50 protein-coding genes (2 of these 50 only partly in view) are annotated in these 57671 nt (G+C 51.3%); 18 read left to right on the top strand and 32 right to left on the bottom strand.

Going from position 1 to position 57671, the window contains the following annotated elements; genetic code table 11:
* The 5 genes from KS4_RS11435 to KS4_RS11450 form a co-directional block, all read right to left on the bottom strand.
* Positions 1 to 105, bottom strand: the 5' end (the start) of a protein-coding gene (locus KS4_RS11435) for a dipeptidase (protein WP_145078089.1). Its footprint begins 996 nt before the window's first position; 105 of the gene's 1101 nt are visible here — the first part of the coding sequence; the start codon lies at positions 103 to 105; its stop codon lies beyond the left edge, outside the window.
* Between the two features lie 156 nt (positions 106 to 261).
* Positions 262 to 603, bottom strand: a complete 342-nt coding sequence (locus tag KS4_RS11440) for a DUF3147 family protein (RefSeq protein ID WP_145078091.1) — start codon at positions 601 to 603, stop codon at positions 262 to 264.
* A 170-nt stretch (positions 604 to 773) separates the two neighbouring features.
* The gene (locus KS4_RS17640; protein ID WP_200761190.1) at positions 774 to 935 is read right to left on the bottom strand and encodes a hypothetical protein; all 162 of its coding nucleotides are present in this window, start codon (positions 933 to 935) and stop codon (positions 774 to 776) included.
* Positions 914 to 1576, bottom strand: coding sequence for a hypothetical protein (locus KS4_RS11445; RefSeq protein ID WP_145078093.1), 663 nt, complete (start codon positions 1574 to 1576; stop codon positions 914 to 916). The genes KS4_RS17640 and KS4_RS11445 overlap by 22 nt, the downstream gene beginning before the upstream one ends.
* A 267-nt stretch (positions 1577 to 1843) precedes the next feature.
* Positions 1844 to 3448, bottom strand: a complete 1605-nt coding sequence (locus KS4_RS11450; protein ID WP_145078095.1) for a MiaB/RimO family radical SAM methylthiotransferase — start codon at positions 3446 to 3448, stop codon at positions 1844 to 1846.
* A gap of 266 nt (positions 3449 to 3714) precedes the next feature.
* Here KS4_RS11450 and KS4_RS11455 point away from each other — a divergent pair, with 266 nt between their 5' ends.
* Together KS4_RS11455 and KS4_RS11460 are read left to right on the top strand one after the other, a co-directional pair.
* Complete coding sequence (locus KS4_RS11455) at positions 3715 to 4218, top strand: hypothetical protein (RefSeq protein WP_145078097.1); 504 nt, start codon at positions 3715 to 3717, stop codon at positions 4216 to 4218.
* A 609-nt stretch (positions 4219 to 4827) separates the two neighbouring features.
* The gene (locus KS4_RS11460; protein ID WP_145078099.1) at positions 4828 to 6555 is read left to right on the top strand and encodes a methyl-accepting chemotaxis protein; all 1728 of its coding nucleotides are present in this window, start codon (positions 4828 to 4830) and stop codon (positions 6553 to 6555) included.
* 97 nt (positions 6556 to 6652) lie between these two features.
* Here the strand turns inward: KS4_RS11460 and KS4_RS11465 are convergent, their stop codons facing one another.
* The 6 genes from KS4_RS11465 to KS4_RS11490 form a co-directional block, all read right to left on the bottom strand.
* On the bottom strand, positions 6653 to 7117 hold the full coding sequence (locus KS4_RS11465; RefSeq protein WP_200761191.1) for a rhodanese-like domain-containing protein: 465 nt from the start codon (positions 7115 to 7117) through the stop codon (positions 6653 to 6655).
* A gap of 148 nt (positions 7118 to 7265) precedes the next feature.
* On the bottom strand, positions 7266 to 8387 hold the full coding sequence (locus KS4_RS11470; RefSeq protein WP_145078104.1) for a serine hydrolase domain-containing protein: 1122 nt from the start codon (positions 8385 to 8387) through the stop codon (positions 7266 to 7268).
* A gap of 236 nt (positions 8388 to 8623) precedes the next feature.
* A complete protein-coding gene (gene nuoF / locus KS4_RS11475) occupies positions 8624 to 9982 on the bottom strand; it encodes an NADH-quinone oxidoreductase subunit NuoF (RefSeq protein WP_145078106.1) in 1359 nt (452 codons plus the stop codon).
* A 69-nt stretch (positions 9983 to 10051) separates the two neighbouring features.
* Positions 10052 to 10252, bottom strand: coding sequence for a hypothetical protein (locus tag KS4_RS11480; protein ID WP_145078107.1), 201 nt, complete (start codon positions 10250 to 10252; stop codon positions 10052 to 10054).
* Positions 10253 to 10278: 26 nt separating this feature from the next.
* Positions 10279 to 10800 carry an NADH-quinone oxidoreductase subunit NuoE gene (gene nuoE, locus KS4_RS11485; protein ID WP_145078109.1) on the bottom strand — a complete coding sequence of 174 codons (522 nt, stop codon included), beginning with the start codon at positions 10798 to 10800 and terminating at the stop codon, positions 10279 to 10281.
* 82 nt (positions 10801 to 10882) lie between these two features.
* A complete protein-coding gene (locus KS4_RS11490; protein WP_145078111.1) occupies positions 10883 to 12166 on the bottom strand; it encodes an NADH-quinone oxidoreductase subunit D in 1284 nt (427 codons plus the stop codon).
* 358 nt (positions 12167 to 12524) lie between these two features.
* Here KS4_RS11490 and queG point away from each other — a divergent pair, with 358 nt between their 5' ends.
* Entirely contained in the window at positions 12525 to 13703 is a 1179-nt protein-coding gene (gene queG, locus KS4_RS11495) for a tRNA epoxyqueuosine(34) reductase QueG (protein WP_145078113.1), read from the top strand.
* Between the two features lie 10 nt (positions 13704 to 13713).
* On the opposite strand, the gene KS4_RS11500 is transcribed toward queG, so the two are convergent.
* The 3 genes from KS4_RS11500 to rpsD form a co-directional block, all read right to left on the bottom strand.
* The gene (locus KS4_RS11500) at positions 13714 to 15312 is read right to left on the bottom strand and encodes a hypothetical protein (protein WP_145078115.1); all 1599 of its coding nucleotides are present in this window, start codon (positions 15310 to 15312) and stop codon (positions 13714 to 13716) included.
* 188 nt (positions 15313 to 15500) lie between these two features.
* Positions 15501 to 16289 carry an enoyl-ACP reductase FabI gene (locus KS4_RS11505; RefSeq protein WP_145078117.1) on the bottom strand — a complete coding sequence of 263 codons (789 nt, stop codon included), beginning with the start codon at positions 16287 to 16289 and terminating at the stop codon, positions 15501 to 15503.
* 359 nt (positions 16290 to 16648) lie between these two features.
* Complete coding sequence (gene rpsD / locus KS4_RS11510; protein WP_145078119.1) at positions 16649 to 17251, bottom strand: 30S ribosomal protein S4; 603 nt, start codon at positions 17249 to 17251, stop codon at positions 16649 to 16651.
* Positions 17252 to 17613: 362 nt separating this feature from the next.
* Here rpsD and KS4_RS11515 point away from each other — a divergent pair, with 362 nt between their 5' ends.
* Positions 17614 to 17955: a hypothetical protein gene (locus KS4_RS11515; protein WP_145078121.1), complete on the top strand. Its 342-nt coding sequence runs from the start codon at positions 17614 to 17616 to the stop codon at positions 17953 to 17955.
* Positions 17956 to 17968: 13 nt separating this feature from the next.
* Here KS4_RS11515 and KS4_RS11520 read toward each other — a convergent pair whose 3' ends face one another.
* Positions 17969 to 19231: a hypothetical protein gene (locus KS4_RS11520; protein WP_145078123.1), complete on the bottom strand. Its 1263-nt coding sequence runs from the start codon at positions 19229 to 19231 to the stop codon at positions 17969 to 17971.
* Between the two features lie 65 nt (positions 19232 to 19296).
* Entirely contained in the window at positions 19297 to 20739 is a 1443-nt protein-coding gene (gene radA, locus KS4_RS11525; protein WP_145078125.1) for a DNA repair protein RadA, read from the bottom strand.
* Between the two features lie 276 nt (positions 20740 to 21015).
* Between radA and KS4_RS11530 the strand changes: the two genes are divergently transcribed.
* Together KS4_RS11530 and tsaD are read left to right on the top strand one after the other, a co-directional pair.
* Complete coding sequence (locus KS4_RS11530) at positions 21016 to 22593, top strand: S41 family peptidase (protein ID WP_145078127.1); 1578 nt, start codon at positions 21016 to 21018, stop codon at positions 22591 to 22593.
* A gap of 125 nt (positions 22594 to 22718) precedes the next feature.
* Positions 22719 to 23810, top strand: coding sequence for a tRNA (adenosine(37)-N6)-threonylcarbamoyltransferase complex transferase subunit TsaD (gene tsaD, locus KS4_RS11535; protein WP_145078129.1), 1092 nt, complete (start codon positions 22719 to 22721; stop codon positions 23808 to 23810).
* A gap of 13 nt (positions 23811 to 23823) precedes the next feature.
* Here the strand turns inward: tsaD and KS4_RS11540 are convergent, their stop codons facing one another.
* The 3 genes from KS4_RS11540 to KS4_RS11545 form a co-directional block, all read right to left on the bottom strand.
* On the bottom strand, positions 23824 to 24057 hold the full coding sequence (locus KS4_RS11540) for a hypothetical protein (protein WP_145078131.1): 234 nt from the start codon (positions 24055 to 24057) through the stop codon (positions 23824 to 23826).
* A 117-nt stretch (positions 24058 to 24174) separates the two neighbouring features.
* Positions 24175 to 24348, bottom strand: coding sequence for a hypothetical protein (locus KS4_RS17645; RefSeq protein ID WP_200761192.1), 174 nt, complete (start codon positions 24346 to 24348; stop codon positions 24175 to 24177).
* A gap of 136 nt (positions 24349 to 24484) precedes the next feature.
* On the bottom strand, positions 24485 to 25054 hold the full coding sequence (locus KS4_RS11545) for a TlpA family protein disulfide reductase (RefSeq protein WP_145078133.1): 570 nt from the start codon (positions 25052 to 25054) through the stop codon (positions 24485 to 24487).
* A gap of 143 nt (positions 25055 to 25197) precedes the next feature.
* Here KS4_RS11545 and KS4_RS11550 point away from each other — a divergent pair, with 143 nt between their 5' ends.
* Positions 25198 to 26007, top strand: coding sequence for an MBL fold metallo-hydrolase (locus KS4_RS11550; RefSeq protein WP_145078135.1), 810 nt, complete (start codon positions 25198 to 25200; stop codon positions 26005 to 26007).
* Here KS4_RS11550 and KS4_RS11555 read toward each other — a convergent pair whose 3' ends face one another.
* Both KS4_RS11555 and trpC read right to left on the bottom strand, forming a co-directional pair.
* The gene (locus KS4_RS11555) at positions 26008 to 26379 is read right to left on the bottom strand and encodes a hypothetical protein (RefSeq protein WP_145078137.1); all 372 of its coding nucleotides are present in this window, start codon (positions 26377 to 26379) and stop codon (positions 26008 to 26010) included.
* A gap of 166 nt (positions 26380 to 26545) precedes the next feature.
* Positions 26546 to 27352 carry an indole-3-glycerol phosphate synthase TrpC gene (gene trpC, locus KS4_RS11560; RefSeq protein WP_145078139.1) on the bottom strand — a complete coding sequence of 269 codons (807 nt, stop codon included), beginning with the start codon at positions 27350 to 27352 and terminating at the stop codon, positions 26546 to 26548.
* 183 nt (positions 27353 to 27535) lie between these two features.
* On the opposite strand from trpC, the gene KS4_RS11565 reads away from it, so the two are divergent.
* Together KS4_RS11565 and KS4_RS11570 are read left to right on the top strand one after the other, a co-directional pair.
* Positions 27536 to 28066, top strand: coding sequence for a metallophosphoesterase family protein (locus tag KS4_RS11565; RefSeq protein WP_200761193.1), 531 nt, complete (start codon positions 27536 to 27538; stop codon positions 28064 to 28066).
* Between the two features lie 114 nt (positions 28067 to 28180).
* Entirely contained in the window at positions 28181 to 28702 is a 522-nt protein-coding gene (locus KS4_RS11570) for a GNAT family N-acetyltransferase (protein ID WP_145078143.1), read from the top strand.
* Positions 28703 to 28777: 75 nt separating this feature from the next.
* Here the strand turns inward: KS4_RS11570 and KS4_RS11575 are convergent, their stop codons facing one another.
* The 4 genes from KS4_RS11575 to KS4_RS11590 form a co-directional block, all read right to left on the bottom strand.
* Positions 28778 to 29797 (bottom strand): zinc ribbon domain-containing protein, encoded by a 1020-nt coding sequence (locus KS4_RS11575; protein WP_145078145.1) that lies wholly within the window; start codon positions 29795 to 29797, stop codon positions 28778 to 28780.
* A 248-nt stretch (positions 29798 to 30045) separates the two neighbouring features.
* Positions 30046 to 31137, bottom strand: a complete 1092-nt coding sequence (locus KS4_RS11580; protein WP_145078147.1) for a hypothetical protein — start codon at positions 31135 to 31137, stop codon at positions 30046 to 30048.
* A 50-nt stretch (positions 31138 to 31187) separates the two neighbouring features.
* Entirely contained in the window at positions 31188 to 32573 is a 1386-nt protein-coding gene (locus KS4_RS11585; protein WP_145078149.1) for a hypothetical protein, read from the bottom strand.
* A gap of 300 nt (positions 32574 to 32873) precedes the next feature.
* Positions 32874 to 34169, bottom strand: a complete 1296-nt coding sequence (locus KS4_RS11590) for a complex I subunit 1/NuoH family protein (protein WP_145078151.1) — start codon at positions 34167 to 34169, stop codon at positions 32874 to 32876.
* 295 nt (positions 34170 to 34464) lie between these two features.
* On the opposite strand from KS4_RS11590, the gene KS4_RS11595 reads away from it, so the two are divergent.
* The 7 genes from KS4_RS11595 to KS4_RS11625 all read left to right on the top strand — a co-directional run bounded on the left by KS4_RS11595 (position 34465) and on the right by KS4_RS11625 (position 44681).
* On the top strand, positions 34465 to 36147 hold the full coding sequence (locus tag KS4_RS11595) for a S26 family signal peptidase (RefSeq protein ID WP_145078153.1): 1683 nt from the start codon (positions 34465 to 34467) through the stop codon (positions 36145 to 36147).
* A 171-nt stretch (positions 36148 to 36318) separates the two neighbouring features.
* Positions 36319 to 38061, top strand: coding sequence for a leucine-rich repeat domain-containing protein (locus KS4_RS11600; RefSeq protein ID WP_145078155.1), 1743 nt, complete (start codon positions 36319 to 36321; stop codon positions 38059 to 38061).
* A 965-nt stretch (positions 38062 to 39026) separates the two neighbouring features.
* Positions 39027 to 40664 carry a signal peptidase I gene (lepB, locus tag KS4_RS11605; protein ID WP_145078157.1) on the top strand — a complete coding sequence of 546 codons (1638 nt, stop codon included), beginning with the start codon at positions 39027 to 39029 and terminating at the stop codon, positions 40662 to 40664.
* Between the two features lie 479 nt (positions 40665 to 41143).
* On the top strand, positions 41144 to 41770 hold the full coding sequence (ilvN, locus tag KS4_RS11610; protein ID WP_234698796.1) for an acetolactate synthase small subunit: 627 nt from the start codon (positions 41144 to 41146) through the stop codon (positions 41768 to 41770).
* Between the two features lie 249 nt (positions 41771 to 42019).
* Positions 42020 to 42424, top strand: a complete 405-nt coding sequence (panD, locus tag KS4_RS11615) for an aspartate 1-decarboxylase (RefSeq protein ID WP_145078158.1) — start codon at positions 42020 to 42022, stop codon at positions 42422 to 42424.
* Between the two features lie 106 nt (positions 42425 to 42530).
* Positions 42531 to 42992, top strand: a complete 462-nt coding sequence (locus KS4_RS11620) for a group III truncated hemoglobin (RefSeq protein WP_145078160.1) — start codon at positions 42531 to 42533, stop codon at positions 42990 to 42992.
* 45 nt (positions 42993 to 43037) lie between these two features.
* A complete protein-coding gene (locus KS4_RS11625; protein WP_145078162.1) occupies positions 43038 to 44681 on the top strand; it encodes a sensor histidine kinase in 1644 nt (547 codons plus the stop codon).
* A 95-nt stretch (positions 44682 to 44776) separates the two neighbouring features.
* On the opposite strand, the gene KS4_RS11630 is transcribed toward KS4_RS11625, so the two are convergent.
* Together KS4_RS11630 and KS4_RS11635 are read right to left on the bottom strand one after the other, a co-directional pair.
* Positions 44777 to 45448 carry an acyltransferase gene (locus tag KS4_RS11630; protein ID WP_145078164.1) on the bottom strand — a complete coding sequence of 224 codons (672 nt, stop codon included), beginning with the start codon at positions 45446 to 45448 and terminating at the stop codon, positions 44777 to 44779.
* A gap of 75 nt (positions 45449 to 45523) precedes the next feature.
* Complete coding sequence (locus KS4_RS11635; protein ID WP_145078166.1) at positions 45524 to 46858, bottom strand: glycosyltransferase; 1335 nt, start codon at positions 46856 to 46858, stop codon at positions 45524 to 45526.
* Between the two features lie 383 nt (positions 46859 to 47241).
* Here KS4_RS11635 and KS4_RS11640 point away from each other — a divergent pair, with 383 nt between their 5' ends.
* Positions 47242 to 47808, top strand: coding sequence for an NADH-quinone oxidoreductase subunit B (locus KS4_RS11640; protein ID WP_145078168.1), 567 nt, complete (start codon positions 47242 to 47244; stop codon positions 47806 to 47808).
* Positions 47809 to 48317: 509 nt separating this feature from the next.
* Here KS4_RS11640 and KS4_RS11645 read toward each other — a convergent pair.
* From KS4_RS11645 to KS4_RS11660, 4 genes are all read right to left on the bottom strand, one after another.
* Entirely contained in the window at positions 48318 to 49892 is a 1575-nt protein-coding gene (locus tag KS4_RS11645) for a glycoside hydrolase family 13 protein (RefSeq protein ID WP_200761195.1), read from the bottom strand.
* 330 nt (positions 49893 to 50222) lie between these two features.
* Entirely contained in the window at positions 50223 to 52133 is a 1911-nt protein-coding gene (locus tag KS4_RS11650; protein WP_145078172.1) for a DNA repair protein RecN, read from the bottom strand.
* 258 nt (positions 52134 to 52391) lie between these two features.
* Positions 52392 to 53957 carry a calcineurin-like phosphoesterase C-terminal domain-containing protein gene (locus KS4_RS11655; RefSeq protein WP_145078174.1) on the bottom strand — a complete coding sequence of 522 codons (1566 nt, stop codon included), beginning with the start codon at positions 53955 to 53957 and terminating at the stop codon, positions 52392 to 52394.
* 160 nt (positions 53958 to 54117) lie between these two features.
* Positions 54118 to 55350, bottom strand: a complete 1233-nt coding sequence (locus KS4_RS11660) for a hypothetical protein (RefSeq protein WP_145078176.1) — start codon at positions 55348 to 55350, stop codon at positions 54118 to 54120.
* 526 nt (positions 55351 to 55876) lie between these two features.
* On the opposite strand from KS4_RS11660, the gene KS4_RS11665 reads away from it, so the two are divergent.
* Complete coding sequence (locus tag KS4_RS11665; protein ID WP_200761196.1) at positions 55877 to 57148, top strand: MFS transporter; 1272 nt, start codon at positions 55877 to 55879, stop codon at positions 57146 to 57148.
* Between the two features lie 13 nt (positions 57149 to 57161).
* Here the strand turns inward: KS4_RS11665 and KS4_RS11670 are convergent, their stop codons facing one another.
* Positions 57162 to 57671: the 3' portion of a glycerol-3-phosphate responsive antiterminator gene (locus KS4_RS11670; protein WP_145078180.1), read on the bottom strand. Its footprint extends 90 nt past the window's final position; the window shows 510 of its 600 coding nt (coding positions 91-600); the start codon falls outside the window, past its right edge — the gene reads right to left on this strand; its stop codon occupies positions 57162 to 57164.

A 57671-nucleotide genomic window follows, 5' to 3' on the forward strand; every position in this document is an offset into this window, starting at 1 on the left:
CGCACGCTCACGCCCCCGAATCTCCGCAACCGTCAAACGCTGATCACGCTCATAAACCAAAGCCTGCATCGCCAAATCAAGGTGGCCATCAAATATCAACTGCATAACTAAAGACCTTTTCTTACTGATTATTTAATAACGCCACACCTCATCGCTTCAGCGATATCGCCATCAGGCCTTGCGCCAGCTTGAGACAATGACAATCCTACAATCACCATCATCAACCAATCTGCTCACATTCGCCTACATTGCCTCATCGACCTACTTGCCAACGAGTACAACAAGAGAAAGACCTGCTAAATAGCATACAAACATCACCACGGTTGCTAAACCCATGGCCGGGTAAAAATCCATTTTCTTTAAAAAGACAGGCAACATTAAGAAGAACGATAGCGACGGGATCACCAGCCAGAAAATATCCATCGATAACGCCGACACCTTCCCCTTGTTGCCTGTGTCCACATACAGCCAAATAATCGCCAAATAACTAATCAATGGCAAAGACGCCAACAATCCCCCCAACCACGAAAATCGCTTCGACACCTCCGCGATCACCACAATCAACACCGCAGAAATCAAAACCTTAATCACTTGATAAAGCATATCCCCTCCAGTTCATATCAAACATCTTCCAGAATAATTCGACTTGCAGCAACCGAATAATCACCGTTTTTTCTCAAGCCCACGACCGGCGGTCGTGGTGTGTTCTACAAGCCACTTACGCTAGAACACAGACTTATCTTACGTAACAAATTACTTTAGGATACATAATCTCAACTTCCTGAGGCTAGGTGTTTTTCCAGGAACACCGCCGCCAGCTCAAACCATCTCGCCACACGATTTTCTTCTCCCTCAGCCAAACCAAGCCCATGCCGCCCTTCCTCATACAAATGTCCACCAGCCGATGAACCCATCACCGCCAACTTCTCCGCCATAACATCATCCCCATCGCAGTCACCATCACCATCCCGCTCGGCTCAGGTATCACTACAAAATTCGGCACATAGACCTCAAAGAACTGTTCCTCATCCATCCCATCCCCCGGCAAATCCCCATCCTTATCCCGAAACACAATCGCCAAATTCCCATCCTCACCCGCCATCGGCAACGATGCACCGTCAATCCCATAACTCGTCTGATAGTCATATCCAAACACAAACACACCATCATTGTTCGGCGCCGCATTCGTCAAAAAATCATACTCCACCTCATTCCCCCAATCAGGTCCCGGCCACGCAACCTCTGACGCATACGGCGAGTACATCGTTCCATTCGAATAATCATACGACCCGCCAGTCCACACCGGTGCCGCAAACGGCTTATCGATCACACCCCACATCTTCAGCACATGATTAAGTACCACCTTCGCATGACTCTGCGACGAACTCACCGTATACCTCACTCGTCGCAGAGCAGTATCAACCACCGTCTTCGTCGTCACACGAATCGACTCACCCGTTTCAATATCCTCACCAAACTGCTCGCCCGTTTCCCACGTTAATATCGCCCCTTGAATGCGATCAAAACTAACCAAACACAACACCATCATTAAAACAAGACTCAAACGCATCGACATGATCTTTCCTCACACAAACGCTACAAAAATGACTCAGTAACAGAAATGACTTGATTCAAACCATGTTACAGCAACCCTCAAAAAATCTTCTGAGGGTATACCCAATTCTTCCAAAGTAGTTTGCGTGAATACCCATTGATCTCGCCAATGCGTAACAGCAGTGTGGGATCTATTAAATACCTTTGCTTCACGTAACAAACCCACTGGTCAACACATCTATGACCACGTGAAACGCTCTAAAATACTATTTATCTCTTGTTTTGTAGACTATTCACAAGTTTTGGCTACCTCAGCCAACTTCCCAAACAACGTCAGCGGCGCAGCCTTCTCAATCTCAACATCAATCGTTTGCCCGATCAGATCAGCAGACCCATCAAAACAAACAATCAAATCGCCAGTCGTACGACCCGCCAACTGGGTGACTTCCTTCGCGACTTCCGGGGCCCATCCCAAAGTAACACTTGTATCCGCCAAATTCCCCGCCGCCTTCTTCGTCTTCATCGACACACTCTCAACAAACACCGGCACAGTCTTGCCCACATAACCATCATGAATCTCTTGGCTTATCTCAGCCTGAATCCCCAACAATTCGTTATTTCTAAACTTCTTCACATCATTCGCCACATCATCATCAAACCGTGTAATCGCCACCGTGTCTGGCCGCGGCGAATACTTAAAGATAAACGAATTCTTAAACCTGCAATACCGCAACAACTCCGCTGTCTCCGCCTGATCCTCATCCGTTTCAGTCGGAAACCCAACAATAATATCCGTCGCCAACTCCGCGTCCGGCAAGTACTCACGCACACGATCAATCAAATCCTTAAACTCTTCAACCGTATACCCACGGTTCATCAACTTCAAGAGCCGATTCGATCCCGATTGCACCGGCAAATGCAGGTAACGACAAATACGCGGACGATCCTTGATCACCTGCAAAATGTCATTCCCAAAATCCCGTGGCAAAGACGTGATAAAACGCAATCTCTCCAACTCAGGAATATCATCATGAATCCGCGCCAACAGATCCGCAAACGAAACAACCCCATCACTAAACACCGGTGACGGCCCGCCCGTCCCACGGTTCGGTGACAAAATTTGACCAACCTGCGGCTGATGCACACCTTCAATCGTCACCGTCTCATTCACATCATAATGATAATGATTCACCGTCTGCCCAAGCAGCGTAATCTCTCTCACACCCTGCTCAACCAATTTCTTACATTCTTCAAAAATATGATCGGGATGTCGATGCACTTCCCGCCCGCGCGTGTTCGGCACAACACAGTACGTACAGAACTTATTACACCCACGCGTGATCCGCACGTACGCCGCACCACCATGATTGCTCGCACTAAACGACCGCGACAAATCCAAATTCTCAAGCGTATCTGCAGCGGCTGAATAGGTCGCAGATCGACGATGCGTATTCCCCTGCAACGCGATCTTCGCATTCCGCACCCCGCCGCGATCTTCAAGGTTCGTTTTCATCGCGTTGTCGATCAACAGCGGCACCTGATCCAACTCGCCCGGCCCACATAACAGATCGACCTGCGGGTGTTTACGCACCATGTCCTTGCCGTCACGCTCAGCCATGCAGCCAAGGATACCGAGGATCACATGCGGATTTTTCGTCTTATGACTTTTCAATTCGCCCACACGCGACCAGACCTTGTTTTCCGCATGCTCACGCACCGAACAGGTGTTGTACAGAATCACGTCAGCAGTTTCCCATTCATCGACGAACCGGTAGCCCATCGCTTCGAGCTGACCTTGAACCAGGTCAGAGTCGAGGACATTCATCTGGCAACCAAAGGTCTTAAGGTAAACGGTCTTAGTGTCTGTCATTTCAGGCGTTGCGGTCATAGTCATCCTGTTCGTACTCCGCAGCAGCGCACTGCTGGGATTGAAAAAGGGATCATTGATTAAGGGGTGGATCGAATGGCGTATTGTAGCACAGAGCAGCTATTGCACGTAACCGCCAGGTGAACGACCAGAACCGCCCGCTATCCCCCTGCATAACACCCGCGCTATCAAGAGGTTGCGAGTGGGGTGATAATATTGTTGCCCAGCACCTCAGACGGACGATAAATGCCTTAACTATGCTCAACTTGCGCGCTCTTAGCTTTGAACGAATGATGGCCGCCCTGCCCGGGTGGCTGTTTGTGTTTGCAGCGATGTCGCTATTGGGCATGACTTTATTGACACCTCAGTGGCTGAGTTGCCGGGAACTGATGTGGCAGGCCAAAGTGATGCAGGCGCAAACAGGCCGACTGGAGATGATGCAGGGCCGGTATGAAGCGTACCTGCAAGCGCTGGAGATGGGCGATCTGACGGTCTATGAACAGCTTGCCTATACGGAGTTGTCACTCAAACCGACAGGGAAAGATATCTTCTTTGTTGCTCAAGAGTTGTATGATCAAGAGCGGCTCGATGATTCACAGATGATGAGTGCGATCGAGCGACAACTGGATGTGTCATTAGATGTGATCGGGCATGAAGTGGCGCCGTATGAGCCGGTGAATAGTCGGCTGGTGCGGATGACGACGAAGCCAAAAAGTCGGTATCTGCTGATGGGTATGGGATTGATTTGCCTTTTCTTAGGTGTGTGGCCTCAAGGTGTGAAGCCCGAAGAGGATTAAAACGATCTTAGATTGCGGCTACAAGCCTTACTGAATAACAATCAGAAATCGATGAAAGTGTGCCTAAATGCACACTCTTTTTTTGCGCACAGATTTCTGATTCCTGGGGTTTTCATGTATCTAAAAATGGACCAATTTCATAAGAAACGATCAAAGAATGAGAAACTTTGGCGCGTTTTTAATCAAAAACAAAAAGTTGGGGTATCGAAAAATAAGGACTTGCGCGTCTGTGAACATTTTGTGCGCACAGAACCAAAATCGCGTTTATTCTGAAAAATTCGTTTAGCCCTAAGCAACCGTGCGAGCACAAACACATATACCTATGCAAGTGAATATGTTTCACAGCATTCTTCAAACACATTCACTTGTTTTGTGATTTTAGTTTACCATCACGACTAATTCTCGATATCCAGACACGGTATACAGCGGATGATTAGATGTCATTGCTTTTTGTATTTCAGATTAATCTCGTGCGAAATAAAGTAAAAGTGTAGGCAAATTTTCTGGTTAACTGCTCGTTTGCGTAAAGCATCATGGTGGATTATCCGATCACCTCATAACAAGATCTCATTAATTTATGATGCCTGTGCTGAGTACCGGAGTGAAGAATTGAATAAGTTCAGTTTCAATATTGGCAGGCGGATCGGGGTATTGATTTTGGTGGTGGCGGGATTAACAGTCGTAACAATCGGGATGTCGCTGCGAAGTGAGATGCAGATGGCAGAAAGCGCGATGGATACGATTGCGGAACGGATGATGGACGCGCATCAATTGCGATTGCAAGCGGCAGTTGAAACGCAGGCGAATGCGTTGGGCAAAGCGCTTCATGGGATTGAAGATTCGGCTGCGAAACGAGCTTATGTATCGATGTCTCTGCGAGATAATTTCTTTAAGATCTCGAAAACCGATGAGAAGAAGTCGGGATACTTCTTTGTAAACGATACGACGTATATTAATGTGGCGTTGCCGGTGAAGCCGGCGGCGGAAGGGAATTCGTTTGCGGATGTGAAGGATGGCGGGGGCGTGTACTTCGTGAAAGAGATGGTTGCAATTGCCCAGAAGGGTGGCGGGTTTGTGAACTACAGGTGGCCAAAGAAGGGGCTGGAGGGAGACTTTCCAAAATTGAGTTATGCAACGATGATCCCGGGCACGGATATGGTGCTTGGTACGGGGGTGTTTGTGGACGATGTTGAGCAAGAAGCGTTGGCGGTGCAGGAACAGATGAAGGCAACGCAGCAGAAAAACCTGATGATTACGGCGATTGGAATTATTGGTTATCTGGTTTTGGTTGTGGTGCCGCTGGCGTACTGGTTGATCAAGAAAACACTGCTTGAACCGATCCAAAGCATGACGGGGCGATGCAAGGATATTGCGGAGGGTGAGGGCGATCTGACCAAGCGTTTAGAGACGAACTCTAATGATGAGTTAGGCGAGCTGGCTGGGTGGATGAACGAATTTATTCAGAAGACGCATGACATCATTCTGGATGTCAAAGAATCCACGAGTGAGGTGGCGGGGGCAGCGGTGCAGATCGCGGCATCAAGTGAAGAAATGGCCACGGGGATGCGCGAACAAAGCATGCAGGTGAATGAGGTCAGCACGGCTGTGACCGAGATGACTGCGAGTGCGGAAGAAGCATCGGCGCAGATGGAGCTGGCGTCGCAGACGGCTCATGAGGCTGGGGAGGTTGCGGGATCGGGCGGCGAGATGGTGAATATGACGATTGATGAAATGAAGCTGATTCAGAGCTCGGTGATGGAAACCTCTAAAACGATTGGTGAGCTTGGCAAACGCGGCGAGCAGATCGGCGAGATCATCAACGTGATTAATGACATTGCGGACCAGACGAATTTATTAGCGCTCAATGCAGCAATTGAAGCGGCAAGAGCGGGCGAGCATGGGCGCGGGTTTGCGGTCGTGGCGGATGAGGTTCGTAAATTGGCTGATCGTACGACTCACGCTACGCAGGAGATTGGTGAGTCGATCTCCGCGATTCAGGATGAAACGAAGCTTGCGGTCGAGCGGATGACTGAAGGCACGGAACAGGTCGGGCATGGGGTGAAGAAAGCTGAGAGCGCGGGCGAACAGCTTGAGATGATTATGAATAAGTCGGAAGAAGTGGTGGGGATGGTGAACCGGATCGCGGCGTCTGCGAAAGAACAGGCAAGCGCTTGCGAGCAGGCGACGATGAATGTAACGCAGATCAGCACGATGGTCGGGCAATCAACCGAGAGTTCTCAGCAGGCATCGCAGGCGGCAGCATTGCTGTCAGATCGTGCGGAACACTTGCAGGATCTGGTGAGCCGCTTCAGGTTGAACGAGGGGATGGCGGCTTAGCGTATCAAGGGACAGAGGGGTTTAATCAACGTATAAAAAAAGGCAGGCTTCTAGAGAAGTCTGCCTTTGTAATTTGTTTGTGTTGCTAGGGGTGTTGTTATTCGGCGAGGTCAGCCATGACGGTGGTTGAGGTGGTGGCGCCTTCTTGCTTGAGCCAGTCTTTGAGTCCGCCGCGGTAGTCGTAGACGCTGCCGTAGCCGAGAGAGAGGAGGCGTTTGCATGCGGCGGTGGAGAGGTAATCACGGACTTCGCCGGAGGAGTAGACGATGATGATGGGGTCGCCGGTGAGGAGACGTTCACGTCGGCGGATTTGTGGCATGTAGATGTTGAAGGCACCGTCGATGTGCTCTTTTTGGAACCGGTCGGGGCGGCGGACATCAAGCATGACAATGCGTTGTTCTGGCATTGCGAGGAGTTCTTCAACTTTGGCGAAATCAGCAGGTTGAAGTGTTTTATCGCTGACTTTTTGATTCATCTTGCAGCCTGGAATGAGCAAGAGGATGAGCGCGAGGAAGAGGGTGAGCGTGGTGAGTGATGAAGATTTTCGAATCAAAGCGGTCATGAAAACACTCCGGTTAAAAGATGCCCCAGCTTGGTCGGTGTATCGGCCGAAGTGTGGGGTTGAGGTCATTTTTTACCCGATTATGGGGCGTGATGGAAATAAAGGGGGTAGAGAGGGAGGTTAGGGAAGAAATAGGGGAATGGGTTGTTTATGTGAGATTGAGTTCTTCGTAGAGGGTTTTGAGGATGTTGAACATGCGGGTGCGGTGTGGGATGTCGCCGGGAGTGCCGTTGCAGACGATGGCGACGACGAGGCCGTGATGGGGGTCGGCAAAAGCAGAGGAGGATTGATAGCCGGAGTGGCCGAAGGTGTCATCGGAAGCGAGCGGGCCGTAGCCGTAGTGAAGATTGGCTTCGCCGTAGCGTTTTGAATCGAGGAGGAAGCCGAGGCCCCAATCGATGGTTTGCTGGAAGGTTTTGTCGTGCAGGCCTTCACGGTGCCTGGCGGTGAAGAGGCCGACGGTTTCGGGTTCGATGATGCGGGCTCCGTTGTGGTCACCGCCGTGGAGAAGTGTTTCGTAGAAGATGCCGAGCTGCTTCATAGGGCCGTAGCCGTTGCCGCCGGGCCTGCCGCCTGAAACCCATGCTTTTTCGGATTCGGTGTCGGTGAGGTTGCCTTTTGTGCCGCCGTCATCGAAGTGGGACATGATGGCGATGCGGTCATGGAGTCGATCGTAGGTTTCGGGTTTCATGCCGATGTAGCAGTCGTTCATGCCGAGGGGCTTGAAGATGTGGTCGCGAACGTAGTGCCTGTAGGGTTGGCCGGTGATGGATTGAACAATGTAGGCGAGGAGGTACCAAGCGGTGTGGAGGTGATAGCCAGCGGTTTCGCCGGCGATCCAGCGGGGTTCGGGCCGCGCTTTGCAGATTTTTTGTACGACGCGTTCGATGGAATCTTTGGGATAGTGGTATGGGACGATGCGTATGCCGGCGGTGTGGGTGAGGAGGTGACGGATGGTGATGTGCTCTTTGCCGTTTTGGGCGAATGCGGGGATGTGCTGCGCGACAGGGTCGTCGAGTTCGAGGTTGTGCTGTTCGAGTTGTTGTGCGATGGCGATGGCGGTGACGGGCTTGGAAGATGAGAGCCAGAGGTTGAGGGTATCGGTTTGCATGGGGACGCCGGGGCGAGCTTCACCGATGGCGAAGTCAGCGACGGGGTCTTCGTTGATGGAGGCGTAGACTTGAGCGCCGGCGTGGAGGTCTTCGGCGATCCCGTCTTCGAGGAGTTTTTTGAGGCGGGGCAACACAATATGAGGCGTTGTGGTGGTCATACATCTTTGTCCGGGTGACCGCTACGACAGGCAAGAGCGACCCCAGTTGAATCGAAAATACACCCAAATCAACACCTAATTGTACCCATTAACAATGTAGAGAGTTTGAGGTGTTTTGGCGAGTATTTGTATAAGAAAGTGGGAAGCAGCGTGTGGCTTGAGGGGCTGGGGGATGTGGAGGAATGGGGATGAGGGAATAAAAACGCCCCTCTAGTTGAGGGGCGTTTGCGTGTTGTTTAGTTATTGGCGACTGAGAGTGAGACGAGTCTGTTTTTGGAGACTGCTGCGTCGAACTCATCGAAGAATTTGTTGACGATGGTTCGTACGGCCCAGTTGGCGCCATCGGAGAGGCCGCAGATTGTGGTGCCGGGCATGATGCCCATGCTGGAGGCGACTTCGAGAAGCAGGTCAAGGTCTTTGGTTGTGCCTTCACCGGCTTCGATGCGTGTGAGTAGTTTGTATAGCCATTCGGTGCCTTCACGACATGGTGTGCACTGGCCGCAAGATTCGCGTGCATAGAAACGTGCGAGGTTTCGGGCACAGGAGATCATGGAGTAGCCTTCGGGGATGACGGTGATGCATGCGGTTCCGAGGCCGAGGATGCCGTATTTTTTGCCGATGTCGAAGTCGAGTGGTGCGTCGTATTCGTCTTTGGTGAGAACGCCCATGGAGATACCACCGGGGATGGCGGCTTTGAATTCCATACCGGGGAGCATGCCGCCGGCGAGGGTTTCGATGGCGTAGGACATTTTAACGCCGAGGTGTTCTTCGTAGACATCAGGACGGACGACGGGGCCTGAGACGCCGATGAGTTTTGTGCCGAAGGATGCGGGAACGTGTGGGGGTGTGCCTTCGGGACGACCTTTGCCGAGTGATTTAAACCATTCGGGGCCGTTCTCCATGACGTGCGGGACGCATGCAAGGGTTTCGACGTTGTTGACAATGGTTGGTCGGGCAAATGCGCCGGCAACAGCGGGGAATGGTGGTTTGATACGAGGCCAACCACGTTTGCCCTCAAGTGAGTTGAGGAGGCCTGTTTCTTCGCCGCAAACGTATGCGCCTGCACCGCGGTGAAGGAAGAGTTCGGGGTTACGACCGTTAATTTGGCCGAGACGAGAGTTGGGGCCAAAGATGCCGTTGTCGTAGGCTTCTTTGAAGGCGCGTTCGAGGGTTGCTCGCTGATCGTGATACTCGCCACGCATGTAGAAGTAAGCGGTGTCGAGTTGGCATGCGTACATGCAGATGGCGATACCTTCAACGACTTGATGGGGATCGTAGTCGATGAGCAGGCGATCTTTGAAGGTCGCGGGCTCGGATTCGTCGGCGTTGATGGCGAGATAACGTCGGCCACCGTCGGCTGGCGGAAGGAAAGACCACTTCATGCCGGCGGGGAAGCCTGCGCCGCCACGGCCACGGATTTCAGCGGCTTTGATTTCGTCGATGACTGCAGAGCGATCCATTTGGAGTGACTTGTCGAGGGCTTGGTAGCCGCCGGTGTTGACGTACTCGTTGTAATCGACGTAGTGACGGTCTTCGTGCCGGCCCCAAGGCTCGGTTGGGATACGTTTTGTCAGTACTGGTTTTTCTAGAGCCATCGTATCTTCTCGTATTGGTCGGCAGAGGTTGTGCTGCCATGAAACATCAGTTGGTTGATGCGTTTTTGTTTATTTATCGTCAGCGTTTTTATCTTGAGGTTTTCGGATTTCTATTTCCTCAATTGTTGTGCGACGGAGTGTGAGGTCGGGGCTGACTTGTTTTTCTTCAACGGTTTTATGCGATTGCTTGTGGGATTGCGGTTTAACGGGTTTTGTGATGTGGTGAATCATGAGGCCGGTGTTACGACAGATGCGGTTGAACCATTTCATGATTTACCTTTGCGTCTATGGTGAGATCAGTCAAGATTCTTGATGACGTCGAGCAGATTATCAGTATTGATCTTCTGCTGAATGTCTTCATTGATGAGTCCGCAGGGTGCGTCACCGCAGTAGCCGAGGCATTCAACTTTCATGAGTGTGAACTTGCCGTCGGGTGTGGTTTCGCCGGGCTGGATGCCAAGGAATTCGGAGACTTTCTGGGTGAGGGAAGGTTCGCCCATGATCTCACAGCTGATGGATTGACAAAGCCAGATGACATACTTGCCTTTTGGCTTGAGCCAAAATTCTTCGTAGAAGCTGGCCGTGTCCATCACTTCAGAGGCTTCGAGATCAAGGTAGTCTGCGATCTCTTCCATTGCTTGAGGTGGGAGCCAACCGACTTTTTCCTGCATCGCATGGAGGCAGGGAAGCGTGGCGGCTTGTTTACGCGGGTAGCGTGTGACGACGGAATCGAGTTCACGTTTCATGTCGTCGGTGAAGTAAGGCTCGCTTTGCGGTTTAACTTGCGCGGCGGCCGAATTTTTGGTTATCCATGCCATGGATATATTCCCATTACTAATTGCTGGTTAGACAACGCTGTTTGCCACGGATACAGGCGTTTCCGCGGCGGCGTTGGTGGGGTCAGCGGTCGAGCTGGCCTGCAATAATATTGATACTGCCGAGGATGGCAGGGATGTCAGCGATCATGTGACCTTCAGTAATTTTGCTGAAGACGGAGTAGTTGATGAAGCATGGTGGGCGAGTTGCAGCACGCCATGCTGAGGGGCCACCGTCAGAGACGATGTAGAAGCCGGTTTCGCCGTCGCCAGATTCGATGGCGGTGTAGCATTCGGCGATGGGGGCTTCCCATTTACGGTTTGTCATGATGAGTTCGAAGTGCTGGATGAGGCCTTCGATGGAGCCGTAGACGGAGGATTTGTCGGGCTTGGTCATCTTGCCTTCGTCGTCGACATTGACGGAGCCGCCGGGGATGTCGTCGATGAGTTGCTTGATGATGTGTACGGATTGCTTGATTTCCTCGAGGCGGACGAGGTAGCGTGCGAGGCAGTCACCGGTGGTTGCGAGCGGGACTTTGAAGTCGACGGCGCGTGAGCCTTGGCCGTCCCAGTTGTCTTTGTAGCAAAGGTAGGGTGAGTCTTTGCGGACGTCACGTTTGACGTTGGCGGATCGGGCCATTGGGCCGGAGAGTGACCAGGCGATTGCGTCTTCGGTGGAGATGCGACCGATACCTTCGGTGCGGTCCCGGAAGATTTTGTTGACGTTGAGGAGTCGCTCGATGTCGTCGATGGCTGGGGGGAGTTGCTCGTTGATGAATTTTTTGACGAGCGTTTTGAACATCTTTTCGTCGGGGAGGTCTTGTGAGAGGCCGCCGACACGGGTCCAGTCGCAGTGGAAGCGCTGGCCGGAGATGTAGTCGACGAGGTCGTTGATGTGCTCGCGGACGTTGAAGCCGTAGAGGAAGCCGGTGAAAGCACCGAGGTCGAGCGCGGCGGCTGCGACGGAGAGCAGGTGCACTTGGATGCGGCCGATCTCGGACATGATGGTTCGGATGACTTTGCAGCGAGGCGTGAGGTCGATGCCGAAGAGTTTTTCGGCGGCGGTGTGCCAGGCGATGTCTTCGAGGATTGGTGAGAGATACTCCATACGGCTGACGACGGTGACGTACTGGTTGTAGTCGAGCTTTTCGCCGAGCTTTTCAAAGCCTGAGTGGAGGTATCCGATATGTGGGACGGCGCGAACGATACGTTCGCCGTCAAGTTCGAGGACGATTCGAAGCGTGGTGTGGGTGGCGGGGTGCTGGGGCCCAAAATTGAGGAGCCAGCGATCGCCATCACCAGAAGCCGTATCGTTGAGATAGGGCGTAGTTTCGACGTCAACATCAAACGGTTTTAACTCGTAGGGCATGTTGGTTCTGCCTGTATACCGTGGGAAATTCGTGTTGCCCGTCATTGGGAGGGCAGACGGTGGGTTATGGATTGTAATGCGTCCGAAAGCACAGGCCAAACGACGCGGTGGGGTGGGATGAGGGGATCGCTGAGGGGTTGAGTGTGCGGGTTGGGCGCGTTTGTTAGGCAGCGGAAGCGTGACAATCCGGTTGGCCACGACAATTGTATGAATTCAGCATGTGATTTTCACATCGTGATGCGTCATAATACCTTAGATTGAAACAGCATACAGGATGTTGATAACTGTACGGGCAGGAATGATGGGGATCTTGTAGGGCATGTGGGCCGCTGGAACATGCGCGTGAACCAATAGTAAAATGAGCAGCCAAAACGGAAAAAATGGGAAAATATCATTCGAATCTGTTGCTGAAATGGCGGCGGAGGAGGGGTTTGTATTGGCTGGGATCACGGATGCGGCGGGAACAAAGTACGCCGAGGTACTAAATCAGTGGCTGGATGCAGGGAAACACGGGGAGATGGGGTATTTGGCGGAGCACCGCGAAGTGCGGCTTGATCCACAGAAGCTTCTAGCGGGCGCGAAGTCGGTGATTTGTGTGGCAGATGCTTATTTCCCTATCGCGGAAGTGGGGGATTTGGAGGATGGGGGAAAGTTATGTGAACGAGAGCCCCAGAGGCTGCGTGGCAAGGTGGCGCGGTATGCGTGGGGACGTGACTATCACAAGGTTCTGAAAAAGCGGTTATTCAGGGTTGCGGATCGATTGAAAGAGCAGTTGCCGAGCGAGGGGGAAATGTTTCGGGTGACGACGGATACGGCTCCGCTGCTGGAGCGGGAGTATGCGGCTAGAGCGGGTTTGGGGTGGATCGGGAAACACACACTGCTGATTCATCCCCAATTGGGCTCTTATCACTTGCTCGGTGCGATTGTGACGACAGCGGCCCTGCCCTGCACGGATGAAGCGGATGTTCACGGTGCATACGAAGGAAGATTGCTGGGCGAGACGGATCACTGTGGGAGTTGCAGGCGGTGCATTGAGGCATGCCCGACAGGGTGTATTGATGAGGCGGGGTATGGGATGGATGGATCACGGTGCATCAGCTATTTGTCGCTAGAGCACCGGTCGGTGATCGAAGTAGGATTGGCTGAACAGATGGGAGATTGGGTGGCGGGGTGTGATGTGTGCCAAGAAGTGTGCCCGCATAACCGGGAGGGACAGCACTTGCCACTGGATATGATTTTCGAGGGGTATCAGCCCAAACGCCAACTTGCAGAAGGGCTGGATTTATGGGCAGTGCTGGACTGGACCGCGGAGGATCGCGCAAAGGTGTTTGAGGGATCAGCGATCAAACGAGTCAAGCTAGAGATGATCAAACGTAATGCGGTCATTGCGATGACGAATGCGGCGATGAGCGGGAAAATGAATGATGATGAGATGATGCAGTTGCGTGAGAAACTAGTTGCGATGCGTGAGGATGAGGACGAGATGATCGCGGCACAGGCGCAGCAGTCTATCGACCGATTAGATGATTCACGTTAATAACTGCGATCTAATCCTCAAGCATTTTACGACGGAAGACTGCGGCGATTTCGCCGAGTGTGTAGACGGATGCGCAACCGGTGAGGCCGAGCAGGAACCAGAAAAGCGTGGCAGCAAGGGTGGTGTCAGAGCTAGTCAATTCGTTGGTGAGCCAAATGGAGCCAAGGATCATGGTAAAACCCATGACGCGAAGGAAGATGCTGAGCGCCCAGAGGGCGAAGTATTCTTCGGGTTTGGATTGCGATGACTTAGCGATTGCATTTTGTGCGGGCATCGAGATGGCGGAGACGGCATCTTGTTTTGATTCTGCTTGCTCTGCGGGTTCAGATATCGCTTGTTGCGCAGGTTGGATTGACTGTTTGGGCTGCGATAGATTATTAGCGATGGACGAAGGGCCGGTTTCAGCAGATGCCAACTCAGGCTCGATAGGTACTGACTGGATGGCGGTCATCGCTTGCTTGAGATGAGCGGCGTTGGGATCTGACTCAACTTGATTGACAGGCGCGGCGATGCTCGATGGCTTATTGATGGTGGAAACGGTGACGACTTCACCAGCGGATTGCGGCTGATCCCCTGTATCGTCGATCTTGCCAGAACCATCGAGGGTGATGGAGATTCTCGGGGCGTTGGTTGAGGTTTTGCGCAAGATGAGTTTGTCTGATTCGTCTTGGGGCTGTTTCGTTGATTTTATTTTTTCTGATTCGGTGGATTCGTCTTCTACGGGCAAGTCGGCGTTAGTTTTTTTGCCTTTGAACAAATCAAGTTGATCGACATCGCTTGAGATCTGCTCATCAGTTTGATTGCTTGCAACTGTTTCGACGACTTCAGGTTCTAGTATTTGATTGTCTTTGCCTGCTATTTGTTCTTCTTGATCTGCCTGCTCGGTATTGTCTTGCTCGGAATTGCCTTCTGCTGATGTTTCGAGTGGCGACTCTTTTGTCTTCGCTGGCGATGTGATTTGCGTTCTTGAAGACGATTGAATGTCGCTTTGCTCTGGCTTCGCTTTGACTACAATCGGCTCATCAATTGCTTTTTCGGTTTGCTCGGGCTGATGAATCACTGTTTCTTCATTCGAAGATTCGGGGTTGGGATTGCTTTGAGCTGTTTCTTTGACCTGCGTTTGTTTGTCTTTGATCGCTATCGCGGGTGCTGAGGATTTCGCGTTGTTGGCTAACGGTTCAGAAGCAGTTGGCTCAACGACTGTTTTATCTGTGATTTTAGACTTACGCTTCGGTGTGGATTTAGCTTTAGGTAATTCCTTCGCCTGTTTTTCTTGCGTGTCATCTGAAGATACTGGCGGGTTTGCGGTGGCTTTGGCTTTACGTTTGTTTTTTTTAGCAGGTTTAGCTTTGGATGCTTTTGATTTCGTCTCAGCCTTGACTGGTTCAGGAACTTCTACTTTTTTCTCTTCTGGCTTAGATTTTTTCACTGCAGGCGTAGCTTCACTGACCGAGGATTCACTTTTGACTACAGCATCCGTATTGGATTTGGTTGCTGCTGCTTTCTTCTTGGGCGGAACTTCATCGGAGGCAGCAGCGGGGACGTTTTGCATGGTATGGCACCGCGGGCACTTGACGGACTTGCCGTGCGTGTCGTTGGGGACTTTCATGATGGCGTCACATTTGTCACAGCGAAATCGAAGCGGCATATCCATTACCTTTATTTCAGAAGAAAGGCTCATCCTTGAGGCAAATGACATCATACACGAAATGAATAAGAAAACGGAGCCTGTTCTGACAGACTCCGTGCGAGTTTCTTATATGTATTAACGCTTAAGCAGGCATGGGTATGCGCTGATTAGACGCCGAGGATGGAGAAACCGCAATCAACATGGATCGTTTCGCCGGTAACACCGGTTGAAAGATCCGAGAGAAGATAGACAGCAGTATCGCCGACTTCATCGCCGGTGTTGGTACGTTTCATGGAGGCACGTTTGCACTGGTGCGCGATCATTTCGTCCATGCCGCCGACGCCTGCGCCAGCGAGGGTTTTGAATGGACCTGCTGAGATGCAGTTGACGCGGATGTTGCGTTCTTTGTCACCCAACTCGTAAGCGAGGTAGCGGGTTGTGTGTTCGAGGCAAGCTTTTGCAACGCCCATGACGTTGTAGCCGGGTGCAACACGCTCGCCGCCATAGTAGCTGAGGTTGATGATGGAGCCACCGTTTGGCATGAGTTCCATGCCACGATTGGCCATGCCGATGAGTGTCCAAGCGGAAGTATCCATCGCTGCGGTAAAGACGGAGCGAGGGGTTTTATGGAACATATCGAATTTGAGGTAATCCTTGTCGGCGAAGGCGATTGAGTGGACGATGAAATCGATGGTGCCAAAATCTTCTTTGATCTTGGCGAAGACTTCGTCAAGTGATTCGTCGCTGTTTGCATCACATGGGTGCATCCAAGGCTCTTCGATGCCGAGGTTCTTTTGGATGGTTCTTTTAACGCGATGCTCCATCTTACCGATGGGGAGGAAAGTAAAGAGGCATTCAGCACCTTGTTCGATGAGTTGCTTGGCGATGTAGTAAGCGTAGCTGCGATCGTTTGCGACACCGAAGATAACGCCGCGTTTGCCTGACATTAAACCCATGGGTTTACTCCTGTTTTCTTAATTCATGTTGAATGATCTCGTTCCCCTAGAGCGTCTTGCGTAAGTACCTGCCGCGTTGACCAGTGAGTCGATGACACGCAACGAAGGTGCGATCAAGTCATTGGCTGATATAACGCATTCGCAAGTCCTATGAGTATCCATGCAAAATGCTCTAGGAAGGATGAGAATAGTTGAAACGGTCAAAATTGCAATACAGCGTCATCAGTTACGCTGGGGTATTACGAGCGTTTCATTTGAAATTCCATTATTCAAAACCTTCTATTTTTAATGCAAATAAAACAAAACCCGCAGATTTGAGCCTGCGGGTTTTGCAATTGTATGCGGTATGAACGGTTTGATTAGCGATAGAATTCGATAATCAGGTTCATATTAACGTCAAATGGGATCTGGTCTGAGGTTGGGACTGCGACGACCTTAGCGGTGAGGCTTGAAGGATCGAAGGTTAACCAGCCTGGGACGTCGTGACCTGCGAGAGATTCCATGTTTTCACGGACGCGGGTCTTCATCTTGTCCTTCTTGAGGGTGATCGTGTCACCGACTTTGACTTGGTATGAAGGACGGTCGACTTTTTTGCCATTGATGAGGATATGACCGTGAACGACAGCTTGACGTGCAGCCCAGATAGAACGTGACCAACCGAGACGGCGGACAACGTTATCCAAACGCTGCTCAAGCAGACGCATCAGCACTTCACCGGTGTTACCCTTGGTGCGCGTTGCGGTCTTGAGATAGTTGCGGAACTGCTTTTCAAGTACGTTGAAATGGTAACGCAGCTTCTGCTTCTCGTTCAGACGAACACCGTAGTCACGCAGACGACGGCCACGGAAGCCGTGAACGCCGGGTGGGTTGAGCTGACGCTTGGTAGTGTGCTTAGGAAGGTCAGCGATCGGTACGCCGACTCGGCGAGAGAGCTTAACCTTTGGGCCTGTGTAGTTGGCCATAGTGATTCATCTCGTTTCCGAGACGCTCCAGTAAGAATTCAAGTGGCGCGGCCGCGGCTACGGCTTACCACAAGGGAACTTCAGGGCGACAATCGTCCTGCTGTAAGGTCAGGTATTACACCCGAAAGTATCCAGAAGGTCAAATCGTGGGAGGTTAAAATTGTGTGTATCTGCGTGATTAATCGGGTGTTATGAGATTCAACATGGCTGAGGGGATGTGTTGATTTTGGGCAACATCTGAGCATGAACAGGTCCAAATCACCGATTAAGCAATAATAACGTATTTCATTGATTATCAGTTGGTTACGATTTACTTATTGGTATTTGAGCCGATCGGCATGCCATTCGCATGGATGAAAGTCATGAGAACGCAAGGAATCTATGCGCTGATGACGGCTGGCTTGATGTTTATCGCAGTAGGACTGGGCGGGTGCGCCAGCAGACAGATGGTGGTCCAGGCAGGCCCGCTATCTGGGGCGGATGGTGGGTCGAGGTCGTATGCGCTGAATTCACCGCGGATGGAGATGTTCGCGGCATCGAGTTCGCGCGGAAAGGCATACTACAACCGAAATAATCGGCAACCAACAGTGGAGGTACAAAGGCCTCAAAACGGGGAACGGGTTTACTCACGAGACACGTACTACACCTACGGCAATCGCACATACCACCGAGGCTATCTGTCGATTGAGCGGCAATCGCGTTAGTGATGCGGGTTGATTATTGCTTCAGTGGCTCAATTAGAACGATCTGTGGGTCTTGACCGACCTCAGCATAGACAGTGGTTCGGACGACTTCGCCATCGGGAAGGTTGATAGTGATCTGATGGCTGCCTGCGTAGACAGAGAAAAATGCGTTGCCTAGATCGTCGGTTGCTGCCGATTCATTAGTCCACCACAGTTTGCGGATCATTTGTTCAAGGGTTTGACCGCTTGAAGATAGAGAGCCATCTATCTTGAAAAGGGAACTGTTTGGGGCCGGTGATTCATTCGGATACAGACCCGCAAAATAGATGGCAGTAATCTTCTCTTGGGCAAAAAGTAGTCGCAGCATGATTTCCATATTCAGCGCGGCGCCAGCTTCACTGTCGCCACTAATCGACAGATTGCTGATGATGGTGTTTGCATCAAGACGATCGAACCACGCGAGGTCACGCTCGATGGCAGACGGTACAAGTACACCTGTTACTTCCTGGCTTACCGCGATCCGTGTTACAGGGATCATTGATTCACGAAGGCTGATGATTTTATCGAACATTTCGCGTCGACGTTTGCCGAGCAATGTATCGCTAAATGCAATGGCTAGATTCGCATGCGGCGCAACAGCTTTTGTTTGTAGCACAAGCTTACGGAGCATAGCGAGACCGAGTTGCTCGGTCATAAAATCACGATCTAACATGCCGCTGTATATACTGAATCCAGAAACCTGCTGCTTGTAATCAAGCAAGATCTGGGTCGAATACTGATCAAGAGATTGGGCCAAATCATTACCTTGCAGCCCCGTCAGCCATTCAGGATTCTGCCCTTCATCCGCGTTGATAAGCCGGCCCCAATGAATACGTTTACCACCCTGCCTAGCGAGATGAAGGATGGGCCCAATGTAATTGTTTTGGATCTCGGAATCCTGCTGCGGCTGCAGGTTATTCCATTGCGTGTATCGATCGAGACTGACCGCATTGAATACGCGCCAAACAGGTGCGGAACCATCAAACCACTCAGCTAGTACTTCTGTATTTTTAGGTAAAACAGCTCCCCAAGTGAACGCGTGTTTGAGTTGCGTCACATGCACATTTGCATTTTCAATGGGCTTACTATTTTCATCAAGCACAATGACACGCAGATCACGCATGCGGTATTGCTTGATCGCGGCATCGGATTGATTCACCCAGTGGCCACGCAAAACCTGAGCTGTGAGTGAATGCGGTATAAGCAGCGTAAAAATCGTTAATAAAACAAAGATAAATTGGCGAGTTATTTTCTGCATACGCTGCGTGTACTTGTCTTTTTCGGATTGTGCGGATTCGTCACAATTGCGCAGCCGACGCTCGGCTAGCCTAATACTTCCATCGCCTCGCTGAATGTAGCGACTTGAACGAGCTTGGCATCTTTGGGCGCTTTTTCTCGGGTTTTTGGGCAGATGATGTTTTTAAAGCCGAGACGTGACGCTTCATGGATGCGCTGCGAAAGCTGCTGGACATGGCGTAGTTCGCCGCCGAGGCCGATCTCACCGACGGCACACCAACCGGCTTGTAGTGAGCGATTGGCAAATCCACCGGCAATAGCGAGGGCGATGGCCAGATCTGCCGCGGGTTCTGCGACGCGCATACCGCCAACAGAGGAAGCGAAAATATCCTGATCCGCAAGACGGAGGCCACCTCGCTTTTCAAGAACCGCGATGAGCATCGCAAGACGATTACCGTCAAGGCCGGAGACTTTTCGCTTCGCAGAGCCGAGGAAACCGGTCGCTGTGAGCGCTTGCATCTCAACCATCAAACAACGTGAGCCCTGTAAAACTGGGCAGACAACGGAGCCGGATCGTGGTTCGTATTCACCTGCAAGAAGACCGCCGCCACCATCAACTTCACGTAAGCCACGATCAGTCATTTCAAAAAGGCCGACTTCAAGGGTCGTGCCAAAACGATTTTTGATACCCCGCACAACACGGTGCGAGTGATAACGGTCGCCCTCAAAGTAAAGAACACAATCAACCATGTGTTCGAGCAGACGTGGGCCTGCTAGTTGACCTTGCTTGGTGACGTGACCGACGAGGAGTAGCGCTGTACCTGATGCTTTCGCGAAGTAGACCAATTCAAGGCAGCAAGAACGCAGTTGTGTGACTGAACCAGGTGCTGCGGAAAGATCACCTTTATAGATCATTTGGATCGAGTCAATAACACAAACACTTGGCTGCACTTTGCGTGCTTGTTCAACAACGCGAGCGAGGTTGGTGTCGGCAAGAACGAACATGTTGCCGTTGGTTTTTCCAGCATTGAGACGCTCGGCGCGGAGCTTGAGTTGCTGCACTGATTCTTCACTGGTGACATAAAGCACACGCTCGCCCTGCTCTGCTAATTTCTGAGCGGCTTGTAGTAATAATGTTGATTTACCGATCCCGGGGTCGCCGCCAACAAGCACCGCGCTACCTGGCACAAGCCCCTGCTTCACGATTACATCAGCCTGATCAGCTTGCGCGCCGCCAAGCACGCGATCAAGTTCGGATATGCCGGTGCTGAGTCGCTCAAGGTTGTCATCGCTATCGTCGATCTCCTCCACAAGCACAGCTTGCGGCGAAGCGCCCGTTGAAAGATCTGTACCAACACCAGCCCCCCAAATTGCACCAGCAGTACCTCGCTGCGCATCCATCCCAGCCCCAGCATCCGCTTTAAACTCGACAAGCGCGTCCCAAGCCCCGCAATCCGGGCATTTTCCCATCCATTTCGCTTGCACCGCACCACATTCATCACACATGAACTGTTTTTTTGCTTTCGCCATCTCGCCACATCCTTGAAGCCTGACTGCCGTTTTCTGCCGTCTTTGAGCAGGAACTCATGTTTTGCGGCCATCATACCCGAATATCATCCTTACAACGGGAACTTTCCACAACAATCTATGTGACTGCTCAGATCGAACCGAGAGGTATGACAGTCGTATGAATAAAAGCCGATCCAGATGGTTAATCTCATAGAATCGGCCCGCATAGCTGACAAGACATTACAATGGATGCAACATGAATCTGGGATGGGGCGTCACTGAGGGAAATCCAAACAGATGAACAACACCAAAATCGCTATCAGACTCGCCGTGATCGCTGTCATTGCTTTAACGCTGATCACGATGACCGAATTGCGTGCTCGCACAACTTACTCGCTCGACAAGATCGGCCTCCTCGCCACCGTGCGACATAACCTGATCAGCCAGTACGTCGAAGAGCCCGACCAAGAACTCATGATCGAGAACGCGGTACGTGGCATGATCTCCGCACTTGAAGATCCGTACACATCATTTGTCTCCAAATCTGAACTCGAATCATTCGAATCTCAGATCACAGGCAACTTTTCCGGTATCGGGGCTGAAGTCGACATCAAAGACCGCCGCTTGCGAATCGTATCACCACTTGAAGATTCGCCGGCTTGGAAGTCGGGCATCCTCGCTGGCGATGTCGTGTTGGCAATTGAAGGCGAAGACACAATCGACATCAAACTCAATGAAGCTGTCTCAAAACTCAAAGGTCCAGCGGGTACCGATGTCACGATTACCGTTCGCCATACGACTGGTGAAGAAAAAGACATTACCATCACCCGCGGCAAAATCAACATCCAAACCGTTCGTGGTTTCCAACGACAAGAAGACCACTCATACGATTTCATGCTGGATGATGTCAACAAAATTGGTTACATCCGCGTCACGCAATTCAACGGCAAAACCGCAAACGATCTCAAAAATGCGATCGAAGAACTCAAATCAGCCGATTTGCAAGGGCTAATCCTCGACCTGCGTTTTGATCCAGGTGGTTTACTAACCGCAGCGGTAACGATCTCCGATTACTTCCTTCCCGAAGGCCAGCGTATCGTTTCCACCAAGGGCCGTGTTGTGCCTGAAGTCGTACACACAGCAACCGACAAAGGCACGCTCATTTCGGCCGACATCCCATTGGTGGTGATCGCGAACGAATCATCAGCATCTGCATCCGAAATCGTTACCGGCGCACTTTCCGACAACGAACGTGCTCTCTTCGTGGGAACGCGTACCTTCGGCAAAGGCTCGGTTCAGGAAATCCGAGAGCTGACCACAGGAGCAGAAACCGCGGGCCTTCTCAAGTTCACAAATGCTTATTATTACCTCCCCAATGGCCGCAACATTCACAAACGTGAAGGCAAAGACACATGGGGCGTCGATCCTTCACCCGGCGCCTATGTACGCATGACACCGAAACAAATTGAGGAAATGATCAAGGTTCGCCGTGAGTCAGACATCCTGCGTCAAACCGATGGCCAGAATATTGAACAGGCAATCTCTCCAGAATGGATCAATGATACACTCAAAGATCCACAACTCGCCTCATCTTTGCAGGCGGTTCTCGGCAAGCTTGATACCGGTGAATGGCCAACCGTTGGCTCAACCAATCCGGAGATCCTTGTCCTTGAAACCAAGCGTGACAATCTCAACCGCCGCCGATCATTGCTCGCAGATACACTGACCGAAATCGACAAAAAGATTGAAGAAGTCGAAGCTGAAATTAATGGCGAGCCGATCATTGAACCTGCTGAACAAACAGCATCAATAGATCCAACCAACCCCGAAACCGAGGCCGCCATTCCCACGCCAACGGCTGAATTGGCCCAGTAATTCGGATACATACAGAATTCATACACCCGCAGGCGGCCGCTTGCGGGTTTTTCTTTGCCGGTTGATTTCGGCTAGAATCCCTGATTCAAACCATCCCTCAAAACCCACGAATTAGCAATCCAACCATGACACTCATCCTCGGCATCGAATCTTCTTGTGACGAAACCGCCGCTTCCATCGTTAAAGATGGCCGCGTTGTGCTTTCCAACATCGTCGCATCCCAACATGAACTCCATGAACGCTATCGTGGTGTTGTGCCTGAAATCGCCTCGCGCGCTCACCTCGAAAATATCCTCCCGGTAATACAGCAGTCTCTTCATGATGCCAACCTTACGCTCAACGACATCAACGCGATTGCCGTCGGCAACCGCCCCGGCCTAATCGGCTCGCTCATCGTCGGCGTTTCTGCAGCCAAAGCGCTCGCATGGTCGTCCAACAAACCGCTCATCGACATCGACCACGTCCAAGCCCATCTATATGCAGCGTCTTTAGTCGAATCCAATGATCAACTGACCTCGCAACCCGAACCACAATTCCCCGCACTCGGCCTCGTTGTTTCTGGTGGGCACACAACGCTCTACCAAATGAACTCACCGCTTGAGATCCAGCCAATCGGACGCACGATAGATGATGCGATCGGTGAAGCCTACGACAAAGCAGCTGTTATCCTAAAACTCGGTTATCCCGGCGGGCCACTCATCGACAAAATCGCTGCCCAAGGCGATCCCACAGCCTACGATCTGCCACGTTCCATGCTCAAACCCGGCTCACTGGACTTCTCATTTTCAGGTCTCAAAACCGCCCTCCTCTACGCTGTCCGTGGTAAGCCTGTTGGCAAAGGTAAAAATGCAATTTTCAAAAGAGATGTCGAAGATTTATCTAATCAACAAATAGTCGATCTTGCCGCTTCATTCCAAGCTGCTGCCATTGATGCTGTGATCCGCAAGCTCAAACGTGCGGTTAATGCAATCCGCAGCCAAACCCCAGAGCTCGCTCCAAAAAGCCTCGTCATTGGTGGCGGCGTCTCCGCTAACTCACACCTACGTGAGCGAGTCAAAGATTTCGCGAAACGATATCAACTACATCTCGACATCCCCGCATTCGCATTCACACAAGATAACGCTGCCATGATCGCGGGCCTCGCCCACATACACTACCACAACAACAGCTTTGCAGATCTCTCTCTTCCTGCAATCGCCACATCTAAAAACCTCTAACTGTCAAATAGAACTAGCTTTTGCCTAGATAAGCCAATGAAGTGCTGCCCGCCACACGCATACCGCCAATCGTCCATATCTCTGACTGCTCTTGCTCTTCCTGAACTTGTTCCGGCTTGTGAGTATCCATCACATCCATATTCTCATCAACATCATCCGCAATCGCGCTTAACTCAACAAGGCCAAGCACGATAACCATCGCGAACATCGCACCCCAACCCGCAATATTTAGCAATACTCTGATCATAGAAAACCTCACTACTGATGCTTGTTTGCCCATAGCGGGCATTAAACCAAGCAACATTAGCCAGCCATTTGCCGGTTATCTATCAATCAGATCCCCCCGTTAATCTCCATGCAATCCCTACCGTTCCCCGCATTCCGCACGGAGCATTCGCTCAACAATCTCTTCGATCTTGCCATTCTTAACATCCGCAGCAAACAAATCTCCATCACGACCAATAACAAAATAGTCTGGAAAGCCATAAACGAAATACGCATTCGCCACAATTCCAAGCACTCGGATACGTAATCCCATATGCCTCCACAACCGCCTCCACCCGCTCACCTTCGTGCTGATGACAGATCCCCAACTCACTAAATACCTGTATTTCTTTCTACTTGACCCATTGGTCAACGAGTGAGTATTTACCCAAGATACTCTAAAATCAAACTCATTCAGCAAATCGCCCTATCTGATTCAACACATTCTCAATATCCGCAATGTTCCCACTCACTGACAGCACGACACCTTCTGGATCAATGAGCACATACGTCGGCCACCAGCCAATCGTCCACGCCTTCATCGATGCCAATTGTTCATCTCTCGCCACCGGGTACTTGATCCCAAATTCCGCAACTTTTTCACCCATCTTGTCCTGTCCCTTATCCGAACTACAAACACCGACAAACAGCACACCCCAACCCTTATACCGCTCGTAAAACTCGTTATTCCCCTCAATCGAACCAATACTGTCCGAACACCATGTCGCCCAAAACTGCACCACCGTAAACTTCCCGTTCATATCCGCGTCGCTCACCTCACCATTCATCCAACCCGTCACATCAAGCCTCGGCCGCTGCTTGCCTACCAACGCCTCACGCGTTTCTTCAAGCAGCCTTGCCTCACGAGCTTCACTGCTTTCATTACGATCACCCTCCTGAGCATCACTGACCGAAATCATCATCATCACAATCAATGACAAAAACGCTCCCCACCACACAATACTTTCGCGGTTAAACATGACGCATAGCCTTTCTCACCACATATCGCAGATTCAACAATCAACACTATGCGTCTTCCCTTGTCATTTCCCACCTTCACCCATCTCATTCCTCAATCCGCACTAAATTCCATCACTTCCCCACTTCTCATACAATCTCATCCATGTCCATCTCCATCACCTTCCTCGGCACAGGCACCTCCGCTGGCATCCCCATGATCGCCTGCGACTGCTCCGTCTGCACCTCAACCGATCCACGCGACCACCGCTCGCGTCCCTCAATTCTCATCACCTACGATTCACCAGACTCCGCACACCCTATTCAATATATCGTCGATACAGCACCCGAACTTCGCCAACAATGCATACGTGAAAACCTCACCCGCATAGATGGCGTCCTCTACACCCACGCCCACGCCGACCACATCCTCGGCCTCGACGACCTCCGACGATTCAATGCCGCCATGGACGCCCCCATCACCATCTACGCCGAATCCACCGTCCTAGAACAACTCCACCGCATCTTCCAATACGTCTTCGAATCACACCGCAACATCAACAAATCCTTCGTCGCCAACCTCATCTCACAGCCTATCGAAACCTACGAACCTCTCAACCTTCAAGGCACAACCTGGACACCCCTTCGTCTCATGCACGGCCGCCTCCCAATCCACGGCTTCCGCATCGATCATCAATCCCACTCAATCGCCTACTGCACCGATGTCTCCACCATCCCCCCCGAAACTTACCCCTACCTCTACGACCTCGACATCCTCGTCATTGATGCACTACGTTATCGCCACCACCCCACTCACCTCACCGTCAACCAAGCCCTCGAAATCATCGACCGCGTCAAACCCAAACAAGCCTATTTCACCCACATCACCCACGACATCCAACACGCCGACCTCGAACCCCAGCTCCCCGAAAACGTCTACCTCGCCTACGATGGCTTCACTCTATCACTTGATTAGTTATTGGTACGCTTTTACTGCATTAGTTTTTGATTCAGTCACCAGCGCATCTTTAATCAACTGTAAATCTCGATCAAAGTGATAACCATGCGCGAAATCATGATCAGGATAATTTTTATTCCGAAGCACCCATAGATCTTGACCTTCTCGCAAAACCTCATCGTAAGTTAGCTTGAAATTAATTTCGACATAACCACGAACATCTGCTTCATTCTCCGGCCAACCCAAATCATATTCTTTCGGAGTATATGCCTTCAAACTTTCCCAATCTTTCGGCCAATCACCATCATTATCAATCACATACATCCGTATTAATTCACCAACCATCATTGCATGATGAGCTGTCGCGCACTCTTCACCAAAACGATTCATCGCGTACATAAAAAAATACCAAACGCAATCGCCCCAACAATCGGAGTAGCAAGAATAAATAGCCCTACCCCAATCATTACTTTCCGAAGTTGATTGCCCACCATTTAACTCCCTGAAAATATTGAATGTATAAGTTTATTTTCAACTTAGATATAGCCGTACAAACTTAACAACCGTGTATTAGTTTTCTCAGTGCCTTTCCCTCATCCCCTTGCCGCATCAGATGTTCACCAACCAGCACCTTCGTCACTCCAGCGTTCATCAATTTCACAACATCATCATGCGTGCGAATCCCACTCTCACTCACCAAAATCTCCGGCTGCTCCACCATGTCTAATAGTCGAATAGTATGATTGATATCCGTCTTCATCTCACGCAGATTCCGGTTGTTGATTCCCAAGAGCATATACTTCTCATGCGGGAACCCAACATGCGGCCTTACCGCCAGCAAACTCTCAACATCATGCACCTCCAGCAACGTCGTCATCTTCAACTCTGTCGCCAAAATCATCAGATCAATCAGCCGCGGCACTTCCAAACATTCCGCAATCAATAAAATCGCATCCGCGCCCGCCGCACGCGCTTCCCAAACCTGATACTCGTCAATCATAAAATCTTTGCGCAAGACCGGCAGATCAACCTCCGCACGGATCCGCTGAATGTAACTCAAATCCCCTTGAAAATACTTCTCATCCGTCAGACAACTAATCGCCGCTGCACCGTTCGCCTCGTAATTCTTCGCAATCGCAGCCGGATCAAAATCCTCCCGAATCAAACCTGCCGACGGGCTCGCCTTCTTCACTTCAGCAATCACACTCACATGATCCCGCTTCGCTGTCATCGCCTTAAAGAAATTCCGCGGATGCGATTCTGCCTTCGCCCGCGCCTTCATCTCCTCCAGACTCACCACCCGCTGACGAGCTTCTACTTCAACCTTCTTATCCTCAACGATCTTCGCCAAAATATCACTCATACCGTTCTCGCATTCCTTCTATCTTCACGCCGCTCCCACAGCGTTTTGGTTCTCTTTTCAGTCACACAAGCATACCCCCACACCGACGCTTCGTCACATATTTTGCCCCCTCAGCCCCTCTATCACATACAATAGCCCCATTCCCCCGACTCCCCACTAATACCCCCTTACTGGAGCATCACATTGCCCATCCTCGGCCTCCTATCCGACTCACACGGCCAAGCCGCCCTCACGCAAACCGCCGTCAACATCCTCCTCGACAACCAAGCCGACATCCTCATCCATTGCGGCGACATCTGCACACCCGAAGTCCTTGATGCCCTCGCCGTCAACTATCCCCCATCACACCCCCAAGCCGGCACACAAGTCGAAGTCCACCTCGTCTTTGGCAACTCCGACTACAACTACCAATCACTCGCAACCTACGCCCACTCACTTGGCCTCATCGTCGATCACCCCACCGGCTACATCACGCTCCCCGACAACCGCACACTCGCCTTCACACACGGCCACGAACACCGCATCCTCTCCACACTCCTCACCCAACACACCCCCTTCATCATCCACGGCCACACGCACCGCCGTACCGACTTCACCGAACAATCTTCCCGCATCATCAACCCCGGCGCCTTCACCCGTGTCTCTCAACCCACCGTTGCAACCCTCAATACACAAACCGACAAACTCGTGTTTCACCCCGTACCATCCTCATGATACACTATCCCCAGTACACTGTACGAGCACCACTGACTCACTCAGTCAGCCTGCTAAAATCCTCAATAACAACACACGCCCACGCATAGCACATCACGCATCACGAACCGCTTTATGACCCCCAATGCACAGGACGCCTCGCGCATCATGGACGACATCACTGTCAGAACATTCCAACCCGATGACCAATCCGCCGTCATCACCCTCTACAACCAGGGCCTTCTCGCCGGCCAAGTCACCCCCAATGATACCGGCGCCGATATCGAATACATCCATGACGCCTACTTCGACTCCGATCGCCACCACTTCTGGGTCGCCACACAACATGACCACATCGTCGGCATGATCGGCGTAGCCTCAGACGACGACCACACCGCGGAAATCCGCCGCTTACGTGTTCAACCCGACCTCCAATCCACACCCATCGCTGCTAAGCTCCTCGCCACCGCGCTCGAACACTGCAAAACCCACGGCTTCCTCAAGATCCGTCTCGACACTCGCTTTGAACGAGATGAAGCCGTCGGCCTATTCGACAAGCTAGGCTTCCAACACACACGCACCAAAAACGTCCAAGGCAAAGACCTCCTCGAGTTCTACCTCGACATCTATCGTCAAGACCAATCAAACGATGATTAATCATCACACGCAACAAAAACAAAAACGCGGCGCCTTTCAGCACCGCGTTTTTTAATAACCCGCTTACCTATTCGATCATTCTTTTCCTTTCCCCATACCAAACGCCGTCGTCACCGCTAACAAACACCACAACCCATCCCATGCACTAAACACATCCTTCAGCCGATCCATGATCGTCATTTCTCCAAGCATCGGATCAACCATAAACCTTCTAACCAGCGACTTCTTTTCATCCGCTCCCATCTTGCTGGCCGCCGCACCGATCTCTGCCATCATTTGTTCTTCAATCGTCGTCGGCAACGGCCTTTCCTCATCATCACCTCGCTCAGCACGTCGATTCAAAACTGTCTGCACTCGTGAACTAAAAGCCTTCTCTTCGCTCATCTTCCCCGCCATCGCAATCTCCACCATCCCCGGCATCTTCGCAAACTCACCCGCCATCAAACTCGGCACACCCCACTGCATAATGATCAACTTTCCAACCAATAATCCCACCACCGCTAAACCCGCAGCAGCTGTCCCAACCTGCGCGCTCTGCTTCCCTGCAATCACCGTTACCGCCAATCCCACCAAAAAGCCGATCCCAATCGCCACATATCCCACCTCATACCCCGACAAAATCACAATCCCTGCCCAGATCGCACCCGCAATCACCGCCACGAGTCCGCCCACCATCACCGCCGCACCAAACCCCATTGCCATCTTCCCAGCTACCTTCGCAAGTTCCTCACCCATCCCATGTTTCTCCCCACCTTTATGAATAAACTCACCGCAGTTCACACACAACTTCACCCCTTCCTTCACCGCCTTCCCGCAATGCGGGCACTTAATCATTCCATGCCCGATCAATGTCGCGCTTTCCTTCTCCAAAACTGCTTCAATCTCTTCCTTCGTCTTCTTATGATCCGACTTCACCGCCCCCTCCGGCAACATCCCCAACTCATAACCCTCACTATAAGCCTTGCTCTCCATCTCATCTCCACACGCTGGCACAATATGCGCAACGCCACACCCCGTACACTTCACTTTCTTCCCTGCATACTCCGGCGACACACCCAGTTTCTGACCACACTTATCACAGTGAAATTTAATCATGACCAGCTCCTTCTTCATCAGGAGTGCGACATCAATCAATTAATTAAAAACAAAATTAAAAACTCACATCGCCTTCATTCAGTATTGACGCTTCAATTCACATTAAATGATTTCAACAGACATCTAAAGAAATGCTTATCTTTTATCTTAAAAATACCACATCCTTACCCCATCCGCTAGAAAATTCTCACATGTGCACCCGTTTCCAACACACCCTGAATCTGCCATGATCAATCCATTTGCGTTATTCAGCCACGTTTGAATATCGACTTCGTACTCACCACCCCAATCGCCCCTATTGCCATTAACCCCACCCAAAACCCATCACGGTAGCTCACCATTGACACCACCTTCTCCTTCGGGCTCATCTTCGCAATCCGTGGCTTCACCAAATACTCTCTTACCACCATCAACTGCTCCTCATCCGTCATCGCCATCATCACATCACTCACCTTCGCATACTGCGACGCTTTCATTTCCACCCGCTGCTTCTTCTCCCAATCAATATCCTTAAACCGCTCCGCCGTCTCCGCGTCAAACGACCCATCCGCCACCAACATCATCACGACCGCCGCCTCAACTATCCGGTCATCCCCAACGCTCACCCGCGCTTTCATTTCTTCAAGCGCCAGCAGCGCCACACCCAGCTTCCCAACACCCATCCCACCACCTGCTAGCACCACCGCCATCACAGCCAACATCCAATGCCGTTGCCCTACCATCTTCACCAGCACCCAGCACACACCCGCTCCTAATAAAAACGCAACAACGCCCAACTCCATCCCAAGCATCACCGAAAGCGCCGCCCACAACACACCCCCCACCACCGCAGCCATCGCGCCTCCCAATACCGCACCCATCCCCACTGTCACCCCTGCACCAGTTGCTCCCACACCTTCATACCGACGAAGCCCTCCAGTCATCATCTCCTCACCCAACTCAGCATCCATCTCATACGCGCCGCCCGATTGGTCATGCGTTTGCCATCCCTCTCCCTCAGCCCCATCAACAACTTCACCACCACCCTGAAACGCGCGTACCGCATCACTCAAACCACTAAACCTCGCTTGCTGCTCAATCATCTCAGAATCAAACCCCATGTCCCCTAGCGTTTCACTCCCCGCCACAGCCCCTCCCATCTCAACCCGCAGCTTCTCCTGCTCTTTTTGCATCCGCTCCGACTGCGCAGCATCATATTCTGCAACCCGCCGATCATATTCCCCATCATCCATTTTCACGTCTAACCCACCACCACATCCCCTGCATTTTACAACCTGTCCTAAGAGCGCTTCCGGGACATGCGATCGCTTCCCACATCTTTGGCACATTATCTCAATCATTGCCTACCTCATATTTCCCTTCCCCCTCTTTTCGCCCGTCTATTTCATGCTTAGTCCACTATCTCAACTTCTTCTTCTCGTATCCTCTTTCCAGCACACAACCAATACGCCGCACCCCCGCACAGCAACACCCACAATACATCATCCCACCATACCGTAGCCATCACCCCATCCCAAAGTTCCATTCTCGACGCCTGCTTCCCTCCCCAATGCTCCGATACCAAGCCCGCTCGCCCCTGTTCATCTAACCCCTCAACTTTCTCTCTAATCTTCGCATAGAACACATCGCTCACCCGCCCCTCAATCGGCTCACCCCACTCCAAATCACTCACAGAATCCCAATTCGCCATATCCAGCTGATCATCGACAACCATCTGCGACACCACCGCCATCTCAACATACAGCTCATCCACCATCACGCCGCGCACCTGCCCCCCGACTAATTTCTCCAACCCAAACACCCCCACGCCAACCTTCCCCGCACCAACACCAAAAACCATCGTTAAAACCGCAGCCGACAACCCCAAATCACGATGCCGCCCCACGCTCAGTTTCATCATCACCCACCCCACCAATAACCCAATACCGATCGCCACGAAGCCCAATCGCATTCCCAGAACCGAAACCAATGCCGCCCAAATCAATCCCCCTACAACCGCAACCAATAACCCCGCAATGCCAGTCATCCAACCAACTCGATGCGTCACCGCATCCTCATCATCGCCCTGCCCCTCTCCCCACGGCCGCTCATGCTTCTTCATCATGTCCTTCAAACCAAGCGCTTCTCGCCTCGCAGCAACCTCACGCTTAATCATCCGTGTCACAACTTCTTCGCGCCCATCAACCCCCGTCTTCACCTGCTCCGCAGCCACCTCCTCTTCACTCAATTCACCCACCGCACCAATCCATGCCTCACCCCGGATCTGCCCAGCACCACTCTGCCCCATCGGCGTTGCACCTGACTGTTGAACCACATGACCACCATCACCCACCACCCTCACCCCATGCATTTCCGCATTCGCATCCATCCCCAGATCCAACCCTGTTTCGCCGGCACCTTGACCAACTTCGCCAACCTCAACGCCTTGCGTTTCCCGCGCCGCCAACTCGCGCACATCCCACATCCCCGTCTCCCCGCTCCCATCCACACATTTCTCTTTCAGCATCTCAACCGTGTCGCATAACCTCTTCTCATGCGCCACCCACTCATGCACACTTTCAGGTTGCCCCTCCAACAACAATTCAACACACTGCCCACCATCCACACGCTCCATCCAAGCCACACCATCGCTCATCCCACCATTGGCCTCTGCACGCGCTTCACGACTCGACACCCGCACCTCTTCCCAACACCGCACACACTTCACCACTTGCCCACGAAACATCGCAGGTAGCCGCATCCCACAGCCACAATGCTCACATATCAACTCAATCATCGGTACCCTCGAAATCACTCAGGTCATGCTGTTACATCAACCAACCATCTACACTTCCACACCACAACCCATAAATCCCACACGTGCCAATTATACAGCACACCCTCTCCAGATGCCTCATAAAAAAACCCTGCTCACTCGCAGGGTCTTTTAATTCCGATATCAATCTAGAGCAGCTTGCGTGATAACATGCCATCTACTTGATCACAATAATCAGCAGTAAGACGCTGCTATTCGCGATGAATACGTAACGACCCACGACTCAACGTGGCAAGTCATTACAAAAAACGCACTAAAATCTCACTCACCTTCAACCAGCGGGCTGAATCGCGATCCCGCCAGCGGCAACTTCTCATTCGAAGTGTCCTTCGGCAAGTACATCCCCAATAGTGCCGACACCACCACAACCACAACATTCATCAACCCAAACCACCACCAGTTCCTGAAACCAAAGTAGATCATAAAACCAGTCGCCAACATCGTTGCGATCGTGATCGGGATCAAAGCCCGCCAAGCCATCCGCATCAACTGATCAAAACGCAAGCGAGGCAGCGTCCACCTCACCCACATCATCAAGAACAGCAACGCCGTCACCTTGCCCGCAAACACACCAAATTTCAGGAACGCAACCAGCACGCCCAGCAGCAAGCTATCGCCCACATACTCAGGGAAAATCGATGTGAACGGCAAGATATCCCAGCCACCCAAGAACAACAGCGTGAAAAACGCACACGCCGTAATCATATTCATATACTCACCCAAGAAGAACAGCGCCCACTTCATCGAGCCATACTCCGTATGGAACCCACCCACCAATTCCTGCTCGGCCTCCGCAAGGTCAAACGGAGCACGGTTACACTCCGCCAACGTACAAGTAAAGAACAGCACCGCCAATAACGGCTGGGCAAAGATTCCCCAAGTCATCCCTGTAAATCCGCCGATTTGACTCGATACCATCGCCGTCGTTTCCGTCGACGCGTAAAGCATAATCATCACCAACACACACAGCCCCTGCGGGATCTCATAACTCAACATCTGAGCCGCCGCACGCACCCCGCCTAAAAACGAATACTTACTGTTTGATGCATACGCACCCACCACAACCCCATACACCGCCAGCGAACTGATCGCCAGAATATAAACCACACCAATATTTACCGGTGCAGCCGTCGCGTAAACCATCTGTTTCGCAATCGTCTCTCCACCGATCAACGGCAACCATTCCGGAATCACAAACTCTGGGATCGCCAACAACCCGCCCCAAGGAATCACCGCCCAGCTCAAAGTCGCCGTCAGCATCACCATCGCCGGCGCCAACCAGAACAACCACTTATCCACACGGTTCGGCGTGAAGTCCTCTTTCAACAACAACTTAATACCATCCGCCAACGCCTGCCCCAGACCCATCATGTGAATCTTCTCAGGTAAAAACCCAAACCCCAGGTTCGTACGGTTCGGCCCGATACGGTCTTGTACCCACGAAGCCACCTTTCTCTCCAAAAAGATCAGGTATGCACACGCACCTAGCGCCGCATTAAACACCACCGTGATCACTACAAAACTAACAATAAACTGAGGCAGCCAGTCAATATTCATATCGTGTCTCTTCGTTCCTTATCGAACCGTCAAAACAACCCCCCCACGCTTGATTACTTCCAACACCCGTCCCACTAAGCTCCCCCAACTATATCCCCAATCAATACTTATCACCCCCTATCATCCCCATTCCCCTCACAAACAACATTTTCCACCCGCCACCAGCGAATTATGGCATAAACCTCTACAATACGCCAAATCACTCAGCCGATTACACAATAGTCGACGCCCAACGCCTCATCCCGCCTCCCCCTCACCACCAACTAGTACGAGCCACTAGCACTAGCACTTGCTTATGCCCAAACCCACCAATTCCACAACCAAACCATCCCCCCACCCCCACTCCGACGAGTCCATCAAGGAAACCGTCGAGTCCATCGTCATCGCCTTCATCCTCGCCTTCATCTTCCGCGCCTACGTCGTCGAAGCCTTCATCATCCCCACCGGCTCCATGGCCCCCACACTCCTCGGCCAGCACATCCAAATCAACTGCTCGCAGTGCGGCTACTCCTTCCCCGTCGACAATACACCCGGTGCCTACACCTCACCTCCACCCGCCATACTCTGCCCCATGTGCCGCTTCCCCAACGCCTACAACGGCCTCCCCATACGCAACGGCGACCGCATCCTCGTTCAAAAATACACCTATCTCTTCAATGAGCCCTCCCGCTGGGACGTCGTCGTCTTCAAAACCCCCATCGCATTCAACAACGACCGCACCCCCGGCCCCACCAACAACTTCATCAAACGACTCGTCGGACTCCCCAACGAATCCATCCGCATCCTCGACGGCAACATCTACACACAACCACTCGACCCACAAACCAATCAACCCCTCTCTCCCGATTTCAAAATCGCACGCAAATCCACCAACCCCGAAGCACAGCAAGCCGTACTCCGACCCATCTACCACGCACAGTACATCCCCCTCGATCAAGGCCGCATCTCCTCAACCCCCGGCAACATCGGCCAATCTCGCAACATCCTAATCGGCATGTCCTACCACCAGTTCCCTTGGCAAACCCCTTGGACACCCACCAACTCCACCGACGCCTTTAATTGGCAAATCGATAACCAACGCTCCTACACCTACTCACCCAAAACCTCATCTCCATCCCCCTCCACCATCACCTTCGACTTCGCACGAGGCCACGAACACAACCGCCTCGCCATGTACCCCTATAACGAACTCAAAGACCGTTCCGACCTCGAACCCATCGAGGACATCAACCTCGCCCTCACCATCAACCCCAAAACTCCCAACACAGCCATCTCACTCTCCACCACCGCACGCTGGGACGACCCCGACCCAGCCGCCCTTCCTTACATCCTCACCGCCACCATCACCGCCGAAGGCAACGCCCTCCTCACCGCAACCAATCAGTCCACCAACAAAACCACAACCCTCGACGTCATCCCCTTCCCAACTCTACCACCCGACACCAACACCGAACTCCAGCTCCGCTACATCGACCAGGAACTCTCCTTCTGGGTCAACGACTCACAAATCCTCTCGCACGCATACGACCTCCCACTCGACTTCCTCGCAAACCGGCGCGCACCCGACCCAACCCCCACCATCTCCATCACCCTCGATAAGCCTGCCACCCTGCACAACGTCAACCTTGATCGCGACCTGTACTACGCCCCGCGCCCAACCAACGGACTCCTCGGCCACGGCGCCATGATCCGCACACAAGATTTCCCCGACCAAGTCCCAACAGGCCCCGTCACCCGCGCACAACCTTTCAACATCGGCCCCGACGAATTCTTCTGCCTCGGCGACAATTCCCCCTCTTCCTCCGACTCCCGCGCCTGGCAGGACGTCGACGCATGGATCAGCAAAAACTACTTCAATAGCACCGACAAAATCGGCGTCGTCCCCGGCGAACTCATGCTCGGCCGCGCTTTCTTCGTCTACTTCCCCGCTCCCTACGGCTACATCCCCAACTTCGGCGACATGCGCTTCATCCACTAACTCAACCCCTCAATTCAATCCTACCCATCTCCACAAAACTATCACTCGATTAGTCACCTAAAACATATCTTCAACAATCACTTTTCAATTCCACACATCTGTACTATATTTGAACTACGCTCGTGTTGATGCTGACTAACACGTTCACATGTTTCAACCGGAGGCAATGGAATGCACCGACTATCTCGTACCAGCGTGATGCCAATCATCGCAGCGCTATCGATCCTTTCACCAATCTCTGCCACAACCACATTCACCGATCTCGACGGCGACAACCTGCTCGATATCAACGAACTCGATAACTTCAACGCCCTCAAAGCACTCCAAGAAATCAAAATCAAAAACACAGCCCTTCAAGACACCACCGGCATTAACCAACTACAAAACGCAACCAGTATCGAGATCCACGACTCGCAAATCGCCTCACTCGACAATGACGATTTCTACGATCTGAACAAACTCCAAGTTTTCAGACTCTCCAACAGCAACATCACCTCACTCAAATCCGGTTCATCCCTCTTCTCACTCTCCAATCTCTACTCCCTCGTCATCGACAGCAGCAACATCACAACCATCGAAGCCAACACCTTCGACGGCCTCGCCACCCTCAGCTACCTCAACCTCTACGGCAACAAAATCAATCGCACCTACGCACACTCTTTCCAAGGGCTATCCAACCTCTCTTATCTCAGCCTTGTCGACAACCAACTCTCCGAAAACACATTCGCCGTCGATACCCTATACCCACTAGCCTCACTCTTCTTTCTTGAGCTCGGCAACAACAACTTCACCACCATCAACGCCGACTACTTCCAAGGCCTCACCAACCTCACATCCATCGATTTCTCTGTCAACAAACTCTCGATATTCGATCTCAACAGCTTCATCTTCACACCCAACCTCAAATACCTCGACCTCGCTTACAACGATATCTCATCCATCAAACATCTAAGCGCCACAAGCAGCATCAACACTTTCGACAATCTCAAATTCCTCAGCCTTGTCGCCAATAAACTGACCTCAATCGACGCATCCTTCTTCCAAAACATGAAGAACATCGAAGATGTCCATCTTGCATTCAATTACGATCTCACCACGATCGCAGAAGACACATTCAAAGATCTGAAAAAAATCAAAACCATCACCCTCACCAACTGCAACAAACTCAACCTCATCGATGGCACATTCAATAATCTCACCACACTCGAAGAACTCGATCTCAGTGATACCAACACCACACACATCACCACAAACACCTTCAAAAATCTGCCAAACCTCGAAACACTCCGCCTTGGCTCAAACAATATCCAATCCATCGAATCAGGTGCCTTCAAAGACCTCACCGCCATCAAATACCTATCATTCATGGATGCAAACCTCGACATCCTCGATCTCACCGACGCATCACTCCGCAACCTCGAAGAGTTCCGCGAACCTGATCAAATCCACACCGCCATCCTCACCCGCCTCGATATCGACCAGGATTCCTTCGATGTCCTCATGCTCGGCGCCGGCTCATACGCCGACCTCAACCACCCCACAAACACCGGCCTCGCAGACGCCGCAAACCTCACCACACTCATACTCAATCAAATCAACTTCGCCGACATCACCGACCTCTCATCCCTTACCTCAAACGCGTTACAAGACAACCTCACCACCCTCTCAATGCAATACATCACCAACCTCGATGAATCGCTTCTCTTAAGCCTCATCGACGCCAACAACCTCGCAGCTCTGAACACGCTCAACCTCACCGGCTCATGGAGCGCACTCTCCACTGACACACAAAACCAACTCATGAGTTGGGACGCAGTTGCAACCAACACCCTCATCATCCCCGAGCCCGCCGCCGCTTCACTCTTCCTACTCCTATCCCTCACCGCCCTCTCCTATCGATCTCGCTCCAACTAGAGCAACTTGCGTGATTATTCACTGATCTAGCTAAAGCAAGTCAGTAGCAAAATAGCGAACGAGGCCTCATCAAATCGTAAACGACCTTCTGGTCAATAAGTGAGTATTTAGGCAAAACGCTCTAAAAACGATTACGAGCATCAACAACAACACACCCAACTGCGAGCAAACCTGCCCGCAGTTTTTTACGCGCGCCCCAAACCGCCCCCCCACACACATACCATCGCTCAATTTCAAACCCACATCGATTCTTCACAATTCAAAATAGCCGCCGCGACACCTCGCGGCGCGCCTCACCCTCTCCATCATTTCCCCTTCCCTACTCCCCAACGACGCTCGACCTAACCATCGATTAGGCTTTTTTCATCACAACCTATCAAGCCTGCTACCGCCGGTGGCAGGGTGTCTGAAACGGCAACGCTCGACCACCACCAATCGCGAAACAGGAAATTCGCCTCCCTCAACGCACGTACGTACTTCGTCCACCCAACCATGCAATCTCACCCAAATCAGCCCGGATCGCACAAAATTTCGTTCCAACCTTTCTTGCGCGCGCATCTCGCTCTCAGAAATTGGCTATTTCTTGCAAAAAACGAACCAAAACGCACGATTTTCAATCAAAATCATCCATTTTCAGATCATTTCCGCCCATTTCCGAAATTCGCAAAATCCAATGACTCACAATCCACATCCTCTGCCCCGTCAAACACTTACAGCAATTTATGTCGATAAATCGGAATTTCTGTGCGCACATGCCCTCTCGATGGAACGCAATCACCCCAAAACTAAAACTGTCCGGCGCGCACAAATTCTGTGCGCCGTCGTACTTTTTATATTGTTCATTATCAAAACATGAATTACCTATTTTACGCCCAAGTCGGCCACATCATCGGTTACAATCCCCCCCAGAAGTTGGATTGCTCCCAACAAAGACTTTTCCGGCCTGTACCTCCTGAGGATACCGCATGAGCCTCGCGATTCTTTCTCGTAAAAACAAAGAAAAAAACAAGCCGCAGCCCAAAGAAACAAAGCAGCAAACCGCTTTGTCACTTGTCTTTATGTTCGCCTGCGTCCTCATCTTCCACGCCATCGTCTTCCAGCCGTTCCAGATCCCGTCTGGCTCCATGGCCCCCACACTCCTCGGCAACCACCTCCGTACCACCTGTGAGCAATGTGGTTACACCTTCAAACTCGACTCACATATCAACCCAAAACAAATCCGCTCAGAGCCACGGATCATCTGCCCCATGTGCAGTTGGCCCAACCAAGTCAAAAATGCGCAAGTCTCTGCTGGCGATCGTATTATCGTTCAAAAATTCGCCTATGAATTCACAGATCCCAAACGCTGGGACGTCGTTGTTTTCAAAACCCCACAGTACCTCACTAACCTCGGCGGCATCGAATCACGCGGGCCAATCAACGACTTCATCAAACGCTGCATCGGCTTGCCGAATGAAAACCTCCGCATCCTTGACGGCAATGTATACGTCCAAAAGCTAACTAAATCAGCCGACAATACTTACACACCGGACGGCGATTACAAGATCGCCCGTAAAAATGAAAACCTAACAGCACAACGAGCCATGTTCGTCCCGATCTATTACTCGAAATACATCCCGATCGACTCGGGCAAAGTCAAAGAACGCGTGGTCAATATGGGCGGGACCCGCCAAGCATTTTATTGGTCACCGCCATGGGTACCGACCGAGGCTGATAAAGAGCAATGGGATGTAAACAAAGTTCGAAGTTACACTTACAAAGGCTCAAAACCATCGACGATCACCTTTGATTTCAAGAAATCAGGTGCGTTCAACATTTTCTCGATATACCCGTACAACCAGTTCCGTCGGCCGTTCTCCAGCCAACACCCCATCGAAGATATCCGTCTCGCCGTCACCGTTGAGCCAACCAACGGCCCAACCGAGGTGACACTCAGCACGACCGGCCGCTGGGCCGATGGGTTGAGCCAATTGTCTGCCAATATCAGCGATAAAGGGCAGATATCACTGGTTAAGGCGAACGGTGAGACGCAGCAAATTGAAACCATTGCGTCAGCCATCACGACACCGATCAAGTCTAACACTCGATTAGAGCTATGGTTTGTCGATCAGCAGCTCACACTCTGGCGAGATGGTGAGATCATCATCAAAGCTGAGTACGATTTACCGCTGGAAACACTTAAAAACAGGGCTGCAGCACCGTTAACACCCCAGGTATCGATCACGGTCAATGACGCGGTGAAGCTGCATGATGTACAGCTTGATCGTGATATTTATTACACGGACAGGCCATTGAATCGCGTGGCTAGGGGCGGGTTACATCGCGAGCGTGGTCAGGGGAACCGCGTGATAGAAGATTCTAACTTGCAGATAGGTGATGCGGAATTCTTCATGGTGGGTGACAACACACCATGGTCAAATGATTCGCGGTTTTGGGATGACACCGAACCTTGGGTGAGCGCGAATTACATGTCCGGTGACAGGCAACGTGACCGCGGGATCGTGCCGCGTGAGCTGCTTGTGGGTAAGGCGATGGTGGTGTTTTATCCCGGCACATCCAGCATCATCAAGCCTCAGTTTGGTGACATGCGATTGATCAACTAAACCCTGTTCATACACAGGTTTCCAACAAGTGAAGTCTGATTTTAAATCGCTAATATTTGCGTGTTAGCCAAGACGCAAAACATAGTATTCCACGTCATTTTCCACACGGAGCGTTGAAATTTGGGCGCGAAACCCTAATTCGTACGCACCAACAGCGCGTGGGTGTGAGGCTTGAAGGCAGATGTGCGGAATTATGATGCAAGGTGGGTTTGTGACAGTGGTTACGTGCTGGAAAGCTGGGTAAGCGTCGTTACTGAGCTGATTCGGGGTGGTATTACGGGTTATCGAGAACGAATTGAGATTAGCTCGGAATGCAACTAATCAACAGGTTTTCAACATAAACACGCATAAACCCTTTTATAACAGCACTTATGGCTAATTAACGCGGAAATGACTGTGCAATAGGGTGTATCCACAAGTGAGAAGCGATAAGGGTTTGTAATTGCCGATGGGTAGCGGTTGGGGCTATGATGCGAGTTATGTCAGAAGAAAATGCAATGCGTCACGTGATTGCTGCGCTCGTCACAAACGAGCCCGGCGTCTTGTCCCAAGTCGCGGGTATGTTCGCAGCTCGTGGTTTTAACATTGATTCACTGGTCGTAGGTCGAACAGACACGCCTGAGATTAGCCGCATGACGATTGTGGTGACGGGTGATTATTCGATCCTCGAGCAGGTACGTAAACAGTTGGGGAAACTGGTACCTGTAGTGAAGATTGTTGAGTACCACGATGTGCCGTTCGTTGAACGGGACTTACTGCTGGTACAGGTCTCGACGAAGACGGATGTTGGGCCTGCGGATAAACGTGAAGAAATCATTACGCTGGCGAATCTGTTCCGCGCGAAGGTCGTGGATGTATCGCCTGACCAGTTGATGATTGAGATGTCTGGGCCTGAGGCGAAGATTGAAGCGTTTATCGAACTGCTCTCGCCATACGGGCTTATTGAGCTGGCGAGGACGGGTTTGATTGCGATGCGTCGTGGGAATTTGTCACAGTTGAATCGGCCTGCGATCGCTCAGGCGATGAGCGGGTTGGGAAGCCGAAATCCTGATGCGTCGAATACGGCGAAACCTGACATTGATCCGAGTGATCTGCCTCCGGGCTAATTTTGGGTTGATATAGATTAAAAGCATAAAAGGCTGCAAACGTGGGTTTGCAGCCTTTTTTATGGCTGGGCTGATGATGGTGAGGTGGTAGGGCTATGTTTTTGATGAACTACTGGGGGCGTAGAGCGTATATAATGAGGTCGATGAATTAGGGGGTTTCGACATTGCGGGGAGATTGACTAGAATGATCGGTTCGTATGAAACAGGGGCTTGAAAGCTCCGAAGATTGAAATTCGCCTGAGGTGAAGTATGCTGCGAAAAGTATTGCGATCAAAGATACACAGAGCAACGATCACACAATGCGATCTGCATTATGTGGGATCGATCACGATCGATGCAGATTTGCTGCACGAAGTGGATATTCGGCCAAACGAAACGGTTTGGATTTACGATATTGATAATGGGGCGAGGCTTGAAACGTATGTGATTCGCGGCAAAGCAGGCAGTGGGATCATCGGGATCAATGGTGCGGCTGCACGGTTGGTTGAGAAAGGTCATCAGGTGATCATTGCGAGTTATGGTTTGATCAATGATGTGGCTGCGGATTTGGATAATCATGTCGCGAAGGTGGTTATCTGTGATGCTGAGAACAAGGTTGAGCAGCGACTGACTTATGATTCACTGATTGATGTTGCGGAAGATGCGGCGGTTTGATATTTACTGAGGCTGAGTGCGTGACTGAATATTACGATGGTTATATTGCGGCTTTTCGGGTGCCGTCCGAAATAGTCGTGATATTTGCATGCGCATAGGATTGATTATGAATCAGTTTGAAGAAAACGAGATCAACTTGCCGTTGACGGAACGCAAGGGCAAAGCATTACGAGCTGAGTCGATCAGCGAATCATCTATTCGCAGGTTAGTCTTTACGTTCTACGATCGGATACAGGGGCATGCGAAGTTGGGGCCTGTTTTTAGTGAACGGATTTCGGACTGGACGCCGCATTTGGAGAAGATGTGTGACTTCTGGTCGTCGGCAACGATGCGAACTGGTCGATATTCGGGACGGCCATTACCGGTACATCGCGGTATTCCGGATTTGACCGCTGAGTTGTACCACGAGTGGTTGGCTTTGTTTTATCAAACGACATCTGAAGTGTTTACTGAGTCGGATGCGGCGATCTTTAATGCGATGGCAACGCGGATGGCTCAGAATATGGTGCATGCGTTGGATCTTGGGCAATTGTGTGTGCCAACGGGAAGTGGTTTGGATGGCGCGTAGAAAAACCGATGCTAGACTTATCAATTTAATTTACAATGATTGTTAATGAGCAAGTCTGTACGTCTGACTCTTGCGAATAAATGTCTACTCCTGTTTGGTGGAGCGGTTGTGCTGATTCTGGCATCGGCGCTGGTTGTGGTTGCGCTTCGTATGCAGACGTTGGTACAGCATGGGCCGAAGAAGCGGGCGCGGGATTTTGCGAATGCGTATATTGCGGATGAAATCCAGTTGGGCAGCGCACTGAAGTCAGCGAGGGATTTGCATACGGTGTTGCCGCCGGATGAGGATTTGAAGCTTGTATATCTGCCGCGGGGTGAGTTTTCATACGTTGAAGATGAGGATGAGTTTGTCGAGAGCGCGATCGAATACTTTCAGTTACGGGCGGGTTCAACAGAACGGTTTACCACGGCGGTGGATGCGGATAACGAGCGGTACTACCGGTATATCAGAGCGATCAGGCGATCGGATTTAGCGACAATTAGAGGAGGAGCGGCGGCAGGGTTTCGGCCGATGGTTGAGGTGGGAATTGCGAACCCGCTTGATGGGATTCTATTGATTGATTTGCGCGATCCGGATGCCCCGGTCGAGCAGGCAGTGAACATTATTTATCTGACGGCTGCGGGGATTGCGTCGGGGTTGCTGGCAATCTTTGTGTTCTGGTATATCACGACGAGGTTGATTTTGTCGCCGATCCGATTGCTGCGTGATTACGCGGGTGCGGTCTCTGAGGGGAACTTAAACATCAGGTCGGATATTAATACGGGTGATGAGTACGAGCAGTTATCAGATATGTTTAATCATATGCTGGACAATATTCGTAAATCGGATCAGGATTTGCGGTCGATTAATAAATCACTGGATTTGAAGCTTGGCGAGTTAGCAGAATCTAACATTGCGCTGTACGAGGCGAACAAGATCAAGGGTGAGTTTTTAGCGAATGTTTCACATGAGCTTAGAACGCCACTGAATTCGATTAACGGGTTCGCGGAGGTTTTAGCGGAAACGTTTGCGGAGTCGATATCGCCCGCGGATGAGAAGCGAAAACGATATATCAACAATATTATGAAATCGAGTCGGCAACTGCTTGATTTGATTAATGACTTGTTGGACTTGGCGAAGATCGAAGCGGGGCGACTGGAGCTTCATTTGTCTTCGGTATCGGTGAGTGATATGACAGAGGGCTTGATTAACTTGATGCGGCCACAGGCGGAAAAAGCGCAGATAGGATTAGAGCTTGATGTACCGATGAACTTGCCGACGGTCCATACGGATGCGGGCAAGTTGCAGCAAATCTTGTTTAACTTTCTGTCGAATGCGATTAAGTTTTCACCTGCTGGCGGCAAGGTTACTCTAAGCGCTGGATTGGATGAGGAGGATGGGAGTGGGCGAAAGCAGATGATGCGTTTTGCGGTCAGGGATGATGGGCCGGGGATTGCAACGGAAGATCAACTACGGATTTTTGAAAAATTTACGCAGTTGGACACGTCAACAACACGGGAATATGGGGGAACTGGATTGGGGTTGACGATATCGAAAGAACTGGCGGATATGCTTCAAGGCGAGATTACACTGGATTCGGATACGGGGCGTGGGGCAGAGTTTGCGATAATAGTGCCGATGAACCTTGAGCGAAAGGTTGTGCCATTGATGCCTGATTTGAGGGTGGATAAACCGGTGGGTGAAGGGTAAATATTGAGGTCAGACGGGGATGAGGGATATGCCAGACGATCGCGTATCGCCGGTGGTTGGGGTTATGCATTTTCTCTAACTAACTTATGGATAGACTATGCGGCTGGGCGAAGGCGGAGCGATGAGGTCTGATTTTCGGATTTGGATTGACTTGAAGATGTGGGATTGGCTTTGGGTTTGGGGATGACTTTGACGGAACGCGCGGGGACACCGACGACTTTGTCGTGAGGTTTGATGGGTTTGGTCACGACGGAGCCAGCACCGACGATTGTGCTACGTCCGACGTTGTCCATGATAACGGCATTTGCGCCGATCCATGAGCCGGAGCCGATGATGACGCGTGTGTAGCAGACTTCTTGTTCGTGTCTATCTTCGCTGGTATGTGAGCCGTGTTGATGACGGCCGGAGAGGATTTGGGAATCGTCGGAAATGTAGGAGTGGTGACCAATATCGACGAGGCCGATGGATACATGGCGGCCGATACATACTGCTTCACCAATGCGAGAATCGGGTTTTGAGATGATGGACATGTAACCGAAGCAGACGTCTTTGCCGCAGTGTGCGAGAGTTTGTTTGTAGAAGGCGTAGCGAGCGTAGACGCCGACGAGGCCGGGGATTGCGGCAACAGATTCGGCAGCGAGGGAGAAGGCTCGGTTTTTATCGATAATTTTTGAGGCGATACGGTAGTTAATGAGGGTAGGCGCGGCGCGAAGGAGGCCAACCATCTGGGCGGCGAGTTTCAGTTTTGGTTTGTATTTGCTGTCCATGGGTATGTTCCTCGCGGTGGTGAGCGGTTTGTATGTGTTATATCGGTTGTATGGAGGGAGCGTTTTAGTGCGATATCATGCTGCGGCGATGAGAGAGGGTGTATGCATGGAAGAGGGGATTTTAAAGGGCTGATTGGTGAGTAGTGAATAAAGGAGGGCGGTTTTCTCGGACCATGATTCGTTGTGAAGGCGTTGACGAGCATGGGTATGATGCGGATCTATGCCGACACGTGAGCGGAGCATGGCAATATCGGTGAAGGCGTGGGGATCTGAAGCGAGATCACAGGCATCACACCAGGCGTGTGTAGCGGGGAGGTTGCGACAGATGACGGGCTTGCCTGTGGCGAGATATTCTTTGAGCTTAAGGGGCTGCATCGCGTGTGTGACTGGAGCATCGATGTAGGGCATGACGAGGACGTCGGCGGCGTGTGCGAAGTGAGGAAGGAATTGGTATGGGATGTTGCCGGTCATAGAGAGGCCGGGAACAGCGAGGCCGGTGGGGCCTTCACCCATAAGTTGGTGAAGCCGCGGGTTGGGTTTAGCTTCGGGGCCAGTGAGGACGAGTTTACCCCCTGCTCTGCGAGCGGTGCGTGAGAGTTGATCGACAAAATCGAGGTCGAGGCGTTCATCGATGAGGCCCCAGAAAAGGAAGATCGGGCCGTTAATTGATGAGAGCCAATTGAGTTTGGCGGCGATGTTGCTGGGGAGGTTTTGAGTGTGGGTGGGTGGTTTTGACCAATGATCGAGATGTATGCCGTGGGTTAAGAGGCGGGTATCGGTGCGACCCATCGAAGCGATACGTGAACGGAGCGTTTGAGAAACGCAGATAATCTGGTCGACATCTGAGACGAGTTGACGTTCCATGGTGTCCATAACGTGCTGATCACAGCCGGGCCATTGTGAAAAGTCATCGACACAGTAGTAAACCCATTGGGCGGGAAGTTCGGGGACGAGGTCAGCAGTGATGGGAAGTGTGGTGAGGATGATGCGATGGGTGGCGGGGGATTGTGAGGGGTGTATGCCGAGGTTTTGCCAGTTTTGATTGATGGCTTTTGTGAGACGTGATTTGTTGAAACGGCGTTGCCAATCGCTGCGGAAACCGGGATACATGAGGGGGGAAATGACCCTGGGCTGCATAAGAACTGAGGAAGATGAGGTGGGGGGGGATGTGGGCGGCTTGGAGCGATGGATTAGTTTGCGTGCGGCTTTTTTCAGGTCTTTGCTGGAGAAATTGATTGACCGCGTGCCGATGGTGTTGACCCAGAGGACGGAATGGATGTTGTGTGAAAATTGGGTATTGGTAAGCAATTCCCGGATGAGATGTTGAGAACTAGATGGATGTTGTGCCCAGTCGTCAGAGAGGACGGTGATGTGGATAGGTGCCGAGTTTTTGGGTTGATTGACGCTCATAGTGTAAGGATTACATCGAATGAGAGGCGGGAAGGTCTGAAGAGGGGCGGCTAAAGCCCGATAATGTGGGGTCAGGCGGGGGTGAAGGTTGCAGTTTTTTATAAGCGGTCTATGATTTTTAGAGCGTCTTGCGTCATTATTTATGCGTTGACCTGAGGGTCGATTGCGTCAGTAGAAGGTATTTTATCGATACTTTACTGCTATTATTCACAGGCAAGACCTAATATATATTCATGCAAACTACTCTAGTTGAAAGAATTCACCCCACGGGGAGCGGATTGGGGGTTGATGAGGTGGAAGCGGCTGAATTTTGCAGAAATTCATGGTTCGACGTAACTTATGGATGAAATTCAGCGAATGACCCTTGTAAAAAGGTATTTGATATGGGCCTTGAGAATCTGATTCGTGATGGCGGGTTTATGACGACGCAATTACAGCGTGTTGTGAACTGGTCGCGTCGCAGCTCTGTGTGGCCGATGCCGTTTGCGACGGCGTGCTGCGGTATTGAATTGATGGCAACGGCTTCGAGTCGTTATGACTTAGCACGTTTTGGTGCTGAGGTGATGCGATTTAGCCCGCGACAGGCGGATTTGCTGATTGTGGCGGGTCGCGTGTCGATCAAGATGATGCCAGTGTTGCAGCGAATCTATGAGCAGATGACTGAGCCGAAGTGGGTTGTATCGATGGGTGCGTGTGCATCGACGGGTGGTTTGTTTGATGCTTATGCGACAGTACAGGGCGTGGATCAGTTCTTGCCGGTGGATGTGTATGTGCCGGGCTGCCCGCCTAGGCCTGAGACGCTGATTGAGGGGATCATGGCGATTCAGCGTGTGATTGATGCGGATGGTATTCGGATGGATCAAGGGAAACGCGAGCCGCTGAATATTGTGGTTGAGCCAAACTATGATGTGAAAGACCAGCCTGTGGAATTGAGTGTTGGGAACACTTAATTCGAAACATTGAAAGAAAAATCATGGAAGCTGAATGCATTGCGTTCAGCTTTTTTTATGATTAATAACATGACTAAGGTGACAGGATATAGGTTTAATGATTGATAGGCGAGGTGGTAAAAATATTGCTAAATAAATGATTTGAACATTGTTGATTCGGTGGGGGGGTGGGTGCATAAGATTCTGGTGAATACGAAAGAAAGTTCGGGTCAGCCGGGCAAAACTGACTGAACCGATTCACATTTCACTACCGATGCTGAAGACCTAGCGTGACGCGGACCTCCACCGCGTCACGTTTTTTTTTATCTTCCCCCCCTGTTTCGCAAGCGGGAAACGTAAGCAGTTGCAGGCAATCACCATCAAAGAACGATACCTCCTCTTGTTTCTAAAGCGAGGTTTAGAGGTGACTGCAAGCTATTGCGTGTCTTTGGATTTTGCTGATCTTGTAAGGCGCGCCGCGAAGTGTCGCGGCGGCTACGCTATGTATCTTTGATTATTCTAATCGCTGATTAGTGAACGCGTTTGAGGGAGTTATAAGTGTTTGGGCTGGGGTAATCGGGGGTGAGGATCGCTGCGGAGTATGGGGGGAGTTTGATGTCGATGAAGCCGACATGGGTTTGATGGCGTTGGCCGGTGAGGAGGTCTTTGAGTTGGATGTTGGCGGCAATCTTGGGTGAGCGGTGAGGGACGAGTTCAGTGATGGTCTCAGAGGTTGGGTTAATAAAAATGAAGGTTTCTTCTTCGATGCGATCAGTGTATCTGCGGAACGCAAGGGCGCGTTCGGTATCGAGGAAATTGATTTCGCCGACCCGGAGTGCGCGGCGAGATTGACGCAGATCAATGAGTTGTTTTGTGAAATCGTAGATGGGGTTTGAGTCCGAGAGGAGATCCCATCGCATAGGTGCGCGGCAGGCGGGATCACCGCCACCAGTCATGCCGAGTTCTGTGCCGTAATAGAGACAGACGGCTCCGGGGAGGGTGAACTGCATGATCTGGGCTAACTGTCGCTTAGCCTCATGTGGGAAGTCGTGACGGAGACGTGCGGTATCGTGGTTATCGAGGATGAGCCATGATCGGAGTGCGGCGTGCATGCCGATGTCGGCGTACATTTGATTGAGGAATCGGGCGGCTTGTTGGCCGGTGATGCGGTTTTGGAGGAGGTAGAACATGATGTGCCGGGCATGAAAGTTCATGACGCCGTCTTGTACGTCTGTCCATTGCGAGGGATAGTTCCAGAACTCGCCGACAATACAAGATTGGGGGTTGGCACGGCGTGCGGCTTCGCGGATCTCATCGATGTAGTTAAAGCCGAGGTCGTAAGCGACATCGAGTCGCCAACCGTCGATGCCGTCGCGGATGTAGGATTGAACGACGGAGGATTCGTCTTCCCAAAGGAGTTGACGGAGTTCGGGGTTTTCGAGGTTGAGTTCGGGGAGGTTTTTGGCGTTATACCAGCAGCGGAAGCCGTGCTCGTACTTATCGTCGATTAGATACCAGTCGCGGAATTCTGAGTTGGGGTTCTCGATTGCGTCTTTAAAATATGGGGAGTTGAAGCCCATGTGATTGAAGACGCCGTCGAGCATGATTTTCATGTTGTGGTTGTGGATATCGTTGATGAGTTGTGAGAGATCTTCGCGTGAGCCGTATTCGGGACTAATCGTAAAATAGTCGGAGGCGTCGTATTTGTGGTTTGTGGCTGCGGAGAAGATGGGGTTGAGATAGAGGATGTCAGTGCCAAGCGATTGGATGTAGTCGAGTTTGGTGCGGAGTGACTGAAGGTCGCCGCCCCAAAAATCATGCTGATGCATGCGCATACCATCGGCATCATGCACGGGTTTACTGGTTGGATACTCTGTCCATTTGCGGAGTGTACGGGGCGAGTCGTAAAGCCCTTGCGAAATTTTATCGTTGAGGTTTTTCGGGGGTACGAAGCGGTCAAGATAGACGTGATAGACGAGGGGTGCGCATCGCCAATCCTGTTCACGAACATCGAGAACAGGAGCGAGTTCGCGGTCGTTGCGATTTGAAAAATCAGGCTGAATAGGCGTATCGACGTTTAAGGGAGAGGTAGTTGGTTCGCTCATGGTGCTACTCGGGTTTTTATCGTTTGTTGGGAATTGTATCGCGTTGACTGTTGGGTCATGATGCACAAATGGGACAGCACAATCAGTTGCTACTGAAACTGTATGCAGGAAGCGATACATTCGTGGGTGTTTTGGTTATGGCGCAGTCGTAGAAGTCGCTGCGAGTGTTTGTAAAGGTGGGATTGCATGCCTTGGCATTGCGGTGTCACGCGTTAATCGTACCCGGTAGTGAACGATTAACAGTGATATTATCAGAAAATATGAGGAATGGAAGGGGGAATGAGTGGAATGAATGGTGAGATCGACTGATGATTTGAGAAGGGGGTGAGATCAGGCTTGGGCGGTTTCGAGGAGTTCTTTGGCTTGTTTGAGGGTGGTCGGGGTGAGGACGTGGCCGGAAATCATTTCGGCGAGTTCTTCGACGCGCGGCTTGCCATCGAGATGCGTGACGGTTGTTGAGGTTTTACGGGACTTGCCACGGCCGGAGATGGACTTTTCGATGCGGAGATGGCGGTCGGCAAAAGCGGCAATCTGCGGCAGGTGCGTAATACAAAGCACCTGCTGATCCCCCATATCCCCCACATCCCCCCCCTGTTTCGCAAGCGTCCCCCCCCCAGTTGCGCAAGCGAGGTTCGAATGCGATGGCAGACAGTTCTTTTCATTTTGTTTAGCTGAAGCTTTTTGATTTTTCTTCCGGGAGTACTTTTTCGTTTTGCGATTTTGCTTTGAGGTTGTGGGAGCCATGTTATGGGCGAGGTTGTGGAGTTTTTGGCCGATGACGGATCCGAGACGGCCGCCGATGTTGGCGTCGATTTCATCGAAGACGAGAACGGAGATGCGATCGGAGGAGGCGAGGATGGATTTGAGTGCAAGCATGATACGTGAGAGCTCACCGCCGGAGGCGATTTTGCGGAGTGGTCGAGAGGGTTGGCCGGGATTTGTTTTGATGAGGAAATCGACGGAGTCGAGGCCGGTGGAGTTGAAAGCATCGAGTGGGTTGTCGGGGTTGGGTTGAGCGGTATTGATCTGAATATCGAGGATTGCTTCGGACATGCCGAGGTCGATGAGCTGCGATTCGATGAGAGGTTTTAGGTTTTGAGCGGCTTCAGATCGAGCGGCGGTGAGTTGATCGGCTATGGCTATGAGTTGATTAGACAAATCGGCAATTTGTTTGTCGATGTGGGTAAGATCTGTGTCTTGTACGTAGAGTTCTTCGAGTTGTTGGCCAAGAGTGTTGCGATGATCAATGACGGCTTGAACGGGGTCGTTGGTGAGGGTATCGGCGGATTTTGCGTATTTATGGATGAGGCGATTGAGCTGATTTAGGCGAGACTCGATATCGGTCGCTTGCTCGGGGTTGGCGTCTAAGCGCGAGATGTAACGAGATAGTTCAAAGGAGGCTTCCTGGAGGGTGATGGTGGCAGTGCGGACTTGTTCTTCGAGTGGTTCGAGATCGGAGTCGAGTTCGGTGAGGTTACGAAGGAGGTGGGTCATGATTTCAAGGCGGGAGATGATGGCGCTATCTGATTCGTAAAGTGCGGTGTTGATATTGGACGCATCGGCGTGGATTTTTGATGCATTTTTAAGAGTTTTATGCTGAGCTTGCAGTTCTGGGAACTCGCCGACGTGGGGATCGACGTCATCGATCTCATTGGCTTGAAATTCGTAGAGGTCGATTTGCTGAGCGCGAAGCGATTGAGACGTGATTAGTTGCTGTTTACGGGAGAGGAGATCACGAAGGGTGTTGTAGTTTTCAGTGAATTGCTTACGAAGTGTGGTGACATCTGCGAAATTGTCGACGATGATAAGTTGATTAGCAGGCTTGAGGAGGAATTGATGATCGTGCTGGCCGTGGATGTCGACGAGGTGATGGCCGATTTGTTTGAGCATGGTTGCGGTGGCGGGTAGGCCGTTGATTGAGATGGCGGATCGGCCTGAGGGGAAGAATTTGCGTGTAATGAGAAGAGGCTCGGCCGGTTCGAGAGGTTGATCGGCCAATTGCGAGATTGATTCGAGGGTTTGAGGGTCTTTGACTTCGAAAAGGCCGGAGACGCGAGCTTCTTTGGCGTCGGGGCGAACCATGTTTTTCGTGGATTTGAGTCCAAGTAGAATCTCGAAGGCGCCAAGGACGAGGGATTTACCAGCGCCGGTTTGGCCGGTGAAGGCATTGAGACCACGTGAAAGCTCGATACGAGCGTCTTCGATAACAGCGAGATTAGAGATGTGTAGTTCGCGAAGCATCCTTGCAGACCTCTGATATGGGGAGGGTGAAGCGATCCGTCCAAACACCTAACATACGTAAGTATAGTAGGTATCGGGGCAATTGTCGATAGGTTTGTGTTAGGGTATTGCTTAAATCTGGTATGTAGATGACAGGATGGTGTCAGTGCCCTGCTCTATTGGGATTGGATATGAAAACGAGCCAGCGTATGGCTGGCTCGTTGGGTGGATCAAATTAAATATTGAGCGTGATATTATGCTGCGTAAAACACAGGGTGATTATTCGATGACATTGAAGAGGAAATAGGCTTCGTCGGTTTGGTCGAACATGTCGGTAGTTTTGACGTGCAAGGTATAGATGCCGGGCGTGAGGTTGGCGGGGAGGTTGATGGTAGCGAAGTGATCGGATGGGGTTTCGAGCGAGAGAGAGTTATCTTTGGGGTAGTGGCCGTCTTTGTGACGCTGAACGTTTTCGAGGTGGTAAGGGTCGATGGTTTTGGTTGGGGTCGCGAGCGTGAAATCAGATTGATTAATGACGCGTGCGTAGGTAATGTTTTTCGTTGAACCGCCGAAAATGTTGATGGTCGCGATGGCGGTGGCAAGATCGGCTTGTTTGATTTCGCGCGGGAGGTAGATTGAGAGTTGCTCGGATTCCGGACGGCGAGCGGAGATGGTGCGAAGCTTGTAGGCATTGTTTGAAATGGTCATGAGGTTGTAGGCATTAGGCGAACCATCACGTTGTGTCGCGAGGGGCGTGCCGTAGGCATCGTATTGGCCACCCCACCAAGTGCCTGAGCTTGTGGAGGCAACGAGGTGATGGTGTTCTGGTGATGCGGCTTCGGCCCAGCCTGATTGTGAGTCGAAGAAGTCATGGCGTTGGAAGTGGCGGTGGGCAGATGCAGAAAAGGTATTGGGGTAATCTTTGATTAGATCGAAAAGTGCGAGGCGAGATTCTTTATTGATGTTAACGAGTGGGATATGCATGAGCGGGACAATGAGCATGTCTTTGGGGACGTATTTGAGGTCGTTTTTGATGAATTCGCGTTGTTTTTGGTCGATGTGGCCGCTGTAACCTTTTTTGTTTTGGATGCCTTTGTATTGAACATCATCGAGGACAATGTAGTGGACGTTGCCCCAGTTGAATGAATAGTAGTTGGGGCCGAAGGCGGCGAGCCACGTTTCCATCGAATGTTTGTCGGAAGAAACGTTGAAGTTGATGTCGTGGTTCCCGGGGATTGAGTAGAAGGGGATGCCTAACTGAGAAATAGAGTCTTTGTAGTGTTTGTAGATATCGAGCGCATCTGCGGCGAGGTCACCGAGGGCAACGCCGAAGGAGGCTTCTGTGCCGATGAGTGGCTCAATGAAATCATGACGGAAGTAGGTCATGCGTTTGTAGTCACGGACTTGGGGATCGCCGAAGATGAGCATTTTGTAGTTGGCTGGTTCGTCTTGCTTGTAGAGTGGGAAGTTGAGAGATTTGGGCGCTGGGCCTGTAGGGGCAACGCCGTCGTATTTGAGTCCGTCGGGTGAGCCTTCGGGGCGGTGGATGTAGTAGAACTCGGGGAAGTTTTTGTCGGAGACTGGTGTCATGAAGCCAGAGGGCTTGATGACGAATATGGCATCTGTATCATCGGTGATGGCGAGTGTGTATTGGCCAACCGCGTTGGTTTGAACGACATCAATACCGTTGGAGACGGAGACATTAGGGATGACGGGTTCATCTGTGTCGAAGAGGCGGTTATTGTTGAGGTCTTCGAAGACGATGCCGGTGATGGATTGTGCGGTGAGGGTGGTTGCGATTGAGGTGGTGGCGATGAAGGACGATAGCAATGATGTGTATTTCATGACCTGTTCTCGTGGATTGGTTGGCTGGATTGTTGGTGTTGTATGTAAGGAGGCATGATCATGATAAAGTGAATGAGTGAATTAATCATTAACAATGGTGATGGTATTTAATAAAAAAACCCCGCAGAAGCGAGGTTTAGTGGTGTGTTCGGTGAATTATTTATTCAACATCGAAGGGGATGAGTGCGAGCGGGACGGGAAGACATGAGGCGCCGGGGGGCGTGAAGAGAACTTCAAATTCTTGGATTTCTTTTTCGGGATCTGGTGTTAGACGCTGAATGATGGCAGCTTCGGGATAGCGTTTAAAAGTGAGGCGACCTTTTTCGGTTGGGGCGAGGACCGTGCCTGCGGGGAAATCGCCTTCGGTGACACCGGCGGCGAGGCCGACATTGCCACACCATTTTGAGTTGAGGTGTTTGTTGCAGAAAACGAGAGCCAGGCCGCGACCGTCAGTTGATTTCCACTTGACGCGGATTTTGTAAAGGGTTCCGTAGTGGCCACGGTTTTCACCGATGGTGCGTTGAATCTGGTCGTAGCCGGTGATCCAGCGATCATATTTGCCGTCTGCAACGATGACTTCCTTGACGCCTTCGGCGGTGTCGTAGACATAGTCTGGGTCGGAAGGTGTGGAAACGAAGTTTGAATTAAGGAATGTGCCGCGACCTGAGCCGGAGTGAGACCAGCCTTTGAGCTTGCGTGGGTGCTTGGGGAGATGATCGATGATGGTGAGTGAATCGTCTTTGACATCGGTTTGAAAGACGGTGACTTCTGCGGGTTGATCGATTTCGAATTCATACCAGCCATGTACGAGCATGTCTTTTTTCGTGACGACTTTGTCCATGTTGGGGTCGATAACCATGCGCTGGCCGGGATTGAGATATCTAACTTCTGAATAGGGGTTATTGAAGTTGAGGAAGTCACGCATGGCGTTTGCGGCGATGACTTGGTAGTAGCCGCCGGGATCGGGGAATGCGTATCGACGGAATTTGAATGAAAGGACGTCGGAGCCACGATTTTCGATCACGGCTGATATTTTTTTGACGGGGTTGTCCGGTGTCGGGACGTGATAGGTATAGAGACGGACGATGCCGGGCTGAACACGTTCTTGAAGCGCGATGCCGTCACCGGTACGGAAGTATTCGGGCATGTCGGAGAGGAGGAATTGCGTCTGGGGTGCATCGGGATCGTTGATGCGTTTCATGGGGATTGAAGGATAGATTTTGGTATCAAATGCGAGTTCATCGACACGAAGAATGCTGCCTTGATGTGCTGCACGGATTTGGTCGCCGAGCGGTGTGATGGGTTGTGGCTCGGTTTGCGCGTGTGTTATCGAAGCGGTGAGGCTGAGAAGCATCGCGGCAAGGGGCATCAATCTGGATTTTGTTTTATACATGGGTGTCACTCTAATATGTATCTTTTACGATCAGAAACGGAGACTTCCTCGCATCAACAATGTGATTCGTGGAAGCATCGCGTGGCTATGGATTATTAAACCATAACCGCATGAATGTGTGACCCGACTGAGAATTGCCAACCATCTGACTTCATGATACTGAATATTGATGTTCTGAAAAACTCTAATATTCAAGTGTTTCCAAATGTTTTCATGATTCTGTGACTAGATCAATACGAACACAAAAATGAGTCGATTATTTATTTTGAGTTGTAAACAATGCCACATGATACTTTTGTGCACAGTGTTTCTTGTAATGTGAAGTACATGATAGATGCATTGGGGTTACATGAAATTGATTGACTATTAGTTGCGCGCATTTATGAGGTAAGATGTGACAATTACTGGAGAAGTGCTAGGCTTGTCTAAGTGAGGGAGATAGGTGGTGGTGTTTGATGAATTTTGAAAATATACGTTTGATTGAACGTGATGATGTTGAAAAGTCGCGTGCAATTGTGGAGTTATGATGCGTGAGATCGATAAAAACCGGACGCTGACATTGTCGTTCATGATGTTTTTGCAATATGCGGTGCGTGGGGTGTGGTTGCCATTTTTAGCGAAGTATTTGGTGAGCCCGGAGCTAGAGGGAGGGCTGGGATTTAGTGGCGCGCAGGTAGGCTGGATATTGGGGATGGCGGGTGCGATGGGTGCGCTAATCGCTCCGTTTGCTGGGCAGATCGCGGATCGATATTTGAATGCGGAAAAAACGCTGGCAGGGTTATTGATCTTCAGTGGGGTGATCAATTTTGCGACGGCTTACACGACGGATTTCTGGGTGTTCTTGGTGTTAAGTGTTTTGTTCTCTATAACGTATATGCCGACGCTGTCGCTGGCGAACTCGGTTGCATTTGCGAACCTTAGAGATACGGATCGGCAGTACCCGATGGTGCGGGCGATGGGGACGCTGGGGTGGATTATTGCGTCTGTAATGTTTTCGATGATTTGGCTGAAAACAGACAATACGTTTTTGAATACACACCGGATTGTCGACGCACTCAAGGTGAGTGGTGTGATTGCGGTCTGCTATGGGGTATGGGCTTGGTTCAGCTTGCCGAATTGCCCGCCGAGTCATACGAAATCGATTGCTGTGCTAAAGGCGTTGCGGCTGATGTGTAGGCCGATGATGGTGCTATTTGTGTTTGCGACGATTGTGATATCGATGATTCACAATGCTTACTATTTTCGAGTGAGTCCGTATTTAGTGGATGCGATTGGGTTTCCGTTATCGTGGACGGGGCCGGTGATGGCGGTGGGATATGGTGTGGAGATTTGGGCGCTTTGGATGTTGGGTAAATATGTCAATCGATTGGGTTATCGCCGAGTACTGCTGATCGGAGTGGCTTCGTATATCGTGCGATTTGGGATTTTTGGATTAACCAGTTCATATGGTTGGGCCATTGTGGGAATGTCTTTACACGGAATCAATTTCGCTTGTTTTATAGCGGTTTCGTTTATGTTTGTGGAGAGGATTGCGCCGACAGACATACGGCATTCGGCACAGACGGTGTATTCGATGATTGGATTTGGCGTAGGGCCGATCTTAGCTGGGTTTTATAATGGGTATTTCGATCGATTCCAAGTCGACGGTGTGCAATCGTATCGAGAGTTTTGGCTAACGGGGATGGTTCTGGCAGCTGTGGTGTTGGTGTTATTGGGGCTGTTCTTCTGGCCACGGATAGAGGCAAAGAACGAGAAACTCGATTCGGATGACCTCGAGTTAGCGGATGAGATGATGTAAAGCTAATGGATGATTAGATGAGATTGAGAGACCAGAGGTCTGGTTTGGATGTTGAGACAGCGGAACAGCCTGCATTGATGATGGATTCGACGGTTTGAGCGGTTTTGATGAGTCCGCCGCCAAGGATGGGGATATCGAGTGAGAGAAAATCTGAGGCAACGTGGGCGGCGGCAATGCCCGGGAGGAGTTCGAGCGCATCAGGCTTGTTGTTTTTGACGATGTGGATGCCGCGATCGAGTGCGCGAGAATCTTGCAAAAAGACGCGGACGATTGCGGCGAGGCCGAGGCGATGAGCCACATTGGTGAGTTGATGGCGCGTGGTGATGATGCCGGTGATACGAGGGAAGGCTGAAGTGAGATAGTTGAGTGCGGCTTCATCGCTGTTGAGTCCTGCGAGCAGGTCGATATTGAGGAAAAGCGGAATTTTTTTCGCGGCGGAGGTTTCGAATGGGGCGAGGATGCGGGCAAGGTCGGAGATTGCTCCGCCTTGTAGAAAGACGGCATCTGCGGCTTGGAGGAGATT

Origin of the sequence: Poriferisphaera corsica (genome assembly GCF_007747445.1) — a bacterium.
Classification (GTDB): Bacteria; Planctomycetota; Phycisphaerae; order Phycisphaerales; family Phycisphaeraceae; genus Poriferisphaera; species Poriferisphaera corsica.

Coding starts and splice junctions, on each gene's coding strand:
- KS4_RS11440 (WP_145078091.1), bottom strand. CDS start 603: ATGCTTTATCAAGTGATTAAGGTTTTGATTTCTGCGGTGTTGATTGTG.
- KS4_RS17640 (WP_200761190.1), bottom strand. CDS start 935: ATGGCGGAGAAGTTGGCGGTGATGGGTTCATCGGCTGGTGGACATTTG.
- KS4_RS11445 (WP_145078093.1), bottom strand. CDS start 1,576: ATGTCGATGCGTTTGAGTCTTGTTTTAATGATGGTGTTGTGTTTGGTT.
- KS4_RS11450 (WP_145078095.1), bottom strand. CDS start 3,448: ATGACTATGACCGCAACGCCTGAAATGACAGACACTAAGACCGTTTAC.
- KS4_RS11455 (WP_145078097.1), top strand. CDS start 3,715: ATGGCCGCCCTGCCCGGGTGGCTGTTTGTGTTTGCAGCGATGTCGCTA.
- KS4_RS11465 (WP_200761191.1), bottom strand. CDS start 7,117: ATGACCGCTTTGATTCGAAAATCTTCATCACTCACCACGCTCACCCTC.
- KS4_RS11470 (WP_145078104.1), bottom strand. CDS start 8,387: ATGACCACCACAACGCCTCATATTGTGTTGCCCCGCCTCAAAAAACTC.
- nuoF (WP_145078106.1), bottom strand. CDS start 9,982: ATGGCTCTAGAAAAACCAGTACTGACAAAACGTATCCCAACCGAGCCT.
- KS4_RS11480 (WP_145078107.1), bottom strand. CDS start 10,252: ATGAAATGGTTCAACCGCATCTGTCGTAACACCGGCCTCATGATTCAC.
- nuoE (WP_145078109.1), bottom strand. CDS start 10,800: ATGGCATGGATAACCAAAAATTCGGCCGCCGCGCAAGTTAAACCGCAA.
- KS4_RS11490 (WP_145078111.1), bottom strand. CDS start 12,166: ATGCCCTACGAGTTAAAACCGTTTGATGTTGACGTCGAAACTACGCCC.
- queG (WP_145078113.1), top strand. CDS start 12,525: ATGAGCAGCCAAAACGGAAAAAATGGGAAAATATCATTCGAATCTGTT.
- KS4_RS11500 (WP_145078115.1), bottom strand. CDS start 15,312: ATGAAAGTCCCCAACGACACGCACGGCAAGTCCGTCAAGTGCCCGCGG.
- KS4_RS11505 (WP_145078117.1), bottom strand. CDS start 16,289: ATGGGTTTAATGTCAGGCAAACGCGGCGTTATCTTCGGTGTCGCAAAC.
- rpsD (WP_145078119.1), bottom strand. CDS start 17,251: ATGGCCAACTACACAGGCCCAAAGGTTAAGCTCTCTCGCCGAGTCGGC.
- KS4_RS11515 (WP_145078121.1), top strand. CDS start 17,614: ATGAGAACGCAAGGAATCTATGCGCTGATGACGGCTGGCTTGATGTTT.
- KS4_RS11520 (WP_145078123.1), bottom strand. CDS start 19,231: ATGCAGAAAATAACTCGCCAATTTATCTTTGTTTTATTAACGATTTTT.
- radA (WP_145078125.1), bottom strand. CDS start 20,739: ATGGCGAAAGCAAAAAAACAGTTCATGTGTGATGAATGTGGTGCGGTG.
- KS4_RS11530 (WP_145078127.1), top strand. CDS start 21,016: ATGAACAACACCAAAATCGCTATCAGACTCGCCGTGATCGCTGTCATT.
- tsaD (WP_145078129.1), top strand. CDS start 22,719: ATGACACTCATCCTCGGCATCGAATCTTCTTGTGACGAAACCGCCGCT.
- KS4_RS11540 (WP_145078131.1), bottom strand. CDS start 24,057: ATGATCAGAGTATTGCTAAATATTGCGGGTTGGGGTGCGATGTTCGCG.
- KS4_RS17645 (WP_200761192.1), bottom strand. CDS start 24,348: ATGGGATTACGTATCCGAGTGCTTGGAATTGTGGCGAATGCGTATTTC.
- KS4_RS11545 (WP_145078133.1), bottom strand. CDS start 25,054: ATGTTTAACCGCGAAAGTATTGTGTGGTGGGGAGCGTTTTTGTCATTG.
- KS4_RS11550 (WP_145078135.1), top strand. CDS start 25,198: ATGTCCATCTCCATCACCTTCCTCGGCACAGGCACCTCCGCTGGCATC.
- KS4_RS11555 (WP_145078137.1), bottom strand. CDS start 26,379: ATGAATCGTTTTGGTGAAGAGTGCGCGACAGCTCATCATGCAATGATG.
- trpC (WP_145078139.1), bottom strand. CDS start 27,352: ATGAGTGATATTTTGGCGAAGATCGTTGAGGATAAGAAGGTTGAAGTA.
- KS4_RS11570 (WP_145078143.1), top strand. CDS start 28,181: ATGACCCCCAATGCACAGGACGCCTCGCGCATCATGGACGACATCACT.
- KS4_RS11575 (WP_145078145.1), bottom strand. CDS start 29,797: ATGATTAAATTTCACTGTGATAAGTGTGGTCAGAAACTGGGTGTGTCG.
- KS4_RS11580 (WP_145078147.1), bottom strand. CDS start 31,137: ATGATTGAGATAATGTGCCAAAGATGTGGGAAGCGATCGCATGTCCCG.
- KS4_RS11585 (WP_145078149.1), bottom strand. CDS start 32,573: ATGATTGAGTTGATATGTGAGCATTGTGGCTGTGGGATGCGGCTACCT.
- KS4_RS11590 (WP_145078151.1), bottom strand. CDS start 34,169: ATGAATATTGACTGGCTGCCTCAGTTTATTGTTAGTTTTGTAGTGATC.
- KS4_RS11595 (WP_145078153.1), top strand. CDS start 34,465: ATGCCCAAACCCACCAATTCCACAACCAAACCATCCCCCCACCCCCAC.
- KS4_RS11600 (WP_145078155.1), top strand. CDS start 36,319: ATGCACCGACTATCTCGTACCAGCGTGATGCCAATCATCGCAGCGCTA.
- lepB (WP_145078157.1), top strand. CDS start 39,027: ATGAGCCTCGCGATTCTTTCTCGTAAAAACAAAGAAAAAAACAAGCCG.
- ilvN (WP_234698796.1), top strand. CDS start 41,144: ATGTCAGAAGAAAATGCAATGCGTCACGTGATTGCTGCGCTCGTCACA.
- panD (WP_145078158.1), top strand. CDS start 42,020: ATGCTGCGAAAAGTATTGCGATCAAAGATACACAGAGCAACGATCACA.
- KS4_RS11620 (WP_145078160.1), top strand. CDS start 42,531: ATGAATCAGTTTGAAGAAAACGAGATCAACTTGCCGTTGACGGAACGC.
- KS4_RS11625 (WP_145078162.1), top strand. CDS start 43,038: ATGAGCAAGTCTGTACGTCTGACTCTTGCGAATAAATGTCTACTCCTG.
- KS4_RS11630 (WP_145078164.1), bottom strand. CDS start 45,448: ATGGACAGCAAATACAAACCAAAACTGAAACTCGCCGCCCAGATGGTT.
- KS4_RS11635 (WP_145078166.1), bottom strand. CDS start 46,858: ATGAGCGTCAATCAACCCAAAAACTCGGCACCTATCCACATCACCGTC.
- KS4_RS11640 (WP_145078168.1), top strand. CDS start 47,242: ATGGGCCTTGAGAATCTGATTCGTGATGGCGGGTTTATGACGACGCAA.
- KS4_RS11645 (WP_200761195.1), bottom strand. CDS start 49,892: ATGAGCGAACCAACTACCTCTCCCTTAAACGTCGATACGCCTATTCAG.
- KS4_RS11650 (WP_145078172.1), bottom strand. CDS start 52,133: ATGCTTCGCGAACTACACATCTCTAATCTCGCTGTTATCGAAGACGCT.
- KS4_RS11655 (WP_145078174.1), bottom strand. CDS start 53,957: ATGAAATACACATCATTGCTATCGTCCTTCATCGCCACCACCTCAATC.
- KS4_RS11660 (WP_145078176.1), bottom strand. CDS start 55,350: ATGTATAAAACAAAATCCAGATTGATGCCCCTTGCCGCGATGCTTCTC.
- KS4_RS11665 (WP_200761196.1), top strand. CDS start 55,877: ATGCGTGAGATCGATAAAAACCGGACGCTGACATTGTCGTTCATGATG.